We start from the raw sequence: 49,948 nt of genomic DNA, 5'->3' as shown, positions 1-49,948 counted from the left end.
GGCATCAATGTTGACTTTGCAGCCCAAGGATGGCACCGCTACGTGTACTGGGTTCGGTATCCCCTGGAGTGAGGAGAATGATTCGAAGGGTACGGACTGCAAGATCGTGTTTGACCGGTCTAGTGCGCACTTTAAGGATGCCGTGACGCCGGTGGATGTGAAGGTGTCCTACGCGATCACCTACACCGCCTCCGATGGCGCCACCGGCACCATGGACACTCACACCACCTCCGCGACCACCAGCATTCCCGTCGCTGAGATCCAAACCCTCAACACCCAACCAACCAAACAGCCATGAGACGTTAGATGAAGCCTGCAAGCCTCGGCCGGGCAGTCGGATGCCGTCGTTGGTGCGGTCGAGCTTCCCCATAACCAACGTCCGCGGAATAATCCCGGCACCAGATCAGTTGTCGCCCACATGAGCAGTCACAACACCGCCGTTTCCGACGACGCTCTTACGGTCCTATTCACCGAGGCCCACACGGCCCGCTCCTTCCGTGACGAGCCGGCCCCGATCGAGCAGGTGCGCCGCGCCTACGACAACGCGCGCTGGGCGCCCACCGCCCTCAACTCCCAGCCCATGCGCCTGGACCTGCTCGCCTCCCCGGAGGCCCGCCAGCGGCTCGCCCCACTGATGGCCGGGATCAACCAGGAGCCGGTCCTCGGTGCGCCGCTGGTGCTGATCGTCTCCGCCGACCTCGCCCTGGACCAGTCCATGCGCGAGCTCGGCGCGTCCGAGCAGATGCTTCAGCGCCTGGCCGGCTCCCTGGAGATGCGCCAGGGACTCGCCCGCGACTCTGCCTGATTCAGCTCGGCTACCTCGTGCTCGCCCTACGCGCCGAGGGCCTCGACGTCGGCGTCATGACCGGCGCCGACCTGCCCGGCATCGACGCCGAATTCCACGCCGACCGCCCCTGGCAGACCATCGCCGTCGTCTGCGTGGGGCACGGTGACGCCGACGCGTTCCACCCGCGGGCTGGCCGCCACGACTTCGAGACCGTTTCTCAGGTGCTCTGAGCGCCGGCCCGACCGGTGCATACTCCGGGCGCCGGCTGCTAACGTTCGGGGTGTCCCGGCGCGAGTGAGGCCGGGAAGCGAGTACGGGTCGAGGAGGACTCATGGGACTGGGATGGTTCGGCGCCCCCGAGCACAACCGCTGGCTGGCCGAGGAGACACATGCGCTACTGCGCTACGCGCGGGCGGCCAAGGTGCCCGCCGGCTTCGGCTGGATCGGCGCGGACGGCGTCGTAGACACCAGCCACCCCGTCGAGTTGTGGATCACCGGCCGCATGACCTTCGCCTTTTCCCTGGGCGCCCTGCTGGGCATCCCCGGCTGCCGCCGCTACGCCGACCACGGCGTGCGCGCCCTGAGCAGGGTCATGCGCGACTACGAGCATGGCGGCTGGTACTCCGCTGTCCGCCACGAGCTCGACGACGACGGCCACGGCATCCCGGTCGACGCCGACGCCCGTAAGGAGTGCTACCAGCACGCCTTCGTGCTGCTGGCTGCCGCCACCGCGACGGCCGCCAACCGGCCCGGTGCGCACGAGCTGCTGTTGGACGCCATGGAGGTGCAGAACCGCTACTGGTGGGATGACACCTACGGGCTGCCCATCGAGTCCTACGCCGCCGACTTCACCGACCCCGAGAACTACCGCGGCATCAACGCCGCCATGCACACGGTGGAGGCCTACCTCGCCACCGCCGACGTCACCGGGGACGTCGCCTGGCTGACCCGCGCCGTGCAGATCATCGACTTCGCCGTCAACGTTCAGGCGCGTGCCCACGGCTGGCGCCTGCCCGAGCACTACGACACCAAGTGGCACCCGCTCCTGGACTACAACCGCGACGCCCCTGCCCACCCCTTCCGCCCCTACGGCGTCACCCCCGGTCACGGCCTGGAGTGGTCGCGCCTGACCGTGCAGGCCCGCGCGGCGCTGGTGGCTCGCTCCCTGCCCACGCCCGACTGGATGCTGGAGGCCGCCGAGCAGCTCTTCGACCGGGCTCGCACCGACGGCTGGCGGGTCGACGGCGGCCCCGGCTTCGTCTACACCACCGACTTCGACGGCCGTCCGATCGTGCACGAGCGCATGCACTGGGTGGTCTGCGAGGGGGTGTCGGCCGCCGCCGCCATCCGGCAGGCGCTGCTCGACGATGGACGCAGCGAGATTGATGTCGAGCACTACGAGCACTGCTACCGCTCCTGGATCGACTACGCCGAGGAGTTCCTGATTGAGGGCCCGGGCATGTGGACCCACGAGTTGAGCCAAGACAATGAGCCGTCGACCCGTACCTGGGAGGGGCATCCGGACATCTATCACGCCCTGCAGATGACGCTGGCCGCCCGCATGCCGGTGTGGCCGACGGTGGGGCAGGCGCTGAGCGAGGGCCTACTGGACCATCCGGGCCGGCCCGCTCCGGCCCCGGACCCGCAGCGCGGCCAGTCTCGCCGTCGCGGCCTGTTCGGGCGGGGCTGAGCGGCCGCGTGAGACGCGGCACTCGTCCGGGAGATGGCGTAGTCCGGCGACGACGGTGTTAGACTCCATGACCTGTCCCGAGGCATTGTCTTCGGGCCTGGAGAGGTGACAGAGCGGCCGAATGTGGCGGTCTTGAAAACCGCTGTGCGCCTAGCGCACCGGGGGTTCGAATCCCTCCCTCTCCGCCACGGGCGGTGGTGAGCCATTGCCGACGGCGCTCCGCAGGGGTGTCACGGCGGGTCGTTGCCTCGCGTCGTGTGCTGGGGTAGGCTCATCGGGCCGGTCCGGCAACTGGAGATGTCGCATAGTGGCCTAGTGCGCCTTCCTGCTAAGAAGGTTGGGGATAAAACCCCTCGGGAGTTCGAATCTCCCCATCTCCGCCAGCTGTTGGGATTCCAACGAATCCCCTGCAAAATCCCTGTCTCTGCGGCATTGTGGGATCACGGTGGGAGTTCCCGGACTCTTATGTGCCCAGCCTCACGGCCTGAGGATTTGTGACCTCCTGGATCGTCGAGTAATGTTCCGGGTTGTCCGAACCGGATTGCGCCAGTAGCTCAATGGATAGAGCATCTGACTACGGATCAGAAGGTTGGGGGTTCGAGTCCCTTCTGGCGCACCGACGCCCCGCCATCGGCTGAACAGTCGGTGTTGCGGGGCGTTTTCCATGCCCACACGGGCATGTGGCGTCGACTCCGGCGGGCTGTCAGGCAGCACCGCAGGCGCAGACGCCGTCGGGAAGCCGCATTCCCAAGGCTCACGCCCGGCTCCCGGCACAGCTACCTGAATCACCTGCACAACTACGAAAGGCCCTCATGGCTCCCCTGTCCAAGCGCCTAGGCGCCGAGTTCATCGGCACCTTCTGGCTCGTCTTCGCCGGCTGCGGCTCCGCCGTCCTCGCCGCCACCGCTCTGACTGACTCCGACTTCCCGGTCGGCATCGGCTACCTCGGCGTGGCCCTGGCCTTCGGCCTGGCCGTGACCACCATGGCCTACGCCGTCGGCGCCGTCTCCGGCGGTCACTTCAACCCCGCCGTCACTCTGGGGCTGGCCGTCGCCGGCCGCTTCTCCTGGAAGGACGTCCTGCCCTACTGGTGCATCCAGGTCGTTGGCGGCCTGGTGGGCGGCGGCGTGCTGTACGCCATCGCCTCCGGCTCCGACAGCTTCGACGTGGCGGCCAACGGGTTCGCCGCCAACGGTTACGGCGAGCACTCCCCGCACGGCTACTCCATGGCCGCCGGCTTCATCTGCGAGCTGGTCATGACCGCGATCTTCCTGATTGTCATCCTCGGTTCGACCGACTCCCGCGCCCCCAAGGGCTTCGGCCCGCTGGCCATCGGCTCCACCCTGACCCTCATCCTGCTGGTCTCCATCCCGGTCACCAACGCCTCCGTCAACCCGGCCCGCTCCATCGCCGTCGCCTTCGAGGCCGGCAACGGCGCCCCCGGGCAGCTGTGGCTGTTCATCGTGGCTCCGCTCCTGGGTGCTGCGATCGCCGGCTTCGGCTACGCCTTCCTGGTCGGCAAGGACCCCGAGCAGGACGCCTGAGTCCGGCCGCACGGGCCGACACCGTCGGCCCGCGCGGTACACGGCCCCTCACCCCCTCGTCGTTCGCGGCGAGGCGGACGTGAGGGGCCGTTTGCTTGCCCGCGGGCCTGCTCGAGGACCGGGCCGCGCCGTAGAATCCTCAAGTGAAGTTCCTCAACGGCATGCAGCCCACCTTCGACCTGACGTACGACGACGTATTCATGGTCCCCTCCCGCTCCGCCGTGGGATCACGCACGGGCGTGGACCTGACCACCGACGACGCCAGCGGCACCACCATCCCTCTGGTGGTGTCAAACATGACCGCCGTCGCCGGCAAGCGCATGGCGGAGACCGTCGCCCGCCGCGGCGGCATCGCCATCATCCCGCAGGACATCCCCACGGACGTCGTCATCGACACGGTCGCCCAGGTCAAGGCCTCCCACCTCGTCTACGACACCCCGGTCACGGTCAAGCCGCACCACACCTGCGGCTACGCCCTCGGCCTGATCCCCAAGCGCGCCCACGGGGCCGCCGTCGTCGTCGACCCGGACACCAGCGCCCCCATCGGCATGGTGGATATGCGCGACGTGAGCGGCGTCGACCGCTTCACCCAGGTGCGGCGGGTGATGAGCACCGAACTGGTCACCCTGCCGGAGGGGATCGACCCGCGCGAGGCCTTCGACCGGCTCAAGACCGCCCGCCGCACCCTGCGCCGGTGGTGGGGACCGACGGCGGCTTGGTCGGCCTACTCACCCGCTCCGGGGCCGTGCGCTCCACCATCTACCGGCCCGCCGTCGACGCCGCCGACCGCCTGCGCGTGGGCGCCGCCATCGGCATGAACGGCGACCCGGCCCGCCGCGCGGCCGAGCTCGTGGCAGCCGGGGTGGACGTGATCGTCGTCGACACCGCCCACGGGCACCAGGACCGCATGGTGGAGGTGGTCCGGGCCGTGCGCGCCGTCCTGCCGGACGCCTTCCCGATCGTCGCGGGCAACGTGGTTACCGCCGCCGGCGTGCGTGACCTGGTTCAGGCCGGGGCCTCCATCGTCAAGGTGGGGGTGGGGCCGGGCGCCATGTGCACCACCCGCATGCAGACCGGCGTCGGCCGCCCCCAGTTCTCCGCCGTCCTGGAGTGCAGCCGGGAGGCGGCGCAGCTGGGTGCACACGTGTGGGCCGACGGCGGGGTGCGTCATCCTCGCGACGTGGCCCTGGCGCTCGCGGCGGGGGCCTCCAACGTGATGATCGGTTCCTGGTTCGCCGGCACCCATGAGTCGCCGGGCGACCTGCAGTACGACGCCGACGGGCGTGCCTATAAGGAGAGCTTCGGCATGGCCTCGGCCCGGGCGGTGGCGGACCGCACCGAGGGGGAGGACGCCTTCGACCGCGCCCGCAAGGGACTGTTCGAGGAGGGCATCAGCGCCGGGCGCATGTACCTGGACCCCGGGCGTCCCGGCGTGGAGGACCTGATCGACTCGATTGTGGCGGGCGTGCGCAGCTCCTTCACCTACGCCGGCGCGGGATCGATCGCCGAGTTCCGCGAGCGGGCGATCGTCGGCATCCAGTCCGCCTCCGGCTACCGCGAGGGCGCCCCGGTACCGGTGAGCTGGTAGTGGGAGCAGCGACGCAGTCTCGCCTATGATGACGTCGACACAGCGTGTAGTGGAGGGGACATGTCGATGGCGAGGAAGCGCCCTTCCATGGTCGACGTGGCCCGCGAGTCCGGGACCAGCCTCAAGACGGTGTCGCGGGTAGTCAATGGTGTCCCCACGGTCAACGAGGACATGCGTCGGCGCGTACTGGAGGCGATCGACCGACTTGGATATCGACACAACCTCGCGGCAGCCGGCCTGAGGAGCAAATCGGCGTCGCGTGTTATCGGACTGGTCAACTGCGACCTGACCGACCCGTTCTTCGCCACGTTGGGTGCGACCGTGGATGAGGAGGCCCGTCGGCGCGGCTACCAGGTGATCATGTCGGCGGCGAAAGAAGACCCCGAGCTCGGCCGCACCGTGGCCCTGGAGCTATGTCGGCGCCAGGTAATGGGACTACTCGTCGTTCCTGTGGGAGACGACCTGTCCTACCTGAGAGAGGAGATGGACAGCGGGACGGCGGTGGTATGCGTGGATCGTCCCGCCGGGGGCATCGAGGCCGACAGCGTAGTGGTTGACAACCGCGGCGTGGCCCGGCGATTGGCCGAGGCCCTGATCGAGCGGGGCCACACACGCATCGCGGTGTTCTCGGGGCGCGACGACATCTACACGCATCGCGAGCGCCGCGCCGGGATGCGGGAGGCTCTTGCGGCGCACGGGCTCGATGACCCCGCCCTGCACGTGGCCGAGCTATACACACCGGAGTCCAGCCGTGCCGCGTTGGAACGGATCATGGCGCAGCCGGACCCGCCGACGGCGGTTATATGCACGAACAACCGACTCGGCTACGGCGTTATCGACTGGGTCAATGTCAATGGTGCAGCCGTGGACGTCGGCGTGTTCGACCGGATGGAGCGCGATAGCCTCACGGGGGTGCGCCCGGTCAGGGCCATGCAGAATCCTGGTCGGCTGGGGGAGATCGCCATTGAACGGCTGTTTGCACGCATTGAGGGGCTAGACGAGGAACCGCAGACCATATGCGTGCCGGTGGAGATCAGCGACTGACTCGGACCGCGCCGGAGACTCCGGTCGGCCGGGCCGGAACCGGGGTAAGGGGCGGCGACGGCGTCCGTCTGCCGCCCCCCACCCCCCGGCGTGCGCCCCTCAGGACTCGCGCATGCCGAGCCTGACCTCCATCTCTTCCAACGGGACCCCCTTCGTTTCCGGCATGACGCGCACTACCCAGAACAGTTGGAAGAGCATGCACACGAAGAAGAACGCGAAGGAGACGCCGCCGCCCAGCATGTCGATCAGCGTGGGGAAGGTGTAGGTGACGATGGCAGCAAAGGTCCAGTGCGTCATCGAACCCAGGGACTGTCCGCGTCCCCGGATCCGGTTGGGGAAGATCTCCGAAATGAATACCCAGATGATCGACCCCTGTCCGAAGGCGTGTCCTGCGATGAACACCAGCAGCCCGATCAGCACAAGATTCGCTGAGGACTGATCGAAGTGCCCCTCGTACCTGAACATGATGGTTGACAGGAATCCCAGTGAGACCAGGTAGCCGATCGTTCCGATGAGCATGATCTTGCGGCGGCCCAGGCGGTCGATCACCGTGAGGGCGAGTGCGGTGGTGATCAGCATGACGACGCCGACGCCTACCGTCATCGTGTAGGAGGCCGAGTCGGAGGCTCCGGCGCTCTGAATGATCCGCGGCGCGTAGTAGAGGATCGCGTTAACGCCGGAGAGCTGGTTGAACATGGCGATGCACACGGCCAGCATGATCACCTTACGGTTCTTGGCCGTGAAGAACGGTGCCTTATTGGCACTCAGCTGTGCGTCCTCACGCAGCTGAGTACGGACTCCGTCAGCTGTCGCTCGGACTCCGCGGCGCTTGCGCACAGTTTGCGCGAGATCTTCTCCGCATTCTTGTCACGGCCGTGTCCGAGTAGCCAGCGGGGGGTCTCGGGCACGAAGAACAGCAGCAGGAGGAAGATCACGGAGGGGATTGCCATGACGCCGAGCATCCAGCGCCAGGCGATTGCCTCGTCCAGGGTGCGGTTGATGATCATGTTGGACAGGTAGGCGACGGTCATGCCCAAACACACGTTCAACTGCACCAGGCCAACCAGCACGCCCCGGTGCCGGGGCGGGGCGATTTCGGCGGTGTAGATCGGCGCGACCACTGACGACATGCCCACGCCCACGCCGCCGATGAACCGGAAGACGAGGAACACGGGTTCGAGCGACGCCAGTGCGGTTCCGAGCGCGCCGGCGATGTAGAGCAGGCCTATGAGCATGAGTATGGGATGGCGTCCGAAACGGTCGGACAGACTGCCGCCGATGATCGCGCCGACGATGGTGCCGATGGTGGCCATTGCCACCAGCAGACCCAGGCCGAAGGAATCGAGGTTGAAGTACCGCTCGAGCGCGCCCTCGGCGCCCGAGATCACCGCGGTGTCGAAGCCGAACATCAGGCCGGCCAGGCCGGCGACGAAGGCGGATAGTATGACCAACCCGGTGGGCAGGGAGCGGTTTTTGGTGTATGTCTGCGGTTTAGATTCTGTTCGGGAAGTCACAGGGACGGTCCTTTCAGAGAAGGCATGCGTCTATGCGGACGCTGCTGCGATGCGAGTAATTGAGCTGTCAAGCGTCGTGTTGAAGGTCGAGTCATCCATGTCTGCCTGCAGGCCCTCGAGGAATGCCCGCGAGAACGACGAGCCCATGCCGGGGTTCTTCTGCAGCTCCTCGCAGGCACGTTGCTGGTTGAAGCCACCCGACAGTGCGACCACGCGCACCACATGTGGATCGGCGAAGAGACCGGAGTACAGCCCGGGCTGGACGGGGATGGTCAGCTTGAAAGCGACCCGGTCGTCGGCGCCGAGGGCACCCAGGCCCTCGAGGATGGCCTGAAACAGGATCTGCTCGGCTTGCGCGCGTTCGGCGTCGTCCATGGAGAGTGAGGCCTCGGGCTCCATGATGGGAATGAGCCCGTGGGCCATGACGCGTCGGGCGACCTCGAACTGCTGGTTCACGATTCGCCGGATCACCTCGGTATCGGCACGGTGGATGACGTTGCGGGACTTGGTGCCCACCACCCGGTGCCGCTTCGCCAGTTCGAGGGATTCATCGAGCCCGGCGATGGGCTCCATGAACTCCGCGCCCGGCTCGACGCGCAGGGGCACGCCGACCGTCAGCAGACTGACGATGCCTTTGCGCTCCCACAGGTATCGGGCGATCGGGAGCCCCTCGATCGTGATGCCGAGGCTGCGTTCATAGAGAATCACGCCGAGCACGCGATCGCCGTCGAACGCCGGGGAGGTCACGACGCGCTGCTGGAAGGCCTCAACCAGGCACATCATTTCGTCCGTGGTCGTATAGGCGCCGGCGCTGACGCCGTAGCGCTCAAGCGCACCTGCGGCGACGTCGGGGTTGTGGTCGAGCGCGGCAATGACTCCAGGGCCGGTCATAAAGCGCTCACGTGGTGAATCGGTCATGCGTCCTTCTCCTTAGAAAGCGGTTCGAGGGAGAGCCCGCGCAGGCGGTACGCGGTGGCGGTACGCGCGAACTCGATGGCTGCGCCCGGGGCGGCGCCGCCTAGGGCGCGGTACAGAAACGCAGTCTTGAAGGTGTCTCCGGTGGCGTTGGTGGTGACGACGCGTGCGACCTTAGGTGCTGCGAACGCCGTATTCGTACCGTCCCAATCCTCGGTGCGGAAGCGTCCACGGTCTTGCGGGACCTTCCCGACCCGCAGCAGGCCGCCGTCTGGTCCGGTGGTGATCAGCACGATCCGCGCACCCCACGCCAGGAAGCGCTCCGCCCACGTCGTGACGGCGTCGGGGGTCGGTGGGGAGGTGATGGAGAACGTCGAGGTGATGTCCTCCCACGAGGGGCAGAACAAGTCGGTTTCGGGCAGCACCGCCCGGAAGAAGCGTTCCCATCCGGTGGCATCCAGCGGAAAGTCCTCTGGGCAGTAGACGGTGTCCAGGGAAGTCAGCATTCCCTGCTCCCGGGCTCGTCGCAGGAGCGTGCGCAGGGGGCGGCCGTCGTCGGCCACCAGCCCCGGCAGCACGGCCGGATAGCCGATGTGCAACGCACCGCCGACAGGCAACTCCACCGCGCCGTCGAAAGCCTCATTGGCGCCGGTGTGGTGCCAGAAGCTCCGATCGCTCCCACGGGGCTGGAACACCAGCGAATACGAGGTGGATGCGTCCCGACGGCGCGCGAGGGAGACCTCCCCGACCCCCTGAGCACGCAGCAGCTGCTCGCACAGGTCACCGAGGGCGTCGTCGCCGATGGCCGCGACCGCGGCGGGCCTTCCCCCGAGCTGCGCCAGCGTGCGTGTCCCGTTGCCGACGGCGCCGCCGAGCGACATGCCGAGCGCGCCCACCGAGGAGAGCCTGCCCGGCTCGATGGGTGGGAGAGCGTCCAAGCTAGGCGTCAGGTCGATGCAGATATGCCCGGCGAAGACAATGTCAACCACGTCAGCCATTGCTGCCTCCTCCGTTTGAGGTCGGGGCGCAGGAGACGGCGTGGGTCAGGACCAGCGGATCGCCGGCGTGCAGCCGTACCGAGGTGGGTGCTCCGAGCGCGCGCACCGGGTTGTCAGTAGTCGACGGGCCGACTCCGAGGTCGAAGGCGGCACAGACCGGCTCCACCCCCAGGCAGAGATTGCGTCCGTTCCAGGGGTCCGCCTGACGGCCACGATTGGATACCCACAGCACACAGTGCGGCAGGATCCGTTTGTCCCAGGTCAGTGTCGTCGTGTGTCCTGCACGGAGATCGTGCAACTCGACCCGGCCGTCGTTGACCCCAACCAGCTGCAGCAATTCCTCGATCTCGGCGTCGAGCGGCAGCCGTGTGAAGTCCCAGATCCGGCCCTCCAGGTCGCGCACGTGCTCCAGGTCCTCGACGTGCAGGGCATCACCGAGAAGGGATCGTTCGTCGACCCGGTACGGTGCCGTGAGGATCGCCGTCGACGACGGGACCGCCAGATGCATCCCACCGGGCTCGTCGGGCAGGGCGAAGATCGGATGCAGTCCGAGCGGGAGTTCGACCTCGCGGCGGGCGACGATCGCGTCCGTGATCTCGACGCGGTTGTTCCGACAGTACACGCGCCGTCGACAGGTCTTGATGGCGGAGGCCTCGGGGTAGGCGATCTCCGCCACCAGCTCGTGTTCTGAGGAGGAGACGACGCTCCAGGTGGCGTCGGCACCGTAACCGTGCTGGTCGTGGGCCGCCGCATCGGCGTCGGGATCGGGCACGCCGAACGGGACGCATAGGAAGTCGCCCTGCAGATGGCCCTCCAGGCCGCCGCCATAGTCGAGGGGCCAGGGGGCGCGGTAGCTTACGTCCCGCCAGCGGTCACGGACGAGGAACCGGTACGAGACGGCCCCGCCGACAGAGTCCAGAGTCGCCTCTGCCAGCTCGGATCGGATGACCGGGTTCATCACTGCTCACCGCCCGCGCCGAGGGAGCGTGCCCATAGGGCAATGCCGGCATTCAGCGGGAGGAAGGCATAGGCGGTCGCCTGGAAGACGTGGTAGAGGTCGGGCCTGCCCGGCCAGGTGACGACGACGTGACGGTTGCGCTCGTCCACCTCGGGGAACCACGTGCCGTTGGCCGGGTCGATCAGGTAGCTCTGGGTGTAGGTCCACAGCTGCTCGTACAGGTCGGCGTAGCGGCGCTCGCCGGTGGCCAGGGACAGGAGCCGGGTGGCTCCGATGGCCTCGGCGACCGGCCACCAGAAGCGCTCTTCGACCACGGGCGTGCCATCCCAGTCGACGGTGTACACGAAACCGCCCGAGGGCTGCCAGCCGTCCCGCATGGCGCCGTCGACCAGGTTGCGCGCGGCGGGCAGCATCCAGTCCTGGTTCAGGCCCGCGCCGCGGATCTGCAGCAGCAGCTTGGCCCACTCCAGCCAGTGCCCGGGCTGGGAGCCGTAGGGGCGGAAGGGATGATGCGGTTGATCGGCGTTGTAGTCCGGCAGCGGCTCCCAATTCGGCGAGAAGTGCTCGCATACGCGCCAGGCGCCGTCCTTCGGCTCTGCGGCGGCGCCTACGGTGTTGTGGGCGATACGGCCGGCTCGCACCAGCAGGCTGCGATCGCCGGTGGCCTCGAAGGCGGCGAGGTACGCCTCGGTCAGGTGCATGTTGGCGTTCTGGCCCCGGTAGGGATCGAGCTCGCTGAAATCCCGGTTATATGCCTCGACGCAGCGGCCGACGTCCTCCAGCCAGTAGTGCCGATCAATGACCGCCAGCGCATGTGTCAGCAGCGCCTCGGCGCCGTCGATGCCGGCCTGTACGGCAGAGGAGGCGGCGAGCACGATATGTGCCTGGCCGTAGAGTTCCTTGCGGTCAGAGGGCTCGGTGCCGCCGACCGTGGCGTACCAGCGTCGTACTCGGTGTCGCGGCCGGGCCCGGACAGGTAGAAGTCCACACCCTTCTTGGCGAGCTCGGCGGCTCCCGGCCTGCCGAGCAGGTGCGCCAACGCGAAGCATGGGTCATTCGGGCGCCGATCCACAGCTGCGCCCCCGAGTCTCGCAGCGGGTGCCCGGCGTCGTCGAGGTAGGCGAAGCCAGGTCGTCTACCCACACCTCGGCTGGTAAAAGTCGAGCAGTTGGTTGCGGTGCTGCACGAGCCAACGGCAGTGGTCGACATCGGTGATCAGCGTTCCGACTTCGGTTGTGCTGTTGGGAGAGACGGGCATGTGGACTCCTTTGGTCATCGATGACGTCGTCTCACTTGGTCGAGACAACGTTGTCTCAACCGGCCAAGGTAGCGCAGGTAACGGTTCGGCGCAAGAGGTGATACGAAATCGGTCGTGGCGCCGCAGCCTTGCCGGATGCGGGGCCACGGCGGGTCAGATGCGGCTATCTTTCAGGCCTGCCACGGCCGACGCGGTGCAAATCGTGGTTGGCATGCTGCTCCATTTCAGTGCTTCTTGGGTTCCAGGGTTTGTTCGACTTGTTCGACGGTGTTGTGCATGAGGAGTTTGACATGGTTGAGTCCTTCGGGGGTGGTGAGTTCGTAGCGGAGGTTGATGTGTTTGGTGTAGAACTCTATGACGCGGGCGAGCTGCCTACCGTGATTGCTAAGAATGCAATGGGTACTAAGAAATGCAAACGATTACTTGTGGCGATGTGCAAGGAGTGGTTTGCTATGCCATTTGCTGTAGGAAACGTCGTCCATGGAATCTGAGAGCCGTAGGGCTCGTTTGGCCATGCCAATATTCCATCGGGTGTCAGGATTACAACAGGGCCTTTCCGTGGTCTTTTGGGGTGCCAACGCCATTCGTAAGCAATAAACAGAACTAGTACTACGGCGAGGATAGATCCGCCAATAGTTTCCGGTATTCTGTCGACGGTGAGCCATGGAAGTATGATTTCGATCAGCGGTCCGCAGAAGAGGGCAGCTACCGTGGAGGCGGTATAGATTATCTTCGGCCATGACCTACTTGAAGTCAACTCGACTCCGCCAGTTGTTGCATGCCAGTACTGATGAGCATACAGATGAGCTCTCCGCATGGACACTACTGCAGGAATGCACAAAGAATAGTAACCGGCCAATGTTCCGAACACTAAGCTTAAGGTGGTTGCTTGTGCAAGCGTCGTTGTCAGCCAGGATGTAAACAGGCATGAGGCGGCCAATAATGGCAGAACCCTCAGCTCGTTAAGCCTAATGCGTTCATATTCGTCGAAGGTATGTACTACCCCCGGAATCTGTTTCTTTCGAAGCGCCCCCTTGGCTGCGTAGTTCTTTGGTTTCATTTGAAGATTCTGTTCCATTGATCGGATGCCCAGTCGCCGACGTCGTCTACACGATCGGTGATCCAGTCCCAAGTGTCGTTGAGTCCTTCGTCGATCTTCTCGCGGGTCTCCAAAGTCACCATACGCTCGTAGGCGTATCCGACACCGAATGCTATGACGGACGCAGCGACGGCAGGAGCGGCTACTCCGGTAGCGAATGCGAGTCCGCCAACCCGTGTCTCGGGTGATGTCCATGCCATCCAGACAGCGACCAGTATTGTACACGTCGTTAGGACGATTATTGCCTGGTTGTAGAGGAATGCCGCGAACGAGGCCGACGATGTGGCGGCGCCTCCACTGAACCGCCAAACGGTTGCGGCATGCTGACGAATCGCCGATTCTCTGTTAGATACGTATGGTGCAAGAAGCAGGCATTGACTCCCATAAGCCGCAAAGATGACCGCGAGAGATGGTCTGTCGATGCCGATGAACATGCAGCAGCCGAAGGCTGACACTGCACCCATCGCCAACAATGCTCGCCGTGTCGATGAGCTGCTGTCCGCACGCTCGCAGGTGATTGTGCCTTGATATGTATTCCCTGGTGCGTCCTGGGCATCTCCCGACGCTCTAGATGTCCACTTCATCCGAATGCTCGCTGCGATTAGTCGCCTGCGTCCGCTACCCTCTCGGATCCCGAGTTCTACGTGTCGCTGGGCCCTTCATCGAAATTGGTAGAGGGGCGGAATGGGCGTCATGAACGGTAGACATGGTTGGTCATTCTGGGAGGAGTCGTTGTGCGTGGTTCACTTACGGTGGCGGCGTGGGCGTCTGCGTGGTTGTGGGGGTAGTTGTTGTTCGACTTCTTGGACGGTTTGTTGCATGAGGGAGCGGACGCGTGCGAGACCCTCTGGCTTGGCGAGTTCGTGGCGCAGCCGACGGTGGCGGGTGTAGAACTCGATTACGCGGCGTAGTTGGACGTATTCGATGGGCAGGGTGCCCATGGGGAACTCGTAGGTTCCTGTCTGGCTGTTGATGACGGCGTTGGCGGTGGTGGTTAGGAGTAGTCGGTAGGCGACTACTTCGGTGACTTCGGGCCGGCTTTCCCATGACACGTATGTGCTATGGCGGGTGCTGGGCCAGATGTGGATGCCGTGGTGGGTGAGGGTCAGTGCGGGGCTGGGGCGTAGCGTGAAGGGGGTCTTTCGCCAGGACGCGGTGGCCAAGCCGACCGTAATGGAGGAGAGGAATACGGTTCCTCGCATGGTGGTGCCGATGGGGGTTGCTGTGAGCTGGGCGTACCACACCAGGCAGATGCCGAGCAGGCCGGCGAGAAACACCAGGGCGAAGAACGCGTACTCGGCTATGGCGATGCTCCGGTCGGGGAAGAACAGTGTGGCGCCTTCGGCGTGCCGCCAGTACTCACGCACACGTCGCAAAGCCCCAAGATGATCCACTGCAACCGGAATATGTATCGCAAAGCCTGTCGCGACTAGCCCGAAAACGACTGCGCAAGAGGTGTTGCCTACCAACGTTGCCAACATCCAGGCAAGGAGGAGTGTTCCGCTCGCTAATAGTGCCTCCCACCAAGGAGATTTCGAACGGTCGATATCTGCCTGGTGGCAGGTGGTAACGCGCGGATACTTCCGGCGTCCCCTCCAACTGGACATATGACTATCCGAACTCATCCAAAGATCCGATTCCATTGGTTGGAGGCCCAGTCGGTCGCGTCATCCACGCGGTCTGCACCCCAGTCCCACATGTCATTCAGGCCCTCATCTATCTTTCCGCGTATTTCCAATGGAATATAGTTCTGATAGAGATGACCTACGCCTACTGCTACGGACCCTGTCACGAACAGGGTTGCCCACACTGGTGCTCCCGCTATGGCGACCGCCGTTGCTGCCGAAGCTGCGGCTGGAACCAAGACCTCGGACGGCGAGTCCCCTGTTGCGAGCTCAATGCCAATGAATCCGAGGGTTATCGAGACACCAACGCCTTTTGCTACTTTCTTCCCGGTTTTGGCTACTTGTTCGGCGGTGTCAGCTTTAGGGGAACGGCTCAGGTTCCTGTTTACAGTGTCCTGATTCGGTGACTTACTGCCGGATCTGACGGCGGGATTGCCTGAGCGCTCGATTGCCTTCGCGGTCGCCGCTGCGACGGCGGCATCGTACAGCGCGGTGGCCTTGTTGTAGTAGACGTTTTGCGTTCCTGCTTCGAATCCTTCGCCGATGGCGTTCTCCACCATCTCCTTGACCCCGTCCATGAGGACGTTGTCCAGCGTGTCGGACTCGGCGGTCGCCAGGTGCTCGGTGATCCAATCGTCGAGTTCGTCAAAGGTGTCCTGGACGTCCTCGCTGACCTCGTCGAATAGGGCCTTCTTGGTCTGGTAGTCCTAGTAGGCGTCGTTTGCGGTCGTCCACTCCTGCTTCTCGGCCGCTGTAGCATCATCTCCCAGGTCGGCGGGCTTCGACACCGGGGTCGGCGCCACAATGACGTTCCCAACCACCTCAAGTCCGCCCGCGATTGCGGTCTCGCGGTGCTCGGCCATATCGTCCTTACGCCAACCCAGCTGGTCAGCGAAGGAACGGATCACATCCACAGCGTTTTTGGCGCGGTTGTAAGCGTCGTCGCAAGCATCGTGCAAGTCGTCTGCGTAGTCCGCGGCAGCACCAGCAATCTTGCCTGAAAGGGTGTAGCGAGCTGTGCTCGACGCGCCTGAAAACTGTGAATCCGCATCGTCGAATCCATCTTGGAGCTTCTTGAGCCAGTCGGCGGCGCTGTCAACCGACTCCACACTCCCGGGGATCGTGGTGTCGATCTGAGCGGTGCATACATCGCCGCCGGTGTCTACAGGGAAACCCGTGCTCATGGCATGTCCTCCGCCATGTCGCGGAAGGTCTGCGCGACGTCGTCGTCGGCGCCGGTGACCAGGTCGATGGCATTCTTCATATTGGTGTTGCCGAGTTCGGCGGCCAGTGCGAGCGTGCCGGCGTCCACCGCCAGCTGGGAGATCATGCTGGTGATGTAGGTGCTGCCGTCACCGGCATCCACCGAATAGGGCATAGTCGACTCGTTCGCCTCCAGGTCGTCCTGGGCGGTGGCGAATTTGCCTGCGATCGCAATTGCCATGTTGTAGTCGAAGCGGAACTCCTCGCTCATCGCACCGACCTCCGATCCACGTCCGCCGCCGTGCGCCAAAGCTCCTGCGGCACCGGCAAGTCCAGGTAGATGACGTCGTAGTGCTCCACGGATTCCAGATCACCCAGTCTCTCGGTGGGGTACAGCACCCAGGGCTGGTGTGGCCCCATGCAGTCAGCCAGGCGATCCAGCGCCGTGTAGGCCAGCAGCGCCATGCGCCCGTCGTTCGTTTTGCGCAACTCGATCTCGGCTCCGTAGGTGTTCGGGGCGCCGGTCGAGGGCAGGTACAGCACCGGCGGGATAACCGGCTTCTTGCCGCGTGGTGTCCGGCCGTCACGCGAGGGCCGTCGATCTGGGCGGTCGGCGGCATGACGCCCACGACTCGGGGGGCAGATACTGCTCGGTGGCCGTAGCCGCGGCGGCCTCCCGTTGTCTTTGCTCCCTGCGGGCAAGTAATTCTGTGGCCGAGATCAGGAAACTTGGACCTGTGGTGGAATCCATGAGGACAGCCTACGCGGCCGCGTTGCTAACCCGTTACCGAATGTGCCTGTGGCCTCGGCCGCACCTGGCACTGCCGTCACCGCCCTTATGGCCCTACTTACGCTGTGCCGCCCGCTCCAGCGCCTGGTCCAGATCGGCGACCAGATCCGCGGCGTCCTCAATGCCCACGCTCAGCCGCAACAACTGGTCCGTCAGTCCGTAGGCGGCGCGGGTGGCCGGCGGGACGTCCGCGTGCGTCTGCACACTCGGACACGTCACCAGCGACTCCACCCCGCCCAGCGACTCGGCGAAGGTGAACACGTGCACCGCCGCGAGGAAGGCCGCCACATCGACGCCGTCGGCCGGCTCGAAGGACACCATGCCCGAGCGCCCCGGATACAGCACCCGCCCCACCCGGCGTCGGCGTCCAGGAACTCGACTATCCTTCGGGCGTTGGCCTCATGCCGCTCCATGCGCAGCGACAGCGTCTTCAGGCCGCGCAGCAGCAGGAAGGCGTCGAAGGGGCCCAGCGTCGCCCCGGTGGTGTTCAACTGATACTGGAGCCGCTCGCCCAGTGCCAGATCGGCGACAACGACCGCGCCCGCCATGACGTCGTTGTGCCCGGCCAGGTACTTGGTTGCCGAGTACACGGCCACGTCCGCCCCCAACTCCAGCGGGCGGCAGATCACCGGGGTGTAGAAGGTGTTGTCCACCGCCAGGAGGGCGCCGGCCGCATGCGCCCATTCGGCCACCCGCGCAATGTCCAACTCGGTCATCATCGGGTTGGTGGGCGTCTCGATCAGCACCAGCGCGGCGGGACGGCGCAGAGCCTCACGCAGGCCCGCCTCGCCGACCACGAAGTCCACCTCATAGGCGCCGTCGTCGGCCAGGCATTTCAAGTACCGGTAGGTGCCGCCGTACAAGTCCTCCAGGGCGACGATCCGCGAACCATACGGCGCCAACGTGGTGACCGTCAGCTGTACCGCCGCCATCCCGGAGGACAGGGCGAACCCGGCCGCCCCGCCGTCGAGCCGTGCCAGCGCATCCTGTAGGACGTCGCGGGTGGGGGAGGCGGTGCGCGTGTAGTCGTAGCCCGTGGAGGCTCCCAGCTCCGGGTGCCCGAAGGCCGTCGACAGGTGGATCGGCGTCGTGATGGCACCGGTGGCCGGGTCGGTGCCGGTACCCACGTGCGCCAGCACGGTGTCGAGCCGCCAGGGGGTGGGGGAGTCTGCCCAGGACTGATGGTGCTGGATCGGGGCGGTGCGACACTCCGAGGCGGCGATGGCGGGGCCGGGGACGACGTCGGAGGACTGCGCGGGGATGGAATCGGTGATGGACATAGGAGCTTTCTGGCTGTTTGGGAGGGTTGGGCGCGCTGGGCGCGTTATATGTGCCGGTTTCGGCGAGAGGGAGACCGGCGAGAGAGGGGAGGCGGGTCAGGCGGCGGGGCGGGTGAGTAGGCCGTGCACGGCGATTTCCAGGCGATCCAGCGCTTCGTCCAGGGTTGCCTGCGGGCAGGCGATGTTGAGCCGGGTGAAACCGGCGCCGCCGGTGCCGAACAGGGCGCCGTCGTCGAGCCATAGGCCGGCCTGATTGGTGATGAAGTCGTCCAGTTCCGCTGCGCTCAGGCCCGCGGTCTCCAGCAGCCCGGAGCAGTCCAGCCACAGCAGGTAGGTGCCCTCGCAGGGAGAGACCTCAATGCCGGGCACCCGCTCCAAGCGCCGGATGACGTGACGGCGCGCGTACTCGACATGCCGCCGCAGGGCGTCAAGCCAGACGTCGCCGGACTTGTAGGCCGCCTGGCAGGCCGTCAGCCCCAGCACATTGGCTGGGAGTAGCCGGCGGCGCCGAGGGCGGAGCGGAAGCGCGCACGTAGCTCGGGGTCGGCAATGAGGATATTGGCCACCTGCAGCCCGGCCAGGTTGAAGGACTTCGACGGCGAGGTGCAGGTGATGGTGCGGGCGGCGGCGTCGGCGCTCAGGGACGCGAAGGGGGTGGTGCGGTGGCCGGGCAGGGCGAGGTCGGCGTGCACCTCGTCGGAGACCACGAGCGTGCCGTGACGGCCGGTTATCCGAGCCAGCTCGGTCAGCTCGGCGCGGGTCCACACCCGGCCCACCGGATTGTGCGGGTTGCACAGGAGCAGCAGGCGGGCACCGGAGGCGGTGAGTGCGGCGTCCAGGGCCTCCAGGTCGCGGCGGTAGACACCGTCGGCGCCGCGCACCAGCGGGGCCGGGGCCACCACACGCCCCTGCTGCTCGACCACCTCCCGGAACGGGTAGTAGACGGGCTCCTCAATGACGACGGCGTCGCCCGGCTCGGTCAGGGCCCGCACCGCCGTCGCCAGCGCGGGCACGACTCCCGGAGTGATGACGTTCCACGCGGGGTCGATGCGCCAGTCGTAGCGGCGGGCGAACCAGGCGGCCAGCGTGGCGTTGTAGGCGGCGTCGGGCTCGGTGTAGCCGAAGATGCCGTGCCGCACCCGCCACAGCAGGGCGTTGATGACGCAGGGGGCGGTGGGGTGATCCATGTCGGCCACCCACAGCGGCAGGGCGGTATCGGGGCGGCCGCGCTCGGCCGCGAAGTCCCACTTCAGGCTCGCGGTGCCGGCGCGGTCGTGGACGACGTCGAAGGGGGAGGCGGAGGCGTGCGGGGTGCGGGGTACGGGTGCGGTGGTGGACGCAGTGGCGGCGTCGGCGGGCGGCGCCTGGCTCTCCGGGGCAGGCGGGACGAAGGCGTTGGCTGCGACGGCGGCGGGGGCAAAGGCGGTCATGGTGGTTCCTGGAAGACTTGGGCTGCCGCCATATCGACCGATCTCGGCACGTCATTAGTGCCGGTGTCGATGCGTCACTTGTGCCGGTCTCGGTGAAGAGGGGGCGGGTGCGTGGCGGCGGTGAATGGAGGATTACCGGGGTTTGAACACGGGCCGATGTAACCGGCGGCCGCGGAGTACGACGAGCGCCCGTGGGCGGCTCGGACTCTTACCGTTACTTTTAAAACAGCGACGGCTGGCGCTGTCAGCGCATCTGCATTCTGAACATGCTTTCGGCGCGCGCCATCAGGGCACGGGTCGCGGACGTCGAAGCAGTCATGGGGCGAGGTTAGCGTGGTGCGCCGCGTTCATGTCAAGGCATCTCAATACCGGTCGGGATGCGGCGCGGAATCATGGGGTGGCGACGTGAGAGGCTGCTCGGTTGGTGGTCTTGACGGGTAACCGCCCGCTGGGGTGGCGGGCCGCACACTGGAGCTGTCATGACAAACTCCGCGCGCTCCGACTTTTCGTTGTAATTGCGCGGGAGTGGCGGTTAGGGGTGAATTGGCTGGAGGTGCTCCCGTGTGCAACGAGGGCTTCATTGCACACGGGAAGCGCTTCACGTCTTCTGCCGGTTGGATAGAAACCGTGGAATCATGCGGAAAACGGGTTTGGGGATGGAGCGTAAGTGTGCAAGCTAGAGGCGCGCCATCGGAGCCAGAGCGGTGAGAGCGGCGATCACGTGGCCGGGCGCCACATGGCGCCGATGTCCCTGGCGCCGCGGACACGGCGCCAGACATCTATATGCCACTGGTAGGGGTGATCGGCGCCGAGAGGCGAGCCAATAGCGTGGGCAGGGTGCGGACGAGGAAGGCAGTCAGATCGGGGCCGTCCGCGTCGACGCCGTCGGGCTCCTCGGACAGGGCCATGCGCATGGAGCGCACGGCGGTGGCCATGATGAGTTCGGTGGTGTCCTCCGGGCTGAGCAGACAGGTGCGGTTGATTGACGCCAGTCCCTCTACCAGCACTCGCACCAGGTGCTGTTTGAAGGCGGCGTAGCCCTCGCGCAGCGGGGAGTTCCCGGCATCCGCCTCGGTGCGTGCGATGTAGGCGGCGAACTCGTTTTGCAGCAGGAAAACCTCGCGCGAGATCGGCATCGCTCCGAGCAGTCGGGAGGCGAGCTCGGCCAGTCCGGCGGCCAGCTCGGCATCGCTCTCCGGGGTGGCGCCGTCCAGATCGCTCGGCATCGCCCTGGCCACGGAGCTGTCAACGAAGGCGATGATGGAGCCCCACTGCTCCTCGGCCAGGCGCTGCACGAAGTGGTCCATGTCGGTGAAGTTGGAGTAGAAGGCGCCGCGGGTAAAGCCGGCTCGGGAGCAGATGTCGCCCACTGAGGTGCCGCCAATGCCCTTGTCTGCGAACAGTTCCCGCCCGGCCTCCAGTAGCAGCGCCTGGGTCTGGGCGCGCCGCTCGGACGGGGGAGTGCCGATGAGCCGGCGCACCGCGGCCCGTCGGGCCGACAGACGCGCGCCGGCGGCCTCGATCAGCTCCTCTGCCTGTTCCCTACTTGTGCTCATGTCCCGCTCATCATGTCATTTCGCGTCGCCCTGTGTCATTCGCGACATTCACGACGCCGGCGTCGAGGGTGTTTTCGGCGGCTCCTCGGGACTTCTCCTGCCGATCCCCGGCGTCCAACCAGACACACATGATACAGGTCTGTATTGAAGGTGTCGATACAGGTGTGTATCGTCGGTCCGCGGAACCAAAGGGAAGGCAACCGAAATGAAGAAGCTCAGCGGCTCGCGCATCGCGAACCTGGTCGTGGTGCTCGCGGTATCCATTGTCCCGTTGTTGTACGCCGGCCTGCTGACGCTTGCGTACCAGAACCCCACCAACCGGTTGAACGACATCAAGGCCGCCATCGTCAACGAGGACAGCGCCTACACGGCCACCCTCGCCAACGGGGAGACCGAGACCTTCAACCTCGGCGCCGACCTCACCGACGCCCTGACCCACCCCGACGGTGACGAGAACGTCGGCTTCACCTGGGAGCAGATGGACGCCGCCACCGCGCAGGCGGACATGAACACGCAGAAGATCCGCGCCATTCTTTACATCCCGGCCGACTTCTCCCAGATCGCCTCCCGCGTCGGCTCCGACGATCCCTCCGACGCCGTCACCCAGGAACTCAAGCTCGTCACCGACGACGGCATCAACTACCTGGCCGGCACCATGGCCGCCACCGTGGCCTCCGAGCTGTCCAACCGGCTGGAGCAGCAGGGCGCCGAGCGCGTCCTGTCCACCCTGCTGCTGAGCGTGTCCACCATCCGTGAGGGGATGGTGGAGGCCTCCGACGGCGCCACCGCCCTGGCCTCGGGCGCCGCCACTCTGGAGTCGGGCACCACCTCCGCCGCCGACGGCGCCGCGCAGCTGGCCGACGGCGCCGACACCCTGACGGTCGGGATGAGCGAGCTGGCCTCCGGCGCCGTCACCCTCTCCGACGGTCTGACCACCCTCGCCTCCTCCACGTCCACCGCCGCCACCGGCTCTCAGCAGCTGGCCGACGGCGTGGCCCGCCTGGCCACGGGAGCATCCTCGGCCGCCTCCGGCGCGAGCACGCTGGCCGACGGCGCCAATACCCTGGCCGACGGCACCTCCACGCTCGCCTCCGGCGCCGCTACGGTCGATTCCGGAGCCGGACAGGTGGCCGCGGGGGCGTCCTCCGCCTCATCGGGTGCGAGCACGCTCGCCTCGGGCGCCTCCACCCTGTCCACCGGTGCCGCGGACCTGTCCACCGGAGTGAACACCTACGTCGACAGCGTGGACCAGGCCTACGCGTCCCTCACCGACACGATCGACCCCGGCGCCAAGGACCTGGCGGCGGGCCTGAATCAGCTGTCCGCCAGCGTCGGCACGTCCACCGATTCCTACAGCAGCGGCCAGGAGGGCCAGCAGACCCTGTACGGGGCCGCGAATGACCTCGCAGCGGGCGCCCAAACCGCCGTCAGCAAGATCGGCTCCGCCACCGACTCGGCCTCGGCCGGCCAGCAGACCCTGTACGGCGCCGTCAACGACTACACCGGTGGGGTGGACACCGCGCAGGCGGGGGCCGGACAGGTCGCCACCGCTCTGGCCGGCGCCTACCAGCAGTGCGTCACCGACCACGGTGAGACCGACGCGACCTGCCAGGCCATTGCCCAGGCCGCCGGCGGTCTGGGCACCACCGAGGACACGGCACAGTCCGGCACCGTGCTCGGCGGGCTGAACACGCTGGCCTCCTCCAGCGCCAGCGTGACCGGCGCCGTCGGCCAGGTCGAATCCGGGGCGGAGCAGCTCTCCTCCGGCGCCACTCAGCTGCAGAGCTCCGTCGGGACGGCCGCCACCGGGGTCGAGCAGCTCTCCTCCGGCGCCACCACCCTGTCCAGCGGGCTCGGATCTGCCGCCGACGTGTACAACCCGGCCACCGGCAGCGGCCGCACGCTCACCGGAGTACTGGCCACCCTGTCCTCCCAGGGGTCGACCCTGACCTCCGGCGCCACCTCCGTCAGCGACGGCGCCTCCCAGCTCGCCACCGGTTCCAGCGACCTGTCCACCGGCTTGAACACCCTGTCCACCGGGGCCAACAGCCTCTCCGCGGGCACCTCCGAGCTGGCCACCGGCGCGAACTCGGTCAACTCCGGCGCGCAAAACCTGTCCAACGGCGCCGACACCCTGTCCAGTGGCCTGAACACGCTGTCCTCCGGCGCCTCCACGGCCGCCGGCTCCTCCCAGACGCTTGCCGACGGCCTCGCCCGGCTCTCTGCCGGCGCCGACAGCGCCTCCACGGGTGCCGATACCTTGGCCAGCGGCCTGGGCACCGCCTACTCCGGCTCCGTCACCCTCTCGGACGGCGCCACCACCCTCAGTGATGGCCTGGGTCGGCTCCAGGACGGTTCCACCGAGCTGTCCGATGGTGCGGATACCCTCGCCGCGGGCCTGGAAGACGGCGTCGAGCGCATTCCCGACTACACCGCCTCCCAGCGCCAGACCATGACCGACGTGGCCGCGGATGCCGCCAATGTCGATGCGGTCCGCGATAACGCGGTGGTGAACAACGGTGCCGGCTTCACCCCGATGTTCATGAGCCTGGCCCTGTGGGTCGGCGCCATCGCCCTGTTCCTGGTGCTGCCGGCCCTGGACAAGCGCGACCACGGTGAACGCTGGTACGCCTCGGCCATCCGTCCCGCCACCACGGCCGCCCTGCTCGCCGTCGTCCAGGCCATCGTCATGATGGTCGCGGTCAACGCCGCCGGTGAGATCCACGCCGCCAACCTGGTGGGCCTGTGCGCCATGGCCATTGCCGCGTCGCTGACCTTCGTCGCCGTCAACCAGGCCTGCGTGGCGACGCTCGCCTTCCGCGGCCGCTTCGTGTCCATCATCCTGCTCAGCCTGCAGATCACCTCCATGGGCGCGACCTTCCCGATCGAGACCACGCCGCGCTTCTTCCAGTGGATCCACCCCTACCTGCCGATGAGCTACACCCAGCTGGCCTTCCGGCGCCTGATCGCCGGCGGTGGCGTGGACGGGATCTATCTCAAGACACTGGCCGTGCTGGCCATCTGGGCGCTGGTGGCCTGGGCCTTCATCCTGCTGGGCGCCCGCCTGCGCCGCGGCCCCAAGCCGCTGCCCGCGGATAACGCCCTCGCGCCCACCGCGGCCTGAGGACTGAACCCCAGAGAGCGGTCTCCTCGCGCTCTGTTACGAACTTTTGCACCCTGGTGTGCGGCAAAAAGGTGTGCACCAGGGTGCAAAAGTTCGTAGTAGGCGACAGGGGCTCGCTGCGACCGGGGCCCGCCATGGCCGGGACTGGCCGGGCCGCATAGGCTTGGGGGTTGTGCCGATCCCCGTTGCCCGCGCCCCGCATCGGTGGCCCGCCTTCCTCTCGATACAGGCCACGCCACCTCCGGACCTGCCCACCACTCCGGGCGGTCTGCTGCGGGCCCTGACCCGTATGAGCGTGCCCGCGATCGCCCTCGGCGTCGTGGTCTCCACGGCTTCCTACCTCGCGCAGGCGCTGATCCCGCTGGCACTGGGCGATCTGCTCGACGCCGGCCTGGAGAGGGGACTGACCGCGCGCCTGCTGCCCGGGATGGCCGCGCTGGTGGGTTTGGGCCTGCTCGGCTCACTCGCCGCCGGCTTGGAGGACGCCAGCGGCATGGGGGCCTGGGCCAGCGCCTGGAAACCCGCCATGCGTGGCGCCGCCCACCGCCTGGGCCTGCGCTCGCGGGCGGTGACGCGCCAGATCGCCAGTGGCGACGTCGTGGCCACCATCAACGCCGACGCGACAACATCGGTGCGCTGATGTACTTCGGCGTCAACGTCATCGGCGCCCTGGTCAGCGTTGTGGCCGTCGGCGTGCTCATGCTGCGCACCTCGGCCGCCCTCGGGCTGCTGGTGCTGATCGGGCTGCCGATCGTGCTCGCACTGGTGGGTGCCTTCATCCGTCCCCTCAACCGCCGCCTGTCCGTACAGCGCGAGGAGCAGGGCCGCCTGTCCACCATCGCCACCGACGCCGTGGCCGGCCTGCGCGTGCTGCGCGGCATCGGCGGGGAGGACGTGTACGCCGCGCGCTACGCCGACGCCTCCCACCGGGTGCGCGACGCCGGCATCCGCGTCGCCTCCACCCAGGCGCTCCTGGCCACCGTCAAGGCCGGCGCCCCCATGGTGTTCACCGCCGTCGTCGTCGGCGCTGGTGCCCGCGCCGCCCTGACCGGGGCGATCACCCCCGGCCAGTTGGTCACCTTCTACGGCTACACCACCTTCCTGGTCGGGCCGCTGGGGGTGATGGCCGACCTGATCCAGTTCTCCACCCGCGCCTGGGTGGGGGCGCGCAAGGTGGCCCGCATTGAGGCCGTTGCGCCGCTCACGGACGACTCCGGGGTTGTGCCCGGGGCGCGCCTGGACCCGGCCGGCGACCTGACCGACCTCAGTTCCGGGGATCGTGCTGCGCGGCGGGCGGCTGACCGCCCTGGTCTGCGCCGACCCGGCCCGCGCCGCCGCCCTGGCCGAGCGCCTCGCCGCGCCGACGCGCCGTCGGCCCTGTCACGCTCGGCGGCACCGACCTGCGCGCGGTTCCCCTGGAGGAGGTGCGCCGCACGATCGTCGTCTCCGGCGCCCACGCGGAGGCCTTCGCCGGGACGCTCGCCGAGGAGGTACTCGGCGATGAGATCCCTCTGAGCGAACCGCGCTCGATCGTCGAGGTCATTCGCACCGGCGCGGTGGCGGGCGCCCACGGCGACGAGGGCCCCGCCGCCGGCGGGGGTGTGGCGCCCCTGACCGCCGCCCAGCGGGAGCGCGCCGAGTATGCCCTAGCCGTCGCCGCCGCAGGAGACGCCCTCGACTCCCTCGGCGGGCTGGACGGTCAGCTCACCGAAAAGGCCCGCAATGTCTCCGGCGGACAGCGCCAGCGCCTGGCCCTGGCCCGGGCCGTCGCCCGCCGCGCCCCCGTCCTGGTGCTCGTCGAGCCCACCAGCGCCCTGGACTCCCACACCGAGGACCTGGTGGCCCGGCGGCTGTGCGAGGACCGGCGCGGGCTCACCACCGTCATTGTCACCGCCTCCCCGCTGCTGCTGGGACGCTGCGACGAAGTGGTGCTGCTCCGGGCCGAGACGCCGGAGGGGCTGCAGGCCGACGCTGCCCGCGCCCCGACGCCTGCCGGGGCGGGTGCTGCGTCCGGCGGGGGCGTGCGCGAACTCGCTCGCGGCACCCACCACGAACTGAGGGCGCTGGAGGCCTACCGGGCCGTCGTCGAGCGCGGCGTCGATGCGGGAGGCGAGCGATGAACCGGCGCCTGCCCGTGGCCGACGGGGCCGCCGTCCGCCGTCGTGCCGTTGAACTGATCGGGGCGCACAAGGGCGCGGTCGCCGCCGTCACCGTCATTCAACTGCTGGCCGCCCTGGCCTCGGTGGGCATCCCACGGGTGCTGGGAGCCATGGTGGATCTGGTGGCGGGCGCTGCGGGCGCCGAGGTTGCCGGCCGGTTGCAGGGGTTGATCGCCGTCGTCATCGCCCTGGCTATCGGCAATGCCGCCCTGACGGGCTGCGGCGAGTACTTGGCGCGCGTACTGGGGGAGCGGGTCTTCGCCGAACTGCGTGAACGGCTGGTCGGCTCGGTCATGCACCTGCCGCTGTCGGTGGTCGAATCCGCCGGCACCGGCGACCTGCTGGGCCGCACCGGCCGTGACCTGGAGTCCATTCGCACTGTCGTCCAGCGGGGCGTCAGCCAGATCCTCGTCATCGTGCTGACGCTGCTGACGATCGTGGGTGCCGCCGTGTTCACCTCGCCGCGGCTCAGTCCGGCGTTGATCCTCCCGCTGGTGGCCGTCATGCCCGCCATGCGCTGGTATCTGCGCCACGCCGTGCCCGCCTACCGGGCCATGAACGCCATGTGGGCCGAGGTCGACGGCGTCGTCGCCGAGACCGCCGACCAGGCCGCCACCGTGGATGCCCACGGTCTGGGGCGGCGCCGCAATCGCATCCTGGACCGAGCCATGATCGAGGTCTGGTCCACCGAGCAGTACACGCTGTGGCTGCGCATCGTCCTGATCACCGCCCTGGGGCTGGGCTCCTTCGCACCGGTGATCGCCGTCGTCGCCTGGGGCGCCTGGCTGGCGGGCCATGGGGCTGCCACCCTCGGCGCGATCACCACGGTGGCCCTGTACGCCGTCCAGTTGCGCACCCCCGTGTCCGAGATGACTTTCTGGATCGACTCTCTGCAGACGGCGGGCGCAGCCATGTCCCGCATCGTCGGCGTGGAACTGGTGGCTCCCGACCGGCAGGCCACCAACAGTGCGGTCACGGGCCGGCCCCCGCGCGCGTGCGGCGTCTCCTACGCCTACTTGCTCGGGCACGACGTGCTGCACGAGGTCGACCTGGAGCTGATACCCGGGGAACGGCTGGCCGTCGTCGGCCCGTCCGGCTCGGGCAAGTCCACGCTCGGCCGCATGCTTGCCGGCATTCACCCGCCCACGCGCGGGCGCGTACTCGTCGGCGAGGACACCGATCTGACCGCCCTGACCGAGGCCGCCCTGCACCGCGAGGTGGCGTTGGTGACCCAGGAGCACCATGTCTTCGCCTGCAGCCTGGCGGACAATCTGCGCCTGGCGCGCACGGACGCCACCGACGCCGAACTGGAGCGCGCCCTGAAAGTGATAGGTGCAGCCGAGTGGGCGCAGGGATTGTCCGACGGGCTGGATACGTTGGTGGGAGCCGGCGGGGTGCAGCTGACGCCCGGGCAGGCCCAGCAGGTGGCCCTGGCGCGTATCGTGCTGATGGACCCGGCCACGCTGGTGCTGGACGAGGCCACCAGCCTGCTCGACCCCAGCGCAGCTCGGTCCGCCGAGCGCTCGCTGGACGCCGTGCTGGCCGGGCGCACGGTGGTGGCCATCGCCCACCGGCTGGACACGGCCGTGGCCGCCGACCGCGTGGCGGTGGTGATTGACGGGCGGATCGTGGAGCTGGGACCGCACGCCGAGCTGCTGGCTGCCGACGGGGAGTACGCCCGCCTGTGGCATGCGTGGGTCAGCGACTGAGCGCCGCTCATCGCTCCCCTCTCTCCTCTCCCTCCCTCCCCCTCCGCGAGACCGGCACTTGTTACACGCCGAGACCGGCACTAATGACGCACCTGCAGCTACGCATGCACCTGCGCAGACCAGGTTCCGTGCTTTCAGGTACGCGTTTGGCTCACACGTACGCGTTTTGGAGGTTTCCCCGCGCTAGAACCTCGAAAAGCTCCCAAATGCGTACGTGAGACGGAAAGCCGTACGTGAGACGGTGCCGGAGGGTGGTCCCGATGGCGCGGAGTGGTCCATGTGTAGGCGGCCGGGCCACAGGCGGCGCTTACCGATCTCGGCACGTTACTTTGACCGACCTCGGCGGAAACAAGGATCTTCCGGTTTGAGGGTGTCGTGGTTGGGGTCGGGGCTGCGGTGCTGATGGTCGTTGTCGGGCTTACGAGGACGTTCTCGCCGAACCAGGGTCGTTCTCGGGCCGTTGTTGGCCTGCGGGGACGATTCGTTGGGGCCGTTGGGATCATCAGGCGCCGGACCGGGACCATCGACGAGGCACACCGGGTGATCTTGACGCCCTACTCAACACGCCCGCCGGGGCCAAGACATGACCGCTAGAGCGCAGACATGACCGCCCGGGCGCGGGCCTGGCGTGTGCGCCCGCGCGCCCCGGGTGACGGTTCGGCACTTCGCGTGACGGTTCGGCACTTGGCACCAACGCTTCGGCACTTCCAACGACGGTACGTACCGCTGGGTGCCGAACCGTCACAAGAAGGTACGAGTCGCCGGCCAGAACATACGAACCCTCACGCAAAGGTACGAACCGTCGCGTCAGCACACGGCCCCCCAGGCCCACACAACCCTCAAACACCAAGAACCGGCCTCAGCGCGTCACTGGTGCCGGTCTCGGGGTGTCATTAGTGCCGGTCTCGGCACGTAACAAGTGCCGGTCTCAGTGTGTTACAAGTACCGGCCTCGGCGTGCAAGGCGGGTGAAAGAGTTGCAGAGGTTGCAGGCCGTGGCTTCCTGTCGTACCCTCAAGTGACCCCAACCGGCCCGTCAGCCTTTGGCCGGAACCTACCTCGCCCGCTCAGGTGCGGGCGAGACTTGCACAGACGAAGGAGTCATCGTGCGCTTGCACTCCTTGCACACCGGGCGGCTAAAGCGTTCCCGCGCCCTCGGCGCCGTCGCCGCCACAGCCCTGGCTCTGTCCACCGGGGCGATCGGCCTGGCCGCACAGCCCGCCGTCGCCGTCGCCGACGAAGCTGCACCGCAATCCGTGGCCCTGGTCGGCTCGCTGCAGGATGAGCTCGGCTGCGGAGGCGACTGGGATCCCGCCTGCGACATCACCGAGATGACCGATGCCGACGGCGACGGCACCTGGGAGTACACCGCCACCGTGCCCGCCGGCGCCTACGAGGTCAAGGTCGCCCTGAACGACTCCTGGGACACCTCCTACGGCAAGGATGGCGGCGCCGACAACATCCCCCTCACCCTCGCCGGCGACGCCGAGCTCACCTTCACCTGGAACCAGGACAGCCACCGCGTCGGGCTGGCCTCCGCCGACCTGACCGGCGACTACACCGACGCCGACGACGCCATCACCGCCGCCCCGGTACGCCAGGGCACCGATGAGCAGTTCTACTTCGTGCTCACCGACCGCTTCGCCAACGGTGACACCTCCAACGACGCCGGCGGACTCACCGGCGGCAGCGACATCACCGGCCTGGACCCCACCGACAAGGGCTACTACCACGGCGGGGACATCCAGGGCCTGATCGATCACCTGGACTACATCCAGGACTTGGGCACCACCGCCATCTGGCTGACCCCCTCCTTCACCAACCAGGCCGTGCAGGGCACCGGTGAGAACGCCTCGGCCGGCTACCACGGCTACTGGATCACCGACTTCACCTCCATTGACCCGCACCTGGGTGGCAATGAGGCACTCGCACAGTTGCGCGACGCGCTCCATGAGCGCGGCATGAAGCTGTACCTGGACATCATCACCAACCACACCGCCGACCTCATCAGCTACGAGGAGGGCACCTACACCTACGTCGAGACCGCGGACGTGCCCTACACGGACGCGCCGGCAACGTCATCGACATATCCGCCCTGGCCGGCCGGGACGACTTCCCGACCCTCGACGCCGCCACCTCCTTCCCCTACACGCCCGTGCGCAACGGGGACGTCATCCCCGAGGCGCTGAACGACGTCACCCTCTACCACAACCGCGGCGACTCCACCTGGACGGGGGAGTCCACCACCATGGGCGACTTCCAGGGCCTGGATGACCTGATGACGGAGAATCCGATCGTCGAGCAGACCTTCGAGGACATTTACACCGCCTGGATGGACTTCGGCGTGGACGGATTCCGCATCGACACCGTCAAGCACGTCAACTACGAGTTCTGGCAGGCCTGGACCGCCGCCATCGACGCCCACGCCGAGGCCACCAACCCCGACTTCTTCACCTTCGGCGAGGTCTACGACGCGACTCCACCAAGACCAGCCCCTACGTGCGCGGCACCGGCATGGACGCCACCCTCGACTTCGCCTTCCAGGCCGCCGCCCAGGGCTTCGCCAAGGGCCGGCCGACGACGAACCTCGGCACCTTCTTCGCCACCGACGACTACTACACGACCACTCACTCCAGCGTCTACGCCGAGCCCACCTTCCTGGGCAACCACGACATGGGTCGCATCGGCTACCTGCTGGGCGGTGGCTCCGGCAGCGAGGAACTGCTCACCCGCTCCGAGCTGGCCCACTCGCTGATGCTGCTCACCCGCGGCCAGCCGGTCATCTACTACGGCGACGAGCAGGGCTTCGCCGGCTCCGGCGGAGACAAGGACGCCCGCCAGGACATGTTCGCGACCCGGGTGGACCAGTACGCAGGCGAGCAGCTCGTCGACGGCACCGTCGCGGGCTCCACCGATCGCTACGACACCGACTCCGCGCTCTACCAGCACATCGCCGAGCTCTCCCAGCTGCGCGCCACCTACTCGGCCTGTCCACCGGCTCCCAGATCGAGCTGTACTCCCAGGACTCCGCGGGCGTGTACGCCTTCGCCCGCGTGGACCGCGACGAGAAGGTAGAGCACCTGGTCGCGCTCAACAACGCCGGCGAGGAGCAGACCGTCACCCTGACCAGCCTCACCCCGGGTGCCGCCTACACCCCGCTGTACGGCACCGACAAGGCGGTCACGGCCGACGGCGACGGCAAGGTCACCCTCACGGTTCCGGCCCTGGGCGCCGTCGTCCTGCGGGCCGACGCCACCGTCGCCGCCGCCGCGGACCAGGCCGTCACCTTCACCACCCCCAATGGCGCCAACCTGTCCGGCTCCACCGCCGAGATCGCCGCCACCACCGCCGCCGACCGCTGGGCGGAGACCACCTTCTCCTACCGGCCGCTCGGCACCGAGGATTGGACCGTCGTCGGCACCGCCGAGGACGACACCCCGCGCGTGTATGCGGACCTGTCGGCCGTGCCCGCCGGCACCGTCCTGGAGGTGCGGGCGGTAACCACTGACGCCGCCGGTAACCGGGCCGCCACCTCCACCCTCGCCGTCGTCGGCGCCGACCTGTCCGGAGCGGAGCCCGAGGCCAAGCCGGACGCCCCCATCGACGGCCTGGAGGTCACCATCCCCGGTGACCACAACACCGAGATGGGTTGCATCTCCGACTGGCAGCCCGACTGTGAGCAGGCGCTGCTGACCCAGGACCCGGTCTCCGGCCTGTACACCGGCACCTTCGACATCCCCGCGGGCACCTGGCAGTACAAGATCGCCATCGGCGGCACCTGGGATGAGAACTACGGCGCCGACGCCGTCGCCGGCGGCGACAACATCTACTACACCACCGACGGTCAGAAGCCCGTCACCTTCTACTACGACGCCGCCACCCACCAGGTGTGGAACGACGCCGAGGCCCCGGCGGTGACCCTGCCCGGCTCCTTCCAGGACGAGCTCGGTTGCGAATCCGACTGGGACCCCGCCTGCCTGGCCTCGATCATGCGGCCGAACGGCGACGGAACCTGGACCTTCTCCACCGAGGCGCTGCCCACCGGCGCCTATGAGGTTAAGGTCGCCGTCGGCCTGTCCTGGGCGGAGAACTACGGGGTGGACGGCGCCGCGGACGGCGCCAACTACTCCTTCTCCGCCACCGCGGGCAAGAGTGTCGTCTTCACCTACGACGAGTCCACACACCTGCTGACCATCGAGGTCGCCGACCCGCCGGTCGCCGGCACAGGAGAGGAACGCGCCTACTGGATCGACTCCACACGCTGGCCTGGCCGGTGAGCCTGCTGCCCGACGGCGTGACCCGCGCGGACGTGGTCGGTTCCGACGGCACTGCCGTAGCCGACGCCCCCATCACCCTGGGGCTGGTCACCTCCCCCGACGGTGGTGCCACCCTGAGCGACGGACAGGTGACGGACGGCACCGAGACGCCGCTGCGCGTGCTTGGCAACCTGCCCGACGACGTCCTGGCGGCGCACCCGAACCTCGATGGCTACATCGCCCTGAGCCTGACCGACGCCGACGGCAACGCCCTGCTGTCCGCCGACGAGGTCGTCGAGGCCCTCAAGGGGCAGGTGGCCGTGGTCCAGCACGGCGCCGACGGCACCGGCGCCACCGCCTTCACCGGGGTGCAGACCGCCGTCGTCATCGATTCCCTGTACGCCGACGCGGTCGCCGACGCGCCGCTGGGCGTCACCTTCTCGGGCGGCGTCCCCGACTTCGCGCTGTGGGCGCCCACCGCCCAGGCGGTCACCCTGCTGACCTGGGACACCGGCTCGGCCACCGGTTCTGCGGCCCTGGTGGACGGCGATCCCGTGCGCACGCCCGCCGTGCGCGGTGAGGACGGCCGCTGGACGGTGGCCGGCGCCGACGCGGCATCACCGCCGGCTCCCAGTACCTGTGGGAGGTTCAGGTCTACGCCCCGTCCACCGGGAAGGTGGAGACCAACCTGGTCACCGACCCCTACTCGGTGGGGCTGACCCTGGGCTCGGTGCGCTCGGTCGCCGTCGACCTGTCGGACCCGGACCTGGCCCCCGAGCAGTGGGCGAGCACGGCCTCCCCGCAGGTGGACTCCGACGCGGGCCGCACCATCTACGAGCTGCACGTGCGTGACTTCTCCGCCGCAGACGCCACCGTCCCGGAGACCTATCGCGGCACCTACAAGGCGTTCACCGTCTCCGACTCCGACGGCATGAAGCACCTGGCCGAACTCGCCGACGCGGGCATCGACACCATCCACCTGCTGCCCACCTTCGATATCGCCTCGATCGAGGAGGACCGCTCCGCGCAGCAGACCGCCGACATCCCCGCCGATGCCGGACCGGATTCCACCGAGCAGCAGGCGGCCGTCTCCGCCGTCAAGGACGCCGACGCCTACAACTGGGGCTACGACCCCTACCACTACACGACCCCCGAGGCTCCTACGCCACCGAGGGCAACCAGGACGGTGGTGCCCGCACCTACGAGTTCCGGGAGATGGTCGGCGCCCTGCACGCCACCGGGCTGCAGGTGGTGCTGGATGAGGTCTTCAACCACACGGCCGGCGCCTGCCAGGACGCCACCTCCGTGCTGGACCGGGTGGTGCCCGGCTACTACCAGCGGCTGGACGCCAAGGGCAACGTGCTGACCTCCACCTGCTGCCCCAACACCGCCACCGAGAACGCGCTGGCGGAGCGGCTGATGATCGACTCCGTGGTCACCTGGGCGCGCGACTACCACGTCGACGGGTTCCGCTTCGACCTGATGGGCTACCACTCGGTGGACACCATGAAGAAGCTGCGCGCCGCTTTGGACGAGCTCACGGTGGACAAGGACGGCGTGGACGGCTCGGCCATCTACCTGTACGGCGAGGGCTGGAACATGGGGGAGATCGCGGACAACGCGCTGTTCACCACCGCCACCCAGGGGCAGCTGGACGGTACCGGCATCGGTACCTTCAACGACCGGCTGCGTGACGCCGTCCACGGCGGCGGCCCCTTCGATGACGATCCGCGCACCTACCAGGGGTACGGCACGGGCCTGTACACCGACCCCAACGGGCTGTCCGACAGCACCGAGGAGGAGCAGCTGGCCGACCTCGGCCACGCCACCGACCTGGTCAAGCTGGGTCTGGCCGGCAACCTGAAGGACTACTCCTTCACCCAGTCCGACGGGACCGTCAAGCGCGGGAGGAGATCGACTACAACGGTCAGGCGGCTGGTTACGCCTCCAGCCCGGAGGAGACGATCAACTACGTGGACGCCCACGACAACGAGACCCTGTTCGACCTGGGCATCTACAAGCTGGCCACGGACACCTCCATGGCCGACCGGGTGCGCATGAACAGCCTCTCGCTGGCCACCGTCACCCTGGGACAGTCGCCGTCGTTCTGGGCGGCGGGCACCGAGATGCTGCGCAGCAAGTCGCTGGATCGCGACTCCTACAACTCCGGCGACTACTTCAACGCGATCGACTGGACCGGGCAGGACAACGGCTTCGGTGCCGGGCTGCCGGTGGAGTCCTCCAACGGCTCCAAGTGGGACATCATGCGCCCGCTGCTGGCCGACGCCTCACTCAAACCGACGGCGGATGACATCGCCACCTCCAACGCGCAGATGCTGGACTTCCTGCGGATTCGCACCTCGACGCCGCTGTTCCACCTGGGCTCGGCCGACGCCATCCAGACCAAACTCTCCTTCCCGAACTCCGGGACCGAGGCGACGCCGGGCGTGATCGACATGTTCATCGACGACACCGTCGGCGATGACATGGACACCTCCCTGGCCGGTGTGCTGGTGGTCTTCAACGCCTCCGATACGGAGGTCAGCGAGACGATCACGGATCTGGCCGGCCGGGAGTTCGTGCTGCACGAGGTGCAGGCCGACGGCTCTGACGACGTCGTCAAGGACTCGACCTTCGACGCGGCCACCGGCACCGCCACCGTCCCGGCGCGCACCGTGGCGGTCTACGTGGAGAAGCAGGCGGGCAGCATCACCGAGCCGACGGCAGAGCCCAGCGCCGAGCCGACCGCCACGGCGGAGCCCAGCACTGAGCCGACCGCCACGGCGGAGCCCAGCACTGAGCCGACCGCCACGGCGGAGCCCAGCGCCGAGCCCACTGGCGAGGCCACCGCCACGGAGGCGCCGACCGCGGTCGCCTCCTCCGAGCCCACCGGTACGGCGAGCTCCTCTACTGCGGCCGCGGCTTCCGCTGCTTCCACGCAGGGGACGGACGCGCCGTCGTCGGGAGCGGGGACTGCCGGGGACTCCGCGTCGGTCAGCGCTGCTACCTCGACTACCCCAGCAGCGGGCGGCACTGGACACAGCCCGCTGGCCCGCACCGGCGCTACCGGGGTGGTGCTGCTAACCGCAGTCGCGGTGGTGCTGGTGGCGGCGGGAGCGCTCCTGCGCCGGCGGCGTCGCGCCTGAGCCGCAGCGCTCGAGTGAGGGGCGGCGTCCGGAACCAATCACTCGGTTTCGGGCGCCGCCCGCGTTTGCGCGTGCGTCTACGACGTCTGCTACGCCACTTCACGTTCTACTACGCCGCTTTGGGGTCTGTTGAATACCTCCGAGGCCTTCAGCAGAGCGTTAAGTGGCGTTGTTAACGGCGAAGGGGCGTAGCAAACGTCACTCGGGGCGACGTCGTGGACGGGGCGCACCGGGCCGCCCGTTCGTGCGGCACCACCTCACTGTCTTGACACATGTTGCTCTTCCTTGGAGGCATCGGGATACACTCAGCGCCAACAGCCAGAAAGGTGTTCCCATGGCCAATGTCGTCCCGGTGCATCACGACGCCCCGGTCCGCCACGAGCTTCCCGGCGTCGGGGAGGCTCGTGCCTATTGGGTGGATGAAACCACCCTGGCCTGGCCGGCCGACCTGATGCGGCGATGGTTGACGTCGAGGCGCTGCGCGTGCGTCCACCGGTCGGCACCCCGGCCCACACCCCCGTTACCTTCGGCCTGGTTACGGCCCCCGCGGGCGGCGCTCGGCTGGTAGACGGCATCCTGGAGTTGGGCCCCGAGGGGGAGGAGATCCCTCTGTGCATCCACGGCTCGCTGGAGGACCTCCTCGGCGAGGAGGCCATGAGCGCCCACCCGGCCCTGCGCGGCTACCTGGCCCTGTCGCTGGAGGACGAGTTCGGCAGTCGGCGCGTGGAGCGCGAGGACATCACCATGCTGCTGGCCGGTCAACTGGCGGTCGTCCAGCGCACCGCCGCCTCGACCGGCGGCTGGATTACGGCCTTCACCGGCGTGCAGATCTGGCCGGTGCTGGACCGCCTGTACGCCGACGCCGCCGCCCGGGACGGCTCCGCCCCACTCGGTGCCAGCGTCGGCCCCGACGGCGCCCCTGCCTTCGCCCTGTGGGCGCCCACCGCCGTCGACGTCGCCCTGCTCGCCTGGCCCACCGGCGACCCCACGGGCTCCGTCCCGCTGGTCGACGGCGATCCGATCCGCGTGCCCGCCGACCGGGCCGACGCCGAGTCCTGGGACGGCCGCTGGGAAGTGGACGCCCAAGCCGCGGCCGCCGCCGGCATTGACGCCGGCTCGCAGTACCTGTGGGAGGTGCGCGTCTACGTCCCCGCCACCGGGGAAATCGAGACGAACCTGGTCACCGACCCCTACTCGCGGGCGTTGACCGTCGACTCGCGCCGGAGCGTCGTCGTCGACCTGGGACAGCGCTCCCTCAAGCCGTCTGCCTGGCGGGAGAACCTCAGCCCCATCGTCGCCAATGACGCGGCCCGCGCCATCTACGAGCTGCATGTGCGCGATTTCTCCGCCGCCGACGCCTCCGTTCCCGAGGAGCTGCGCGGCACCTATGCGGCCTTCGCCCTCGCCTCGGATGGCACCCGCCATCTGCGCAGTCTCGCGGCCGCCGGCATCGACACCCTGCACCTGCTGCCCATCTTCGACTTCTGCTCGGTGCCCGAGGAGCGTGCTGCCCAACGCACCCCCGAGATCCCCGCCGACGCTTCCCCGTCCTCCCGGCGCCCCCAGGCCGCCGTCGCCGCCGTCGGCGACACCGACCCCTACAACTGGGGCTACGACCCCTGGCACTGGTTGGCGCCCGAGGGCTCCTACGCGCGCGCGGGCTACCAGGACGGCGGGGCGCGCGTGCGTGAGTTCCGGGAGATGGTCGGCGCCATCCACGGCATGGGCCTGCAGGTGGTACTCGATCAGGTCTTCAACCACACCGGGGCCTCCGGCCAGGACCCCCACAGTGTGCTCGACCGGATCGTCCCCGGCTACTACCACCGCCTCGACGCCGCCGGGGACGTGGAGATGTCCACCTGCTGCAACAACATCGCCACCGAGCACCGCATGGCCGAGCGGCTCATGATCGACGCCTGCGTGTCCTGGGTGGTCGACTACCGGGTGGACGGCTTCCGCTTCGACCTGATGGGCTATCACTCGCTGGCGACCATGGCGCGGCTGCAGGAGGCCCTGGCAGAGGTCGCCGACGACGCCGTCGGCCACCCCATCTACCTGTACGGCGAGGGTTGGAACATGGGGGAGGTGGCGGACAACGCCCTGTTCACCCAGGCCACCCAGGGGCAGGTCGGCACGCTCGGCATTGGCACCTTCAACGATCGCGTGCGCGACGCCGTCCACGGGCGCAGCGAGGATTCCGACCCGCGGACGCCACAGGGGCTGGGCAACGGCGAGCTGACCGACCCCAACGGTTACGACGACCGCTCCGAGGAGACCAAGCGCGACGACCTGGCCTGGCGCGCCGACCTGGTGCGCCTGGCCCTGGCCGGGAACCTGCGCGACTTCGAGCTGCCCGGGCCTGACGGGCAGTGGGTCCGGGGCGAGGAGATCCGCTATGGCGACGAGGCCGCCGCCTACGGGATTGCGCCGGTCGACTCCATCAACTACGTCGACGCCCACGACGACGAGACCCTGTTCGACCGGCTGGCCTACAAGCTGCCGCTCGATACCCCCATGTCCGAGCGCATCCGCATGAACACGCTGTGCCTGGCCACGGTCACGCTCGGGCAGTCCCCCTGCTTCTGGGCGGCGGGCACCGAGCTGTTGCGCAGCAAGTCGTTGGACACCGACTCCTACAATTCCGGCGACCACTTCAACGCCATCGACTGGACCGGGCAGGACAACGGTTGGGGGCGGGGCCTGCCGCCCGCCGCCCGCAACTTCGACGCCTGGGTGGTACAGGCCGGCATCCTCATGCACGAGGATCTGCGCCCCACCGCCGCGGACATCGCCACGGCTCGGCAGCAGGCCCTCGACCTGCTGCGACTACGGCGCTCCAGCCACCTGTTCTCCCTGGGAACCGCGGCGCTCATCCGCGAGCGCGTGTCCTTCCCCACCGCCGACGAGGCCGTCCCCGGCTGGTGGTCATGCTGATTGACGACGGCGCCGGGGACAGCGACATCGACCCCGACCTGGACGGGCTGCTGGTGGTCTTCAACCCACGCCCGGCACCGTCAAGCCGCGGGTGGATGCGCTGATGGATCGCTACTTCGAGCTGAGCGACATCCAGATGGAGGGCGCCGACCCGATCGTCAAGGACACCCGCTTCGACGCCAACACCGGCACCATCACTATTCCCGGCCGCACCGTAGCCGTCCTGTACGAGCGCTGACCGCTCCCCCCGGCCGAAACTGGCACTAATAACACGCCGAAACCGGCACTAGTGACATGCCGAGATAGGCCCGCATGGTGGAGGCTGGGGTGACGCGGGCGTTGAGGCGTCAGTTGTCGGCGCGCAACTTGGCGCGCAGGTCCTCCCAGTAGGCCAGGCGCTCGCGGATGCGGCGCTCGTGGCCGTGATCGGTGGGCTCGTACAGGCGTTCGCGCTGCTCGCGGGGCGGGAGGCCCTCGGGCATGTAGTCGGCGCCGGAGAAGCCTCGGGGGTGTCCGGGTCGTACTGGTAGCCCTCGCCGTAACCCAGCTCCTTCATCAGCCGGGTCGGCGCATTCAGGATGTGCGCCGGCGGCATGAGCGAGCCGGTTTGCCGTGCCAGCTTCATCGCCCGCCCCAGGGCCCGGTACACGCTGATCGACTTCGGCGCCGTCGCCAGGTAGACGACCGCCTGAGCGATCGCCAGCTCGCCCTCGGGGGAGCCCAGGCGCTCGTAGGTGTCCCACGCGGCCAGGGTCATCTGCAGGGCGCCGGGATCGGCCATGCCAACGTCCTCGGAGGCGAAGCGCGCCAGCCGCCGCGCGACGTAGAGCGGGTCCTCCCCGCCGGCGAGCATGCGCGCCAGCCAGTACAGGGCGGCATCCGGGTCGGAGCCGCGCATGGACTTGTGCAGTGCGGAGATGAGGTTGTAGTGCTCCTCGGAGGACTTGTCGTACAGGGGCGCCCGGGAGGCGACGACGGCGGTCAGCGCCTGCTCGTCGAGCTCTGCCGGTTCTGTGGGGACGGGGCCGCCCGTGGGCGCGACGGCGTCCTTGCCGGCGGCGCCGGCCTTCTCCTGGGAATCCGCATAGCCGATGACCTGCTCGACCATGCCCAGCAGGTAGCGGCCGTCGCCGTCGGCCATGGCCAGCAGTGCCCGGCGGGCGCCGTCGGTCAGCGGCAGCCTCCGACCGAGCAGCGCCTCGGCGCGGGTGAGGAGCTCGGCCAGGGCGGCGTCGTCGAGCCGGTGCAGCACCAGGACCTGGCAGCGGGACAGGAGCGCGCCGTTGAGCTCGAAGCTGGGGTTCTCGGTGGTGGCGCCCACGAGCACCACCGTGCCGTCTTCGACGTAGGGCAGGAACGAGTCCTGTTGGGCGCGGTTGAAGCGGTGGATCTCGTCCACGAATAGCAGGCTGCCCTGGCCGACTTCGCGGCGGCGCGCGGCAGCGGCGAACACCTTGCGCAGGTCGGCCACGCCGGAGAAGGTGGCCGAGACCTGCTCGAATACCAGGCCCGTGCGGTCGGCCAGCAGCCGGGCGATCGTGGTCTTCCCGCAGCCGGGCGGGCCCCACAGGATGATCGAGGCCAGGCGTCCGGCGGCCACCATCCGCCCTAGCGGGGCGTCGGCCGCCAGCAGATGGTCCTGCCCGACGACGTCGTCGAGCGTGCGCGGGCGCAGTCGGTCCGCCAGTGGCCGGGTGGGGTCGTCGACGATGGGGCCGCCGTCGTCGGCCGCGGCGTCGAAGAGCGAGGGGGCGTCCTCCGTACTCATGGGTCCAGGCTACGGGCTGAGCCCGACGCTGCGGGCGGGGTGGCTATTGCGGGTGATGCGCCGCCCAGGCGGCGAGGCCGGCGGGGCTAGTTACCGCATCCAGGGCGATTTCTGCGGCGCGATCGATGCGGCGTCGAAACCGAGTTCGCCGGAGACGATGCGCGGGCAGTCGTCGCGCAGGCAGCCCATGAGGCCGCGCATCAGTGCGGCTTCAAAGGCTGCCGGCGAATGCGAGCGCAGGAGCGGCCCGATCCCGCCGAGGGTGACGATGTCGGGATCGGTGGTGTTGATCAGTCCGGCCAGGCCTCGTCCCAGGCTCGCTGCGGCGGCTTCAATGACGGGAACGTCGCGGGGAGTGGCTCGGTTGATGGCCGCCTCGACAGTAGTTGGAGTGGAATCGCTAAGCCCCAGCTGCCGGGCCAGCGAACCCGTGCCCAGCACGGTGTCCCAGCATCCGTGCGCACCGCAGCCGCAGGCTGTATCCGGGTCGCCAAAAGGAAGGTGACCTATCTCCATGCTAGGCCGGTGGCTCCGAGGACGGGAGTGCTGTTGAGGACGAGGCCTCCGCCAACGCCGTTGAGCACGGTCACGTGTAAGGCGCTGCGAGCGCCGCGACCGGCGCCGCGGCGTGACTCGGCCAAGGCCTCGCAGGTACCGTCATTGGTGACGAACAGTTTGGCTCCCGGTACTGCCAGGGGAGTGAGGCTCGTCCGCTGCCAGTCCAGGACCGAGGACTGGACAATACTTCCGTCGCGGACGGTCGCGGCAACGGCTACCGACACGGCTCTGACCCTGCTCGCATGGCGGCTCACCTGTGCGGCAACGGCCCGACGTATCGGTACCAGGACGTCGTCGGGGCTACGGCTGTGATGGGATGCGGTAGCTACGACCGCAGGCCGGCCCTCGATTCCGGCCACGGCCACTCGCCAGTCGGATGCGGTGATCTCTACGGCGAGGATGAGCGGGCCGTCGGGGTGTGCGGTGAGTATTGCGGTCGGGCGTCCGCGCCCGCGAGACCTTGGCTCTCCCTCGGTGAGAAGGGACGCTTGGCGCATCCTCGTGATGAGATCGGTGGCCGTGCCAGTCGAGATGCCGAGCAGCTTGGCAACCTGTGCCCGGGTGACGCCGGGATGGGTGCGCACCAGGGCGCAGACATCGGCGGCCAGTGTCCAGCGAAGCTGCTCGGCGGTAGTACGGCGGTGCTCCATCCGGTCTCCCTCTAGCATTTTACTCGTCGGTCGAGTTTAATGGATGTATGACCTGTTTCATGCATCATCTTGCCTTGTGTCAAGCGGTTCTGCTCGACATGGATGGAACCTGGTGGACTCCACTGCGGCGGTCGAGGCGGCGTGGACCGCCTGGTCCGACGACAACGGTCTGGATCGGGCGGAAGTCCTCGCGGCCTGCCACGGCCCGGACGCCGCCACCACCGTGCGCCGTTTCTTGCCGGGTCTGTCGGAGGCGGAGGTGGCTGAGCATGTTATGGCTCATTTGGAACGTGAATGCGCGGATACCGCAGGGGTGTATCCGGCTGGTGGGGCCCTCGAGCTGGTCGCCTGGATGGACGAGCAGGCTCTGCCGTGGGCGGTCGTCACCAATGCCCATCTTCGTTTGGCTCGCACGCGGTTGGGTGCCGCTGGAATTCGTCCGCCCACCATCGTTTCCTTTGACGACGTCGAACGCGGCAAGCCGCATCCCGAGGGCTACCTGCTGGGGGCGCGCCGCCTGGGTGTTGAACCGCGGCGGGTAGCTGGGGTGGAGGACTCCGCGCCCGGCCTGGAGGCGGTGCGGGCGGCCGGCATGGTTGCGGTGGCGGTAGGGGGAGTCTGGGGTGCCGACATAGTGTGTCGCGACCTGCATGAACTACGGCGATTGTTGGACATGGCAAGAGGGGGCGTGTGGTGATGATTGGGGGAATGGTGAGGTTGGCGGAAGTGGTTGTGTTGGGCGCTGGATGCGGCGGCAGGCAATGTCCAACTGCGCAGCTGGCACGGAGTGCACCGCTTTAGGGTGCGGTCCTGTCGCGAAGACCGGGTGCTGCCGCGGAACTGTGCCGTTTTTCGGAGTGGGGGCTGGGTGGGGCGGCTGAAAGTGGTGCATCTGGTGACAGTTGCGGTCCTGTAGCGGGTGGTGGTCAGGGCTGGGACTTGCCGCCACGCGAAAAATAGCTATCATATTGCTATAGCCGTCGCGGGAGTCGAGAGGTTTCCGCCTCCGCCGCTGTGGCTGGAACTGGAGGTCGCCATGTCCACGACACCGCGCGTCGTTGTTCCCCAGCAGGACCCCGTCCCCACCGAGGGGCGTGTTGATATAGCGGAGAGGCCCGCTGCCGGCGCGGGGTCCGGTGCGGCTTTCCTGGTACTGCTCCTGTTGCTGGGGCTCTTCGGCGTGTCCATTGCCGTCTTCATTGCAGGCGCCATCGCGGCGGATCGGGGCGAACCGGGCGGGGTGCCGCGCCTGGTCGCAGGGGCGGTGGGCCTGGCCATCCCGCTCCTGCTGATCACCTCCTTCACCATCGTGGCCCCCGGGCAGACCAGCGTGCGCCAGTTCTTCGGCCGCTACATCGGCACCGTGCGCCGCACCGGCCTGGTCCTGGTGCCGCCACTGACATACGGCAAGAAGGTGTCCATCAAGGTTCACAACTTCGAGACCAACGAGATCAAGGTCAACGATCTTGACGGCAATCCGGTGGAGATCGCCGCCATCGTCGTCTGGCAGGTGGCCGACACGGCCCGTGCGGTCTTCGCCGTCGAGGAGTACGAGGCCTTCATCAAGGCGCAGGCGGAGTCGGCGCTGCGGCACGTGGCCACCACCCACCCCTACGACGAGCCCGGCCCCGGCGAGACCTCACTGCGCGGCGGCACCGACCTGGTCTCCGCCGAACTCGCTGAGGAGGTCGCCGCGCGCGTGGCGATCGCCGGACTGGAGATCATCGAGGTGCGCATATCCTCCCTCGCCTACGCCCCGGAAATCGCCCAGGCGATGCTGCAGCGGCAGCAGGCCGGCGCGGTAATCGCCGCCCGTGAGCAGATAGTCGAGGGTGCGGTCACCATGGTGGATCAGGCCCTCAAGCGGCTGGAGGCCGACGACATCGTCTCCATGGACGATGAGCGCCGCGCCAGATGGTCTCCAACCTGCTGGTGGTGCTCTGCTCCGACCAGCGCACTCAGCCCGTCGTCAACACCGGCTCCCTGTACGCCTGAGATTCGCCTGCGCGGATTCGGAGGGTGCCGATGGCGGGCGGTAAGCGCAAGCAGGTCTTGCTGCGGCTGGACCCGGCGGTCCATGCGGCGATAGCCAAGTGGGCCGCCGACGACCTGCGTTCGGTCAACGCGCAGATCGAGATCATCCTGCGGCGTGCGCTTGACGACGCCGGTCGGGGCGTCAAGGCTGCGCCCATGCGGGGCAGGGGGCGGCCCCGGAAGGAAGTCGACGGCTCCGGGGATGGCGATGGTGCTGTCGGGAGTGGCACGGGTGCGGCTGGCGGGGGTGGTGGCGCCGGTGGGAGTGGTACCGGGGCTGACGGTACGAGCGGCGTGGAAACGACCGCTGTCGGGAGTGACGGCGGCTATGGCGGGTGACCGCACTAGACGGTTCGGGCCGACTGTGTTGGGAAGGCGCCATTGACGCAGTGATGCGGTGATGCGGTGATGTCCTTATGCGTACAACGCTGGATATCGATGACGATGTTCTCGCGGTGGCGCGGGAGAGGGCCCGCCGGGAGGGCGTCTCCCTAGGCCGGGCCGTGTCGGACTATGCGGTGTGCGGGATTCGCGGCAACGGGCCCAAGGTGGGCTCCCGTGGGGTGCCGGTCTTCTCGCCTCCACGTGGCAGTCGGTTCATACGGTGACTTTGGACCTCGTTGAGAGGTACCGCGATGGCGATGAATGAGCGGTCTCTACGTCTGCTCGACGTCAACGTGATGCTTGCTCTTTCCCTTGTCAATCACGCTCACCACGAAGCGGCCAGCAATTGGTTTGAAGATGTGGAGTCTTGGGCTACGTGCCCGTTCACCGAGGCTGCGTACTGCCGGCTCCTGTTGAACCCACGAGTCACCGGATTCGAAATCGGCGTTCCGGAGGTACTGAGCGGGTTGCGCACTTTTTGTGCGGTCAAGGGGCACGAATTCATAGAGGACTCGGCCTCGTTGGCTGAGCCCCTCATCCAACTCGAACGAATGGTTGGGCATCGTCAGGTCACCGACTTCTACCTCGTGGACCTGGCGGCGCGCTCCGGAGCCGTGCTCGCCACACTCGATGCGCGTATCCCGCTTGCTCTCGCGAAGGAGGACCGCCGCTTCGTGGAGGTCATACCAGTCGGCTGACGTGACGCAGTCCGGATGTGGGGTCGGGGTGTCCGGATCTATGACAAATGGCTCCGGCGATGTCGGTCGCTGCGGACGAATCGTTGGAATTATGCGGGCGCCGAATCGGTACCTGCGGGGTGCCGGCGGCGTTTGTCATCGTTTTTGACACCGCGCCCGCGCTTCGGCACTGTCCGGTGCCGATGCAGTTTCCGCGCTTGTCGGGGTGGCGACTTTAACGGCCCTGGCACCGCCGACCTAAACCGGTCCCTTCCTCAAACCGGGAGAACCACTTGACCGTCCCGCAAGTTGACCAGCAGGACGGCGCCGGGTTCCCTCTGCGGGCTACACACAAGCCACCCATCACGCGGCGTCATAGAAACATCGATCCCGTCGAGTGCCAGGCGCTGGGTGGCCCAAGCGACACCGGTTGAAGATATCGCCACAATGCTCAGTTCGGTGATGAGCAGTAGCAGGGGCGGATCTTGAAGCACTCGGGTATCGACGACGTCGCGGCGCGCCTCGCGAACCTCCATGAAGGATTGCGGATAGCGGGCATCTCCCAGAAACGGGATACCCCTGGCAACAATGCACGCCATCCACCGGTTCGGAGTGGGGAACGCCCCACTCAGGGCCCGTATCCCCGGCGTTGGGGAGTGAATGCCGAGAGTGTATGGGTCGTGGCTCGATCCAGGGATGTCACCTGGTTCCACCAGATACGTCTCCATATAGGAACCGAATTCCCTGCCGAGCTCGTAGTCGGGTGGTCCTCCGGGTGGCAGGTCAACGGCGCTGAGACGAAACCTGGAAGAGAAGGTATGAAGGTCCATGGGTGTTCACTGCCCGCCGCTCTGGTTCAAATGTTCCGCCAAATAGCGCCCCGTGAGCGAAGCCGGATCGGTGGCCAGCTGCTCCGGGGTGCCGGCGGCGACCACGCGGCCGCCGGCCTCGCCGCCGCCCGGGCCCATGTCGATGACCCAGTCGGCGTTGGCGATCATGTCCAGGTCGTGCTCGATCACCACCACGCTGGCGCCCCGCTCCACCAGGCGATCCAGCACGCCCAGCAGCACGCGCACGTCCAGCGGGTGCAGGCCGATGCTCGGCTCGTCGAGCACGAACACCGTCCCGTGCTGGTCGCGGCCCAGGTCGGCGGACAATTTCAACCGCTGCGCCTCACCGCCGGACAGGGCCGTGGTCGTCTCCCCGAGCGTCAAGTAGCCCAGACCCAGCTCCGACAACAGGTGCAGGTGACGACGCACCTTGGGCAGGTCGGCGCACACCTGCTCGGCCTCGTCGACCGTCAGCGCCAGCAGCTCCGGCAGGGACAGGCCCGCGGCGTCCCGGTCGCCGTCGCCCGGCAGCCGACGGATGTCGCGCGCGGCCTCGCCATAGCGGGAGCCGCCGCACTCGGGGCAGACGATGTCGACGTCGGGCAGGAACTGTACATCCAGGACGATCTGGCCGGTGCCGTCGCAGTGATCGCAGCGCAGCGAGCCGGTGTTGTAGGAGAAGTCGCCGGCCCTCAGCCCCGCCTCGCGCGCAGCCGGGGTGCGCGCGTACACGCGCCGCAATTCGTCCATCACCCCGGAGTAGGTGGCCACCGTCGAGCGGACGTTGGTGCCGATGGGGGAGGCGTCGACGACGACCACCCGCTGCGCCTGCTCGGTCTGGATGGAGGTCGCCGGGGCGGGCAGCGGGGCGTCGTCGGCGAGCGCGCGCAGGGCCGGCACCAGCGACTCCAACACCAGGGTGGTCTTGCCGGAGCCGGACACGCCGGTCACGGCGGTGAGCCGCTGCTCGGGGATGGCGACGTCGAGCGCATGGACCGTGTGGATGGGGGCGGTCTCCAGGTGCACGGCGCCGTGGGCGAATACCTCCTCGGCCTCGGTGGGCTCGCGGCAGATGACCTCCGCCGCGCCGGTGATGAACGGGGCGATGCGGCTGGCCGGGTCCGCCACCGCCTGCGCCACCGGGGCGTTGACCACGATCTCGCCTCCGGCGTGCCCAGAGCCCGGGCCGATTTCCAGCAGCCAGTCGGCCTCGCGCAGCAGGGCGACGTCGTGATCCACCACCAGCACCGAGTTGCCGTCGGCCAGCAGGTCCCGCAGCACGCCGGTCAGGCCGGCCAGGTTGGCCGGGTGCAGGCCGATGCTGGGCTCGTCGAGCACATACAGCACCCCGGTGGTGCGGTTGCGCACGGCGCGGGCGAGCTGGACACGCTGCCGCTCCCCGGTGGACAGGGTCGACGACGCCCGGTCCAGGCTCAGATACCCCAGGCCCAGGTCCAGCAGCCGGCGGGCGGTCACGATCAGCTCGTCGACAATCTGCCGGGCCATGGCCACCAGTTCCTGCGGCATGGTGTCCGCAATGCCGGCCGCCCACTCTACAAGCTCGCTGAGCGGGAGCCGACAGGCCTCGTCCAGGCCGATGCCGCGCACCTTGGTGGAGCGCACCAACTCCGACAGGCGGGAGCCACCACAGTTCGGGCAGACGGCCTCGTGGAGGAACTTCTCCACGCGCTTCATGCCCCGCTCATCCTTCACCTTGGACAGCGCGTTCTCCACCGTGTGCACCGCGCTGTAGTAGGTGAAGTCCATTTCGCCGGCGACGCCGGTCTTCTCGTTGACGTAGAGGATGTGCCGCTTCTCCGCGGGGCCGTGGAACACGATCTCCCGCTCGCGGTCCGTCAGCTCGCGGAACGGGACATCCGTGCGCACGCCCATCTCCCGGGCCACGTCCTTCATGAGCGACCACATCAGGTTCTGCCAGGGGGCGACGGCGCCCTCGTCGATGGTCAGCGACTCGTCGGGCACTAGCGTCGCCTCGTCCACGGTGCGCACCACGCCCGTGCCCTCGCAGCGGGGGCAGGCGCCCTCGGAGTTGAAGGCGAAGGACTCCGCCCCCGGCTGGGGGAACTCCACCCCGCAGGTGGTGCAGTGCAGGGGTACATCCAGGGCGACGTCAATGGTGGGCTCATTCAGGTGACCGTTGGGGCACATGTGGTTACCCAGGCGCGAGTACGCCAGGCGCAGGGAGTTGAGGACCTCGGTGGAGGTGCCGAAGGTGGAGCGCACCCCGGGCACGGGCGGCCGCTGGTGCAGAGCCAGGGCGGCGGGCACGTGCAGCACCTCGTCGACGTCGGGGCGGGCCGCCTGGGTCAGGCGGCGGCGCGTGTAGGTGGACAGGGACTCCAGGTAGCGGCGGGCGCCCTCGGCGTAGAGCACCCCCAGGGCGAGGGAGGACTTGCCGGAGCCGGACACGCCCGCCACCGTCACCAGCTTCCCGAGCGGCACCTCGACGTCGACGTTCTTGAGGTTGTGGACGCGGGCGCGCGCACGCTGATGGAGGTGGGGGCGGCGGGGGAGGAGTTAGCGGGGACGGCGGTGGACATGAGGCTCACGCTACGTGGAGTCGCCGACGCAAACAGCTACATCGTTATAGCATCCCTGCTATATGCTTGGTGCGTGAGACGCTTCGATACTGATGCGGCGCCTGAGCTCATCCGTGCTGCACGACGTGACGCGGGGTTGACGCAGACCCAGTTGGCTGAACGCGCCGGCCTGCGGCAGCCGAGTCTGGCCCAGATGGAGTCGGGCAGGCGTTCCGTATCCGACGAAATGCTGGAACGCGTCTTGCGTGCGGCCGACTACCGTCCATCCATTCCGCTCGCCGCACACGCCGATGCGATCATCGCCAGTGCCCGGGCGCACGGCTTGGCGAATCCGCGGGTGTTCGGTTCGGCGCTGCGCGGCGAGGACACCTTCGACTCCGATATTGATCTGCTGGTCACCCCCGCCTCCGGTGCTGACCTGTTCGATCTGGCCCTGTTTGCCGCCGAGGTTGAGGAGCTAACGGGATTCCCGGTCGAGGCGGTGGCCGATACCTCGGTGCCCGACGTCCTCAAGAGCGCCGTTCGAGAGGCGGTGCCTTTGTGAACGACGCCGACCCGAAACGGCGGTTCGCGCCGCGTCCCCGCAGAGCTGCTGCACGCAGCCATGACCGAGAAAACCTGGTGGAAGAGCTGAAGGCGATTCGCAGGCGCGTGCAGATGGTTTCCGGCACCTCGCGGGACTCGTTTCACGACGGCTCGGACGCCTACGACGTCGCATCGATGGTGATCATTCGGCTGGCGGCACTGTTCGAGCGACCCGAGTTCGTGCCGTATCTGACTGCTGTCACTCGCGAGGAGCGGCTGGCGATCAGTACGACGCGGAACATAGCGGCCCACACGGGTTACCGATCAATGAATGACGACCTGTTCTGGGCTGCGGTGACGCAGCGGGTACCGGAGATTCTGGACCGGCTGATCGATGAGGCCGCAGGCGCGGAAGACTTCTGACGGGCCGAGTCCTTGAACTCCGGCGCTCCCGGTGTGAGGTGGGCGCTGTCGGCGGTGCGATCTAGGGGCTCTATTCCTGTCGGTGCCCGCGCCTATCCTGGCCCCGATGCCGCCGACACTGCCCGATGCCTTCGCTCCCGCCACCCGCGCCTGGTTCGACGCCGCCTTCGCGGCCGGGCCGACGCCGGTGCAGCTGCGCGCCTGGGAGGCGATTGGCCGCGGCGAGAACGCCCTGGTGATCGCCCCCACCGGCTCGGGTAAGACCCTCGCGGCGTTCCTTTCCGCCATTGACCGGCTCGCCCGGCCCGGGGCGCAGGTGGCCCAGGGCGATGAGCCCATTTCGGCCGACTACCCTGCCCGGCAACCGCACTGTGGGGTACGCGTCTTGTACATCTCCCCGCTCAAGGCCCTGGGCGCCGATGTGGAGCGCAACCTGCGCCGTCCCCTGGCGGGCATCACCGCGGCCGCCGCGGACCTGGACGTGCCCGCCGCCCCCATAGCGGTGGGCATGCGCACGGGTGACACCACCCCGGCCGAGCGCCGTCGCCTGCGCACTCACCCGCCCGACATCCTCATCACCACGCCCGAGTCGCTGTACCTGATGCTCACCAGCGCGGTGCGCGAGACCCTGCGCAGCGTGGAGACGGTGATCGTCGACGAGATCCACTCCTTCGCCGGCGAGAAGCGCGGCACCCATCTGGCGCTGTCGCTGGAGCGCCTGGACGACCTGCTGCCCCGGCCCGCCCAGCGCATCGGTCTGTCCGCCACGGTGCGCCCGCCCGAAGAGATCGCCCGGTTCCTTGGCGGCACTCATCCCGTCAGCATCATCGCCGACGACGCCCGCACCGCCCCCGACGTGACCGTGGCCGTGCCCGTGACGGACATGGCCCGCGTGCCGGCCACGCTCGACCGCCACGAGCGGGCCTGCGGGG

At 68.1% G+C, this 49,948-nt stretch carries 41 protein-coding genes, 3 tRNA genes and 7 pseudogenes; 29 read left to right on the top strand and 22 right to left on the bottom strand.

Annotation, left to right across the window (positions count from 1 at the left end; genetic code table 11):
• From BW737_RS15915 to BW737_RS02390, 11 genes and pseudogenes are all read left to right on the top strand, one after another.
• Positions 1-298: pseudogene (locus BW737_RS15915) on the top strand (hypothetical protein); the annotation flags it as partial.
• 120 nt (positions 299-418) lie between these two features.
• Positions 419-805, top strand: a complete 387-nt coding sequence (locus tag BW737_RS02430; protein ID WP_086615413.1) for a nitroreductase family protein — start codon at positions 419-421, stop codon at positions 803-805.
• 17 nt (positions 806-822) lie between these two features.
• Positions 823-1,017, top strand: a complete 195-nt coding sequence (locus BW737_RS02425; RefSeq protein WP_086615414.1) for a nitroreductase family protein — start codon at positions 823-825, stop codon at positions 1,015-1,017.
• A gap of 101 nt (positions 1,018-1,118) precedes the next feature.
• Positions 1,119-2,477 (top strand): AGE family epimerase/isomerase, encoded by a 1,359-nt coding sequence (locus tag BW737_RS02420; RefSeq protein ID WP_086615415.1) that lies wholly within the window; start codon positions 1,119-1,121, stop codon positions 2,475-2,477.
• 99 nt (positions 2,478-2,576) lie between these two features.
• Positions 2,577-2,665: transfer RNA gene (locus tag BW737_RS02415), tRNA-Ser, on the top strand.
• A 105-nt stretch (positions 2,666-2,770) separates the two neighbouring features.
• Positions 2,771-2,860, top strand: a tRNA-Ser gene (locus BW737_RS02410).
• Between the two features lie 160 nt (positions 2,861-3,020).
• A tRNA-Arg gene (locus BW737_RS02405) sits at positions 3,021-3,093 on the top strand.
• A gap of 196 nt (positions 3,094-3,289) precedes the next feature.
• On the top strand, positions 3,290-4,021 hold the full coding sequence (gene aqpZ / locus BW737_RS02400; protein ID WP_086615416.1) for an aquaporin Z: 732 nt from the start codon (positions 3,290-3,292) through the stop codon (positions 4,019-4,021).
• Between the two features lie 143 nt (positions 4,022-4,164).
• On the top strand, positions 4,165-4,839 hold the full coding sequence (locus BW737_RS17450; RefSeq protein ID WP_257210383.1) for an IMP dehydrogenase: 675 nt from the start codon (positions 4,165-4,167) through the stop codon (positions 4,837-4,839).
• On the top strand, positions 4,836-5,609 hold the full coding sequence (locus BW737_RS17445) for an IMP dehydrogenase (protein ID WP_257210385.1): 774 nt from the start codon (positions 4,836-4,838) through the stop codon (positions 5,607-5,609). Before BW737_RS17450 ends, BW737_RS17445 begins: the two co-directional genes overlap by 4 nt.
• 87 nt (positions 5,610-5,696) lie before the next feature.
• A complete protein-coding gene (locus BW737_RS02390) occupies positions 5,697-6,653 on the top strand; it encodes a LacI family DNA-binding transcriptional regulator (protein ID WP_180272010.1) in 957 nt (318 codons plus the stop codon).
• Between the two features lie 99 nt (positions 6,654-6,752).
• On the opposite strand, the pseudogene BW737_RS02385 reads toward BW737_RS02390, so the two are convergent.
• The 6 genes and pseudogenes from BW737_RS02385 to BW737_RS17440 all read right to left on the bottom strand — a co-directional run bounded on the left by BW737_RS02385 (position 6,753) and on the right by BW737_RS17440 (position 12,296).
• Positions 6,753-8,062 (bottom strand): annotated as a pseudogene (locus BW737_RS02385) (sugar porter family MFS transporter).
• 135 nt (positions 8,063-8,197) lie between these two features.
• A complete protein-coding gene (locus BW737_RS02380) occupies positions 8,198-9,085 on the bottom strand; it encodes a beta/alpha barrel domain-containing protein (protein ID WP_086615418.1) in 888 nt (295 codons plus the stop codon).
• On the bottom strand, positions 9,082-10,080 hold the full coding sequence (locus tag BW737_RS02375) for a carbohydrate kinase family protein (RefSeq protein ID WP_086615419.1): 999 nt from the start codon (positions 10,078-10,080) through the stop codon (positions 9,082-9,084). The genes BW737_RS02380 and BW737_RS02375 overlap by 4 nt, the downstream gene beginning before the upstream one ends.
• The gene (locus tag BW737_RS02370; RefSeq protein ID WP_086615420.1) at positions 10,073-11,038 is read right to left on the bottom strand and encodes an aldose epimerase family protein; all 966 of its coding nucleotides are present in this window, start codon (positions 11,036-11,038) and stop codon (positions 10,073-10,075) included. The genes BW737_RS02375 and BW737_RS02370 overlap by 8 nt, the downstream gene beginning before the upstream one ends.
• Positions 11,038-12,087 carry an AGE family epimerase/isomerase gene (locus BW737_RS02365; RefSeq protein WP_218961744.1) on the bottom strand — a complete coding sequence of 350 codons (1,050 nt, stop codon included), beginning with the start codon at positions 12,085-12,087 and terminating at the stop codon, positions 11,038-11,040. The genes BW737_RS02370 and BW737_RS02365 overlap by 1 nt, the downstream gene beginning before the upstream one ends.
• Positions 12,088-12,173: 86 nt before the next feature.
• Complete coding sequence (locus tag BW737_RS17440; protein WP_257210382.1) at positions 12,174-12,296, bottom strand: hypothetical protein; 123 nt, start codon at positions 12,294-12,296, stop codon at positions 12,174-12,176.
• Positions 12,297-12,586: 290 nt separating this feature from the next.
• Between BW737_RS17440 and BW737_RS02360 the strand changes: the two genes are divergently transcribed.
• Positions 12,587-12,787: a hypothetical protein gene (locus BW737_RS02360; protein ID WP_143233237.1), complete on the top strand. Its 201-nt coding sequence runs from the start codon at positions 12,587-12,589 to the stop codon at positions 12,785-12,787.
• 565 nt (positions 12,788-13,352) lie between these two features.
• Here the strand turns inward: BW737_RS02360 and BW737_RS15525 are convergent.
• The 11 genes from BW737_RS15525 to BW737_RS02325 form a co-directional block, all read right to left on the bottom strand.
• Positions 13,353-13,829 (bottom strand): hypothetical protein, encoded by a 477-nt coding sequence (locus tag BW737_RS15525; RefSeq protein WP_143233236.1) that lies wholly within the window; start codon positions 13,827-13,829, stop codon positions 13,353-13,355.
• 309 nt (positions 13,830-14,138) lie between these two features.
• The gene (locus BW737_RS02355) at positions 14,139-14,771 is read right to left on the bottom strand and encodes a hypothetical protein (RefSeq protein ID WP_143233235.1); all 633 of its coding nucleotides are present in this window, start codon (positions 14,769-14,771) and stop codon (positions 14,139-14,141) included.
• Positions 14,772-15,016: 245 nt separating this feature from the next.
• Positions 15,017-15,598 carry a hypothetical protein gene (locus BW737_RS15520; RefSeq protein ID WP_143233234.1) on the bottom strand — a complete coding sequence of 194 codons (582 nt, stop codon included), beginning with the start codon at positions 15,596-15,598 and terminating at the stop codon, positions 15,017-15,019.
• A 129-nt stretch (positions 15,599-15,727) separates the two neighbouring features.
• The gene (locus BW737_RS02350; protein WP_086615423.1) at positions 15,728-16,204 is read right to left on the bottom strand and encodes a hypothetical protein; all 477 of its coding nucleotides are present in this window, start codon (positions 16,202-16,204) and stop codon (positions 15,728-15,730) included.
• On the bottom strand, positions 16,201-16,494 hold the full coding sequence (locus tag BW737_RS02345; RefSeq protein ID WP_086615424.1) for a hypothetical protein: 294 nt from the start codon (positions 16,492-16,494) through the stop codon (positions 16,201-16,203). Before BW737_RS02345 ends, BW737_RS02350 begins: the two co-directional genes overlap by 4 nt.
• Entirely contained in the window at positions 16,491-16,766 is a 276-nt protein-coding gene (locus BW737_RS02340; protein ID WP_257210381.1) for an SAV_915 family protein, read from the bottom strand. Before BW737_RS02340 ends, BW737_RS02345 begins: the two co-directional genes overlap by 4 nt.
• Before the next feature lie 301 nt (positions 16,767-17,067).
• Complete coding sequence (locus tag BW737_RS19780; protein ID WP_420835694.1) at positions 17,068-17,334, bottom strand: PLP-dependent transferase; 267 nt, start codon at positions 17,332-17,334, stop codon at positions 17,068-17,070.
• Positions 17,229-18,293 carry a PLP-dependent transferase gene (locus BW737_RS02335; protein ID WP_420835693.1) on the bottom strand — a complete coding sequence of 355 codons (1,065 nt, stop codon included), beginning with the start codon at positions 18,291-18,293 and terminating at the stop codon, positions 17,229-17,231. The genes BW737_RS19780 and BW737_RS02335 overlap by 106 nt, the downstream gene beginning before the upstream one ends.
• A 96-nt stretch (positions 18,294-18,389) precedes the next feature.
• On the bottom strand, positions 18,390-18,776 hold the full coding sequence (locus tag BW737_RS19310) for a beta C-S lyase family protein (protein ID WP_338063838.1): 387 nt from the start codon (positions 18,774-18,776) through the stop codon (positions 18,390-18,392).
• Positions 18,764-19,723, bottom strand: a complete 960-nt coding sequence (locus tag BW737_RS02330; RefSeq protein ID WP_338063837.1) for a MalY/PatB family protein — start codon at positions 19,721-19,723, stop codon at positions 18,764-18,766. Before BW737_RS02330 ends, BW737_RS19310 begins: the two co-directional genes overlap by 13 nt.
• A 779-nt stretch (positions 19,724-20,502) precedes the next feature.
• Positions 20,503-21,279, bottom strand: coding sequence for a TetR/AcrR family transcriptional regulator (locus BW737_RS02325; RefSeq protein ID WP_086615425.1), 777 nt, complete (start codon positions 21,277-21,279; stop codon positions 20,503-20,505).
• 205 nt (positions 21,280-21,484) lie between these two features.
• On the opposite strand from BW737_RS02325, the gene BW737_RS02320 reads away from it, so the two are divergent.
• The 11 genes and pseudogenes from BW737_RS02320 to BW737_RS17425 all read left to right on the top strand — a co-directional run bounded on the left by BW737_RS02320 (position 21,485) and on the right by BW737_RS17425 (position 38,844).
• A complete protein-coding gene (locus tag BW737_RS02320) occupies positions 21,485-24,403 on the top strand; it encodes a YhgE/Pip domain-containing protein (RefSeq protein WP_086615426.1) in 2,919 nt (972 codons plus the stop codon).
• 172 nt (positions 24,404-24,575) lie between these two features.
• Positions 24,576-25,043 (top strand): hypothetical protein, encoded by a 468-nt coding sequence (locus BW737_RS02315; protein ID WP_086615427.1) that lies wholly within the window; start codon positions 24,576-24,578, stop codon positions 25,041-25,043.
• Positions 25,043-25,918, top strand: coding sequence for an ABC transporter transmembrane domain-containing protein (locus BW737_RS02310; RefSeq protein WP_086615428.1), 876 nt, complete (start codon positions 25,043-25,045; stop codon positions 25,916-25,918). Before BW737_RS02315 ends, BW737_RS02310 begins: the two co-directional genes overlap by 1 nt.
• A complete protein-coding gene (locus tag BW737_RS19120) occupies positions 25,828-26,523 on the top strand; it encodes an ATP-binding cassette domain-containing protein (protein ID WP_276567336.1) in 696 nt (231 codons plus the stop codon). Before BW737_RS02310 ends, BW737_RS19120 begins: the two co-directional genes overlap by 91 nt.
• Complete coding sequence (locus BW737_RS02300; protein ID WP_086615429.1) at positions 26,520-28,271, top strand: ABC transporter ATP-binding protein; 1,752 nt, start codon at positions 26,520-26,522, stop codon at positions 28,269-28,271. The genes BW737_RS19120 and BW737_RS02300 overlap by 4 nt, the downstream gene beginning before the upstream one ends.
• A 1,105-nt stretch (positions 28,272-29,376) precedes the next feature.
• A complete protein-coding gene (locus BW737_RS02295; protein ID WP_086615430.1) occupies positions 29,377-30,459 on the top strand; it encodes an alpha-amylase family glycosyl hydrolase in 1,083 nt (360 codons plus the stop codon).
• A 59-nt stretch (positions 30,460-30,518) separates the two neighbouring features.
• A pseudogene (locus BW737_RS17430) lies at positions 30,519-31,345 on the top strand (alpha-amylase family glycosyl hydrolase).
• A pseudogene (locus BW737_RS19305) lies at positions 31,306-31,458 on the top strand (hypothetical protein); the annotation flags it as partial. The pseudogenes BW737_RS17430 and BW737_RS19305, both read left to right, overlap by 40 nt.
• 300 nt (positions 31,459-31,758) lie before the next feature.
• Positions 31,759-35,672, top strand: a pseudogene (gene pulA / locus BW737_RS02280) (pullulanase-type alpha-1,6-glucosidase).
• Between the two features lie 459 nt (positions 35,673-36,131).
• Positions 36,132-38,606, top strand: coding sequence for a pullulanase-type alpha-1,6-glucosidase (pulA, locus tag BW737_RS02275; protein ID WP_257210380.1), 2,475 nt, complete (start codon positions 36,132-36,134; stop codon positions 38,604-38,606).
• 103 nt (positions 38,607-38,709) lie between these two features.
• On the top strand, positions 38,710-38,844 hold the full coding sequence (locus tag BW737_RS17425; protein WP_257210379.1) for an alpha-1,6-glucosidase domain-containing protein: 135 nt from the start codon (positions 38,710-38,712) through the stop codon (positions 38,842-38,844).
• A 109-nt stretch (positions 38,845-38,953) separates the two neighbouring features.
• Here the strand turns inward: BW737_RS17425 and BW737_RS02270 are convergent.
• The 3 genes and pseudogenes from BW737_RS02270 to BW737_RS17415 form a co-directional block, all read right to left on the bottom strand.
• Positions 38,954-40,374 (bottom strand): annotated as a pseudogene (locus tag BW737_RS02270) (replication-associated recombination protein A).
• A 90-nt stretch (positions 40,375-40,464) separates the two neighbouring features.
• Positions 40,465-40,890, bottom strand: a complete 426-nt coding sequence (locus BW737_RS17420) for an ROK family protein (RefSeq protein ID WP_257210378.1) — start codon at positions 40,888-40,890, stop codon at positions 40,465-40,467.
• A complete protein-coding gene (locus BW737_RS17415) occupies positions 40,881-41,582 on the bottom strand; it encodes an ROK family transcriptional regulator (protein WP_257210377.1) in 702 nt (233 codons plus the stop codon). Before BW737_RS17415 ends, BW737_RS17420 begins: the two co-directional genes overlap by 10 nt.
• Positions 41,583-41,694: 112 nt before the next feature.
• Between BW737_RS17415 and BW737_RS02260 the strand changes: the two genes are divergently transcribed.
• The 3 genes and pseudogenes from BW737_RS02260 (at position 41,695) to BW737_RS02240 (ending at position 44,698) form a co-directional block, all read left to right on the top strand.
• Entirely contained in the window at positions 41,695-42,279 is a 585-nt protein-coding gene (locus BW737_RS02260; RefSeq protein WP_257210376.1) for an HAD family hydrolase, read from the top strand.
• A 339-nt stretch (positions 42,280-42,618) separates the two neighbouring features.
• Positions 42,619-43,577 (top strand): annotated as a pseudogene (locus BW737_RS02255) (SPFH domain-containing protein).
• Between the two features lie 674 nt (positions 43,578-44,251).
• Complete coding sequence (locus tag BW737_RS02240; protein ID WP_086615434.1) at positions 44,252-44,698, top strand: TA system VapC family ribonuclease toxin; 447 nt, start codon at positions 44,252-44,254, stop codon at positions 44,696-44,698.
• A 254-nt stretch (positions 44,699-44,952) separates the two neighbouring features.
• On the opposite strand, the gene BW737_RS15510 is transcribed toward BW737_RS02240, so the two are convergent.
• Entirely contained in the window at positions 44,953-45,507 is a 555-nt protein-coding gene (locus BW737_RS15510) for a hypothetical protein (RefSeq protein ID WP_143233233.1), read from the bottom strand.
• A gap of 6 nt (positions 45,508-45,513) precedes the next feature.
• Positions 45,514-47,970: an excinuclease ABC subunit UvrA gene (locus BW737_RS02230; protein WP_180272009.1), complete on the bottom strand. Its 2,457-nt coding sequence runs from the start codon at positions 47,968-47,970 to the stop codon at positions 45,514-45,516.
• A gap of 171 nt (positions 47,971-48,141) precedes the next feature.
• Here BW737_RS02230 and BW737_RS02225 point away from each other — a divergent pair, with 171 nt between their 5' ends.
• From BW737_RS02225 to BW737_RS02215, 3 genes are all read left to right on the top strand, one after another.
• Positions 48,142-48,612: a helix-turn-helix domain-containing protein gene (locus BW737_RS02225; protein WP_086615438.1), complete on the top strand. Its 471-nt coding sequence runs from the start codon at positions 48,142-48,144 to the stop codon at positions 48,610-48,612.
• Entirely contained in the window at positions 48,609-49,016 is a 408-nt protein-coding gene (locus tag BW737_RS17410; RefSeq protein WP_180272008.1) for an antitoxin, read from the top strand. The genes BW737_RS02225 and BW737_RS17410 overlap by 4 nt, the downstream gene beginning before the upstream one ends.
• A gap of 106 nt (positions 49,017-49,122) precedes the next feature.
• Positions 49,123-49,948 (top strand): DEAD/DEAH box helicase (locus BW737_RS02215; RefSeq protein ID WP_143233232.1); only part of this gene is annotated, 826 nt, incomplete at its 3' end.

Origin of the sequence: Actinomyces ruminis, from assembly GCF_002154335.2 — a bacterium.
In the GTDB taxonomy this organism is placed as follows: domain Bacteria; phylum Actinomycetota; class Actinomycetes; order Actinomycetales; family Actinomycetaceae; genus Actinomyces; species Actinomyces ruminis.
This window is presented reverse-complemented; position numbering and strand designations above follow the sequence as displayed.

Coding starts and splice junctions, on each gene's coding strand:
- BW737_RS02365 (WP_218961744.1), bottom strand. CDS start 12,087: ATGCTTCGCGTTGGCGCACCTGCTCGGCAGGCCGGGAGCCGCCGAGCT.
- BW737_RS15520 (WP_143233234.1), bottom strand. CDS start 15,598: ATGGACGGGGTCAAGGAGATGGTGGAGAACGCCATCGGCGAAGGATTC.
- BW737_RS02390 (WP_180272010.1), top strand. CDS start 5,697: ATGGTCGACGTGGCCCGCGAGTCCGGGACCAGCCTCAAGACGGTGTCG.
- BW737_RS02335 (WP_420835693.1), bottom strand. CDS start 18,293: ATGTCCATCACCGATTCCATCCCCGCGCAGTCCTCCGACGTCGTCCCC.
- BW737_RS02350 (WP_086615423.1), bottom strand. CDS start 16,204: ATGAGCACGGGTTTCCCTGTAGACACCGGCGGCGATGTATGCACCGCT.
- BW737_RS17425 (WP_257210379.1), top strand. CDS start 38,710: ATGGATCGCTACTTCGAGCTGAGCGACATCCAGATGGAGGGCGCCGAC.
- BW737_RS02360 (WP_143233237.1), top strand. CDS start 12,587: ATGGTTGAGTCCTTCGGGGGTGGTGAGTTCGTAGCGGAGGTTGATGTG.
- BW737_RS19780 (WP_420835694.1), bottom strand. CDS start 17,334: ATGGTGTCCTTCGAGCCGGCCGACGGCGTCGATGTGGCGGCCTTCCTC.
- BW737_RS02325 (WP_086615425.1), bottom strand. CDS start 21,279: ATGAGCACAAGTAGGGAACAGGCAGAGGAGCTGATCGAGGCCGCCGGC.
- BW737_RS02345 (WP_086615424.1), bottom strand. CDS start 16,494: ATGAGCGAGGAGTTCCGCTTCGACTACAACATGGCAATTGCGATCGCA.
- BW737_RS02420 (WP_086615415.1), top strand. CDS start 1,119: ATGGGACTGGGATGGTTCGGCGCCCCCGAGCACAACCGCTGGCTGGCC.
- BW737_RS02240 (WP_086615434.1), top strand. CDS start 44,252: ATGGCGATGAATGAGCGGTCTCTACGTCTGCTCGACGTCAACGTGATG.
- BW737_RS02375 (WP_086615419.1), bottom strand. CDS start 10,080: ATGGCTGACGTGGTTGACATTGTCTTCGCCGGGCATATCTGCATCGAC.
- BW737_RS15525 (WP_143233236.1), bottom strand. CDS start 13,829: ATGTTCATCGGCATCGACAGACCATCTCTCGCGGTCATCTTTGCGGCT.
- BW737_RS17440 (WP_257210382.1), bottom strand. CDS start 12,296: ATGCCCGTCTCTCCCAACAGCACAACCGAAGTCGGAACGCTGATCACC.
- BW737_RS17420 (WP_257210378.1), bottom strand. CDS start 40,890: ATGGAGATAGGTCACCTTCCTTTTGGCGACCCGGATACAGCCTGCGGC.
- BW737_RS02320 (WP_086615426.1), top strand. CDS start 21,485: ATGAAGAAGCTCAGCGGCTCGCGCATCGCGAACCTGGTCGTGGTGCTC.
- BW737_RS02300 (WP_086615429.1), top strand. CDS start 26,520: ATGAACCGGCGCCTGCCCGTGGCCGACGGGGCCGCCGTCCGCCGTCGT.
- BW737_RS15510 (WP_143233233.1), bottom strand. CDS start 45,507: ATGGACCTTCATACCTTCTCTTCCAGGTTTCGTCTCAGCGCCGTTGAC.
- BW737_RS17445 (WP_257210385.1), top strand. CDS start 4,836: ATGAACGGCGACCCGGCCCGCCGCGCGGCCGAGCTCGTGGCAGCCGGG.
- pulA (WP_257210380.1), top strand. CDS start 36,132: ATGGTTGACGTCGAGGCGCTGCGCGTGCGTCCACCGGTCGGCACCCCG.
- BW737_RS02330 (WP_338063837.1), bottom strand. CDS start 19,723: ATGACCGCCTTTGCCCCCGCCGCCGTCGCAGCCAACGCCTTCGTCCCG.
- BW737_RS02370 (WP_086615420.1), bottom strand. CDS start 11,038: ATGAACCCGGTCATCCGATCCGAGCTGGCAGAGGCGACTCTGGACTCT.
- BW737_RS02380 (WP_086615418.1), bottom strand. CDS start 9,085: ATGACCGATTCACCACGTGAGCGCTTTATGACCGGCCCTGGAGTCATT.
- BW737_RS02310 (WP_086615428.1), top strand. CDS start 25,043: ATGTACTTCGGCGTCAACGTCATCGGCGCCCTGGTCAGCGTTGTGGCC.
- BW737_RS17415 (WP_257210377.1), bottom strand. CDS start 41,582: ATGGAGCACCGCCGTACTACCGCCGAGCAGCTTCGCTGGACACTGGCC.
- aqpZ (WP_086615416.1), top strand. CDS start 3,290: ATGGCTCCCCTGTCCAAGCGCCTAGGCGCCGAGTTCATCGGCACCTTC.
- BW737_RS02430 (WP_086615413.1), top strand. CDS start 419: ATGAGCAGTCACAACACCGCCGTTTCCGACGACGCTCTTACGGTCCTA.